Origin of the sequence: Kitasatospora sp. DSM 101779, assembly GCF_025655475.1 — a bacterium.
GTDB lineage: Bacteria > Actinomycetota > Actinomycetes > Streptomycetales > Streptomycetaceae > Kitasatospora.
The window spans coordinates 3,642,831-3,700,501 of record NZ_JAHTIK010000001.1 but is presented as its reverse complement, the minus strand read 5'-3'; the positions used below and the strand labels follow the sequence as shown (position 1 = coordinate 3,700,501).

Annotated in this window: 37 protein-coding genes and 1 tRNA gene (1 of these 38 only partly in view); 21 read left to right on the top strand and 17 right to left on the bottom strand. The window is 70.4% G+C overall.

What is annotated here, in order from left to right; all coding sequences use genetic code 11:
• Positions 1–2,081, top strand: the 3' portion of a protein-coding gene (locus tag KSNIM_RS16700) for a hypothetical protein (RefSeq protein WP_263104009.1). 583 nt of this gene lie to the left of the window's left edge; only the last 2,081 of its 2,664 coding nucleotides appear in the window; its start codon lies beyond the left edge, outside the window; its stop codon occupies positions 2,079–2,081.
• 146 nt (positions 2,082–2,227) lie between these two features.
• Here the strand turns inward: KSNIM_RS16700 and KSNIM_RS16695 are convergent, their stop codons facing one another.
• From KSNIM_RS16695 to KSNIM_RS16665, 7 genes are all read right to left on the bottom strand, one after another.
• Positions 2,228–3,292 (bottom strand): YhjD/YihY/BrkB family envelope integrity protein, encoded by a 1,065-nt coding sequence (locus KSNIM_RS16695; protein ID WP_263104008.1) that lies wholly within the window; start codon positions 3,290–3,292, stop codon positions 2,228–2,230.
• 93 nt (positions 3,293–3,385) lie between these two features.
• Positions 3,386–4,153: a polyprenol monophosphomannose synthase gene (locus tag KSNIM_RS16690; RefSeq protein ID WP_263104007.1), complete on the bottom strand. Its 768-nt coding sequence runs from the start codon at positions 4,151–4,153 to the stop codon at positions 3,386–3,388.
• 27 nt (positions 4,154–4,180) lie between these two features.
• Entirely contained in the window at positions 4,181–5,755 is a 1,575-nt protein-coding gene (locus KSNIM_RS16685) for a glycosyltransferase family 39 protein (RefSeq protein ID WP_263104006.1), read from the bottom strand.
• 1,037 nt (positions 5,756–6,792) lie between these two features.
• Positions 6,793–8,001 carry an ATG16 family protein gene (locus KSNIM_RS16680; RefSeq protein WP_263104005.1) on the bottom strand — a complete coding sequence of 403 codons (1,209 nt, stop codon included), beginning with the start codon at positions 7,999–8,001 and terminating at the stop codon, positions 6,793–6,795.
• 156 nt (positions 8,002–8,157) lie between these two features.
• A complete protein-coding gene (locus tag KSNIM_RS16675) occupies positions 8,158–9,768 on the bottom strand; it encodes a hypothetical protein (RefSeq protein WP_263104004.1) in 1,611 nt (536 codons plus the stop codon).
• A gap of 136 nt (positions 9,769–9,904) precedes the next feature.
• A complete protein-coding gene (locus KSNIM_RS16670; protein WP_263104003.1) occupies positions 9,905–10,273 on the bottom strand; it encodes a hypothetical protein in 369 nt (122 codons plus the stop codon).
• On the bottom strand, positions 10,270–12,699 hold the full coding sequence (locus KSNIM_RS16665) for an AAA family ATPase (protein ID WP_263104002.1): 2,430 nt from the start codon (positions 12,697–12,699) through the stop codon (positions 10,270–10,272). Before KSNIM_RS16665 ends, KSNIM_RS16670 begins: the two co-directional genes overlap by 4 nt.
• A gap of 180 nt (positions 12,700–12,879) precedes the next feature.
• Here KSNIM_RS16665 and KSNIM_RS16660 point away from each other — a divergent pair, with 180 nt between their 5' ends.
• The 7 genes from KSNIM_RS16660 (at position 12,880) to KSNIM_RS16630 (ending at position 29,898) form a co-directional block, all read left to right on the top strand.
• Complete coding sequence (locus tag KSNIM_RS16660) at positions 12,880–15,063, top strand: N-6 DNA methylase (protein ID WP_263104001.1); 2,184 nt, start codon at positions 12,880–12,882, stop codon at positions 15,061–15,063.
• Positions 15,064–15,154: 91 nt separating this feature from the next.
• On the top strand, positions 15,155–17,146 hold the full coding sequence (locus KSNIM_RS16655) for a class I SAM-dependent DNA methyltransferase (RefSeq protein WP_263104000.1): 1,992 nt from the start codon (positions 15,155–15,157) through the stop codon (positions 17,144–17,146).
• Complete coding sequence (locus KSNIM_RS16650; RefSeq protein WP_263103999.1) at positions 17,143–18,378, top strand: restriction endonuclease subunit S; 1,236 nt, start codon at positions 17,143–17,145, stop codon at positions 18,376–18,378. The genes KSNIM_RS16655 and KSNIM_RS16650 overlap by 4 nt, the downstream gene beginning before the upstream one ends.
• A gap of 5 nt (positions 18,379–18,383) precedes the next feature.
• On the top strand, positions 18,384–21,590 hold the full coding sequence (locus KSNIM_RS16645) for a type I restriction endonuclease subunit R (RefSeq protein WP_263103998.1): 3,207 nt from the start codon (positions 18,384–18,386) through the stop codon (positions 21,588–21,590).
• Between the two features lie 216 nt (positions 21,591–21,806).
• Positions 21,807–23,387: a serine/threonine-protein kinase gene (locus KSNIM_RS16640; RefSeq protein WP_263103997.1), complete on the top strand. Its 1,581-nt coding sequence runs from the start codon at positions 21,807–21,809 to the stop codon at positions 23,385–23,387.
• Positions 23,388–23,521: 134 nt separating this feature from the next.
• Positions 23,522–28,405: a DUF3320 domain-containing protein gene (locus KSNIM_RS16635; RefSeq protein ID WP_263103996.1), complete on the top strand. Its 4,884-nt coding sequence runs from the start codon at positions 23,522–23,524 to the stop codon at positions 28,403–28,405.
• Between the two features lie 701 nt (positions 28,406–29,106).
• Positions 29,107–29,898 carry a hypothetical protein gene (locus tag KSNIM_RS16630; RefSeq protein ID WP_263103995.1) on the top strand — a complete coding sequence of 264 codons (792 nt, stop codon included), beginning with the start codon at positions 29,107–29,109 and terminating at the stop codon, positions 29,896–29,898.
• Positions 29,899–30,103: 205 nt separating this feature from the next.
• Here KSNIM_RS16630 and KSNIM_RS16625 read toward each other — a convergent pair whose 3' ends face one another.
• Complete coding sequence (locus KSNIM_RS16625; RefSeq protein ID WP_263103994.1) at positions 30,104–30,445, bottom strand: helix-turn-helix domain-containing protein; 342 nt, start codon at positions 30,443–30,445, stop codon at positions 30,104–30,106.
• A 174-nt stretch (positions 30,446–30,619) separates the two neighbouring features.
• Here KSNIM_RS16625 and KSNIM_RS16620 point away from each other — a divergent pair, with 174 nt between their 5' ends.
• From KSNIM_RS16620 to KSNIM_RS16610, 3 genes are all read left to right on the top strand, one after another.
• A complete protein-coding gene (locus KSNIM_RS16620) occupies positions 30,620–31,510 on the top strand; it encodes a hypothetical protein (protein WP_263103993.1) in 891 nt (296 codons plus the stop codon).
• A gap of 22 nt (positions 31,511–31,532) precedes the next feature.
• Positions 31,533–32,936 carry a hypothetical protein gene (locus KSNIM_RS16615; RefSeq protein ID WP_263103992.1) on the top strand — a complete coding sequence of 468 codons (1,404 nt, stop codon included), beginning with the start codon at positions 31,533–31,535 and terminating at the stop codon, positions 32,934–32,936.
• A gap of 220 nt (positions 32,937–33,156) precedes the next feature.
• Positions 33,157–33,229 (top strand) — tRNA-Arg (locus tag KSNIM_RS16610).
• A 1,188-nt stretch (positions 33,230–34,417) separates the two neighbouring features.
• Here the strand turns inward: KSNIM_RS16610 and KSNIM_RS16605 are convergent.
• The 4 genes from KSNIM_RS16605 to KSNIM_RS16590 all read right to left on the bottom strand — a co-directional run bounded on the left by KSNIM_RS16605 (position 34,418) and on the right by KSNIM_RS16590 (position 41,755).
• Complete coding sequence (locus KSNIM_RS16605; protein WP_263103991.1) at positions 34,418–35,617, bottom strand: serine hydrolase domain-containing protein; 1,200 nt, start codon at positions 35,615–35,617, stop codon at positions 34,418–34,420.
• Positions 35,618–35,835: 218 nt separating this feature from the next.
• Positions 35,836–38,034, bottom strand: a complete 2,199-nt coding sequence (locus KSNIM_RS16600; protein WP_263103990.1) for an N-acetylmuramoyl-L-alanine amidase — start codon at positions 38,032–38,034, stop codon at positions 35,836–35,838.
• A 417-nt stretch (positions 38,035–38,451) separates the two neighbouring features.
• On the bottom strand, positions 38,452–40,434 hold the full coding sequence (gene murJ, locus KSNIM_RS16595) for a murein biosynthesis integral membrane protein MurJ (protein WP_263103989.1): 1,983 nt from the start codon (positions 40,432–40,434) through the stop codon (positions 38,452–38,454).
• A 307-nt stretch (positions 40,435–40,741) separates the two neighbouring features.
• On the bottom strand, positions 40,742–41,755 hold the full coding sequence (locus KSNIM_RS16590) for a phosphatase PAP2 family protein (protein WP_263103988.1): 1,014 nt from the start codon (positions 41,753–41,755) through the stop codon (positions 40,742–40,744).
• Positions 41,756–42,102: 347 nt separating this feature from the next.
• Between KSNIM_RS16590 and KSNIM_RS16585 the strand changes: the two genes are divergently transcribed.
• A complete protein-coding gene (locus KSNIM_RS16585; RefSeq protein WP_411543726.1) occupies positions 42,103–43,074 on the top strand; it encodes an RNA polymerase sigma factor RpoD/SigA in 972 nt (323 codons plus the stop codon).
• Positions 43,075–43,182: 108 nt separating this feature from the next.
• Positions 43,183–43,416 (top strand): hypothetical protein, encoded by a 234-nt coding sequence (locus KSNIM_RS16580; protein ID WP_263103987.1) that lies wholly within the window; start codon positions 43,183–43,185, stop codon positions 43,414–43,416.
• A 41-nt stretch (positions 43,417–43,457) separates the two neighbouring features.
• On the opposite strand, the gene mscL is transcribed toward KSNIM_RS16580, so the two are convergent.
• From mscL to KSNIM_RS16560, 4 genes are all read right to left on the bottom strand, one after another.
• A complete protein-coding gene (gene mscL / locus KSNIM_RS16575; protein ID WP_263103986.1) occupies positions 43,458–43,874 on the bottom strand; it encodes a large conductance mechanosensitive channel protein MscL in 417 nt (138 codons plus the stop codon).
• A gap of 698 nt (positions 43,875–44,572) precedes the next feature.
• Positions 44,573–44,869: an FmdB family zinc ribbon protein gene (locus KSNIM_RS16570; RefSeq protein ID WP_263103985.1), complete on the bottom strand. Its 297-nt coding sequence runs from the start codon at positions 44,867–44,869 to the stop codon at positions 44,573–44,575.
• Positions 44,870–44,988: 119 nt separating this feature from the next.
• A complete protein-coding gene (locus KSNIM_RS16565) occupies positions 44,989–46,383 on the bottom strand; it encodes an MFS transporter (protein WP_263107992.1) in 1,395 nt (464 codons plus the stop codon).
• A 357-nt stretch (positions 46,384–46,740) separates the two neighbouring features.
• Positions 46,741–48,225 carry a potassium/proton antiporter gene (locus KSNIM_RS16560; protein ID WP_263103984.1) on the bottom strand — a complete coding sequence of 495 codons (1,485 nt, stop codon included), beginning with the start codon at positions 48,223–48,225 and terminating at the stop codon, positions 46,741–46,743.
• A 221-nt stretch (positions 48,226–48,446) separates the two neighbouring features.
• On the opposite strand from KSNIM_RS16560, the gene KSNIM_RS16555 reads away from it, so the two are divergent.
• Positions 48,447–51,197, top strand: a complete 2,751-nt coding sequence (locus tag KSNIM_RS16555) for a penicillin acylase family protein (protein WP_263103983.1) — start codon at positions 48,447–48,449, stop codon at positions 51,195–51,197.
• 22 nt (positions 51,198–51,219) lie between these two features.
• Here KSNIM_RS16555 and KSNIM_RS16550 read toward each other — a convergent pair whose 3' ends face one another.
• A complete protein-coding gene (locus KSNIM_RS16550) occupies positions 51,220–51,825 on the bottom strand; it encodes a 5-formyltetrahydrofolate cyclo-ligase (protein WP_263103982.1) in 606 nt (201 codons plus the stop codon).
• A gap of 58 nt (positions 51,826–51,883) precedes the next feature.
• Between KSNIM_RS16550 and KSNIM_RS16545 the strand changes: the two genes are divergently transcribed.
• The 7 genes from KSNIM_RS16545 to glpR all read left to right on the top strand — a co-directional run.
• Complete coding sequence (locus KSNIM_RS16545) at positions 51,884–52,807, top strand: GGDEF domain-containing protein (protein WP_263103981.1); 924 nt, start codon at positions 51,884–51,886, stop codon at positions 52,805–52,807.
• A gap of 55 nt (positions 52,808–52,862) precedes the next feature.
• The gene (gene galU, locus KSNIM_RS16540; protein ID WP_263103980.1) at positions 52,863–53,783 is read left to right on the top strand and encodes a UTP--glucose-1-phosphate uridylyltransferase GalU; all 921 of its coding nucleotides are present in this window, start codon (positions 52,863–52,865) and stop codon (positions 53,781–53,783) included.
• A 24-nt stretch (positions 53,784–53,807) separates the two neighbouring features.
• Entirely contained in the window at positions 53,808–55,142 is a 1,335-nt protein-coding gene (gene glp, locus KSNIM_RS16535) for a gephyrin-like molybdotransferase Glp (protein WP_263103979.1), read from the top strand.
• A gap of 114 nt (positions 55,143–55,256) precedes the next feature.
• Entirely contained in the window at positions 55,257–55,694 is a 438-nt protein-coding gene (moaC, locus tag KSNIM_RS16530; RefSeq protein ID WP_263107991.1) for a cyclic pyranopterin monophosphate synthase MoaC, read from the top strand.
• Entirely contained in the window at positions 55,691–56,206 is a 516-nt protein-coding gene (locus KSNIM_RS16525; RefSeq protein WP_263103978.1) for a molybdenum cofactor biosynthesis protein B, read from the top strand. Before moaC ends, KSNIM_RS16525 begins: the two co-directional genes overlap by 4 nt.
• The gene (locus KSNIM_RS16520; RefSeq protein ID WP_263107990.1) at positions 56,203–56,820 is read left to right on the top strand and encodes a GNAT family N-acetyltransferase; all 618 of its coding nucleotides are present in this window, start codon (positions 56,203–56,205) and stop codon (positions 56,818–56,820) included. Before KSNIM_RS16525 ends, KSNIM_RS16520 begins: the two co-directional genes overlap by 4 nt.
• 160 nt (positions 56,821–56,980) lie before the next feature.
• On the top strand, positions 56,981–57,671 hold a 691-nt coding region (glpR, locus tag KSNIM_RS16515; protein ID WP_411543725.1), incomplete at its 3' end, for a gephyrin-like molybdotransferase receptor GlpR.

Sequence of the window (57,671 nt, the reverse complement as noted above, 5' to 3'; positions counted from 1 at the left end):
CGGGCGACCAGCCGCCGAGCGACGTGACCACCATGCTCCGGCTCCCCGCCGACGTGACCCGCAAGGCCGCCGACAAGAGCGGTGCGGACAAGAGCGGAGCCGAGAAGAGCGGTACCGAGAAGAACGGTGCCGACAAGAGCGGTACCGAGAAGAGCGGTACCGAGAAGAGCGGAGCGGACAAGGGGTTTGCCGGTAAGCCCGTCGCGCCCGCCCCGGACGCCACCACCGCGCTCCGGATCCCCGCCGAGGCCCGCAAGGCCGCCGACGCCCCGGCGACGCCGGCCGCCGCGGACAAGGCCGCGGACGCCGAGCCCGCCACTGCCGACACAGCCGGGGACACCGACGCCGCCGCCTCCACCGAGGCGACGAAGAAGTCGGCGGCTGCCGCCCCCGTCGACAACGCGACTCGTGCGCTGCGTCTCCCCGTGGACAACGCCACCCGCGCGCTGCGCCTGCCGCCCGAGGTCCGCACGCCCGCCGGCGCCTCCCCGGCCAAGGCCCCGGCCGAGGACCCCGACAAGCCCTCCGCGAAGTCCACCGACCCGCGCCTCGCCATGCGGGACAGCCGCGAGGTGGCCGGCGCCGCCCTCAAGGACACCCGGAAGCCGGTCGGCGGCACCGTCCCCGAGCCGCTTCCGGAGCCCACCCCGGCCCCCGAGCCGCACCCCGAGCCGGAGCCCGGTCCCGAGCCGGAGCCGCGCCCCGCCCCGCCGCGTCCCGAGCCCCGGCCGACCCCGCCCCCGCCCCCGGCGCCTCCGCTGCCCGTGCCGGACCCGGCTCCCGTGCCGGCGCCCGCCCCGCTGCCGGAGAACACCATCGAGGCGATGGAGGTGCTCGCCACCCTCAGCGCCCGCCCGGCCAGCCCGCTGCGCCGCGCCGCCAAGCGGACGGCGATCTGGAGCGTGTTCCTCGCCTTCGTGCTCGGCATCCTGGTGGTCGTCCAACTGCTGCGCCCGCTCCCGGACCCGGAGACCAAGCTCGGTCTGCCCACCGGCTACACGTTCCAGGGCGACCAGCTGGCCGTGGACTGGCCGGCCAAGGGGCAGTCCGCCGCCGCGGTGATCGGGGTCGGCACGGTCGGCAGCTCCGGCGAGCAGACCCCGGTGTCCATCGCCAGCGTCACCAAGGTGATGAACGCCTACCTGGTCCTCAAGGCGCACCCGCTCAAGAAGGGCGAGAGCGGCCCGAAGATCGTGGTCGACAAGGCGGCCGCCCAGGAGTCCACCGACAAGGACCAGTCGCGCGCCCAGCTGACCGAGGGCCAGGAACTCAGCCAGTACCAGGCGCTGGAGCTGCTGATGCTGCCCTCGGCCAACAACGTCGCCCGGCTGCTGGCGCGTTGGGACGCCGGCTCGGAGGAGGCCTTCGTCGCCAAGATGAACGCCGAGGCCACCAGGCTCGGCATGACCAACACCACCTACGCCGACCCGGCCGGCTACAACGACGACACCAAGAGCACCGCGACCGACCAGCTCAAGCTGGCCGAGGCGGCCATGCAGGACGAGGTGTTCCGGCAGATCGTCGCCGAGCCGGAGATGCGGTACAACAACGTGCGCATCCCGAACACCAACGACCTCGTCTTCACCGAGCGCGGCAGCGTGATCGGCATGAAGACCGGCTCCTCCACCGCGGCGCAGTCCGCGCTGATGTGGGCCGCGGTCAAGGAGATCGGCGGCACCAAGCGGACCATCGTCGGTGTCACCCTCCGGCAGCCGGCCGTCGCCGGCGTCGACCTGGCCAAGGTCGCCCAGGCGCCCAGCCTGAAGATCATCAAGTCGGTGCAGAACGGTCTCCACGGCCAGACCCTCGCCAAGCAGGGCCAGGTCGTGGGCCAGGTCGAGGACGGGCTCGGCGGCTCGGTGCCGATCGTCGCGGCCAAGGAGCTGACCGTCGCCGGCTGGTCGGGCATCACCGCCAAGCTGACCCTGGACGCCACCAAGCTCGGCCACACCGTCAAGGCCGGCACCCAGGTCGGCACCCTCTCCGCCGGCGAGGGCGAGGGCCGGATCGAGGTGCCCGTCACCCTGCAGGGCGACCTGGCCCCGCCGTCCATCATGTCGCGGCTGACCCGCATCCTCTGACCCCGCGGACGACGCCCGCATCCTCTGACCCCGCGGACGACGCCCGCATCCTCCGACCCTGCGGACGACGCCCACGGAACGGCATGAAGGCCCCGCCGTCCCCGCCCTCGCGGCGGGAGCGGCGGGGCCTCGCCGTGTCCGGTACCTCAGCCGGGTGCCGGGCCCGCCGCTGAGCCCGGCGGAGAACCCGGCGGCGAACCAGGTGGGGAGCCAGGTGGGGAGCCACCGTTCGGCTCCCCGGACGAGCCAGGACCGCCGCCCCCGGCCGCTCCCGCGGTTCCGGGGGGCGCGGGCGCCTCCGGGCCCTCGGGGGCCCCGGTGCTCGCCGGTGCCGCCGTGTCCACCGGCGGCTCGGGCAGCTCGACGCCCAGCAGCGCGGCCACCCCGGGCTCCTGCGTCAGCACCCGGCCCAGCGCGATCGCGAACGTCACCGCGCTGAACATCACGATCAGCCAGGACAGCAGCGTGAACACCACCCCGTACGGGCCGAACCGGCTGACGCTCTGCGTCACCGCGTGCGGCAGGTACACCGCGGCCGCCGCGTTCACGCCCACGACGGCCACCCCGCACAGCAACGCACCCGGCAGCAGCAGGCGCCAGGCGATCCGCCCGGCGAGTAGCAGGTACTGCGTCCACCACCAGAGCGCGGCGTCCATGAGGAAGGTCAGCGGGATGCCCAGCCACAGACCCGCGCCGAAGCCGCTGTGCAGCGAGTGCTGGAAGACCAGGACGACCAGCCACACCAGCAGCCAGGTCAGCCACCGCCAGGCGGTGATCCGGTGCGACGCCTTCGGCAGCTCCCAGCAGCGCTCGCACACCCGCTGCACGGCGCGGCTCAGCGCGGTCGCGGACAGCAGGGTGATGATCACGCCCACCGCGCCGAAGCTCTGCGACACCTCGTCGTCGTGCCCGGTGTTCAGGAACTGCGCCACCTGCTGCTGCGCCGCGCCCTTCAGACCGAGCTGCTCGCGCAGGGAGGAGACCACGCCGTCCTTGATCGAGGCAGGGGCGAACACGGCCAGTGCCATCAGCGCGGGCAGCGCACTGAGGAAGGCCTGTGCGGCCAGACGGGTGGCGCAGTCCAGCAGGTTGACCCGGACGACCTGGCGCAGCGCCCGGCCGACCAGCGGCACCTGGTCCGGCACGGCCTTGAGCGACCTGGCCTTTTCGGCCGCCCTGGCCCGCATCCCCGGCTGCTGCGACCCTGCCACACCGGCTCCCTCCGCGAGCGGGCACCCTGCGTGACCCAGCCCCATGCTCGCCCCGCCGGTGGGACGCCGCACCCGCTCCGTCCGGGCCGACGGTTACTTCTTGTTCTTGCCGGTGATCTTGTCGAGGCGGGAGGTGATGCCCCAGGTGGTGACGCGCCAGAGGGCCTCGACGACGATGTTGCGGCTCATCTTGGAGGCGCCGTGCTCGCGTTCGACGAAGGTGATCGGGACCTCGGCGACCTTGAAGCCGGCCTTGACGGTGCGCCAGGCGAGGTCGACCTGGAAGCAGTAGCCGGCGGAGGCGACCTCGTCCATGCCGAGGCCGAGGAGGGTCTCCTTGCGGAAGGCGCGGTAGCCGCCGGTGACGTCGCGGATCGGGACGTCGAGCATGAGGCGGGAGTAGGTGGAGCCGCCGCGGGAGAGCAGCAGGCGGGACTTGGGCCAGTTGACGACCTTGCCGCCGGGTACCCAGCGGGAGCCGAGGACGAGGTCGGCGCTGCGCAGGGCGGTGAGCAGGCGGGGGAGTTCCTCGGGCTGGTGGGAGCCGTCGGCGTCCATCTCGACGAGGACGGTGTAGCCCTGGTCGATGCCCCAGCGGAAGCCGGCGAGGTAGGCGGCGCCGAGGCCTTCCTTGCCCTTGCGGTGCAGGACGCGGACGTGGTCGTCCTCGGAGGCGAGCTTGTCGGCGAGGTCGCCGGTGCCGTCGGGGCTGTTGTCGTCGGCGACCAGGACGTGGACCTCGGGGACCGCGGTGCGGACGCGGGAGACGATCCGCTCGATGTTCTCGGCCTCGTTGTAGGTCGGGATGATCACCAGCACCCTGCCGAGATCGGCGAAGGTGGTCTCCTCAGGGGCAGTCACGGCACAGCCTTTCGGGTCGGCGGCGGGTCACGCATGGCCCGGCGCGGGCGCCGCACCGACCGCCGGGCGGCGGACCAGCAGCGACACCGTCAGCCCGGGGACGTGCCGGACCTCGGCCGGGACGAACGCCGCCCGCAGGGCCCGGGCCTGTTCGGCCGGGAGCCACTCGTACGGATCGTCGCCCGTGCCGATGGTAACGACCCAGACACGCCTCTCGTCACCGACGCAGGCCGCGGGCACCGGGCACTCGACCGCGAAGAGGTCGTGCGCGGCGGTCGCGCTCTCCCGGACGAAGAACTGCCGGGGGTGGACCCCGGCCGGCAGGTAGTAGGAGACGGCAGGGCCGACCATCATCCAGCTCATGTCGCCGCCGACCGCGACCAGCCCGTCGCCCGGCGCGTACCCGGCGGCCACCAGCCGGGCCGCCCCGCGGTAGTCGGTGTCGGTGTGCGAGGCGGCCGTCCGCAGCGACCGCTGGTGGTCCAGGCCCAGCCAGGCGGGGACGGCCGCCGCCGCGGCCACCAGCAGCACCGCCGCCGCTGCCGACAACGCCGCCGGCGCCCGCCGGGCGTCCCGGTCCGCAGGTGCTCGCAGGGCGGGGACGGCTCTGCGGAGCAGCGCGACCAGGGCACCGACGCCGCCGCCGGCGAGTGCCGCCCAGAGCGGCACCGTGAAGAGCAGGTAGCGAGGCAGGAAGAAGGAGGTGCTGCCGAGCCGCGACACCGCCCACACCGCGCCGACCGGGAGCGCCGCCGCGAGCAGCAGCAGGACGGCCGACCGCCGGGTGGCGCGCAGCAGCAGGGCCGGCAGCGCCAGCACGAGGAAGGCGTACAGCACTTGGTGCGAGCCGAACAGCTCCTGCCAGACGAACCGCAGGTCGCGAACGGTCGGTGCGGCCAGCCAGGACAGCTGGCGGCCGGACTGCATCCGGCCGAGCGCGATCACCGGCAGGGCGGGGGCCACGCCGGCCGCCACCGCGAGCGGCCACTGCCGGAGCACCCGGCGGGCATCCGGCCGCCGGGCCGCGGCGGCCACCATCGGCAGCTGGCCGACCAGGCAGGCCAGCGACACCAGGTGGAACACCCCGGCGACGCCGGTCGCCAGCGCGTACCAGGCCCAGCGGTCGACGGCCGGCCGCTCCAGGGCCCGCAGCAGCAGCCAGGTCGCGGCGGCCACCGCACAGGCCACCACCGCGTAGGCACGAGCCTCCTGGGCGTACCGGGAGATCTGCGGCACGGTCGCCAGCAGCAGGCCGCCGGCAAGCCCCGCGACGGGGGAGGCGAACATCCGCCGGGCGATCAGCGCGGTGAAGGAGGCGGCGCCGGCCACCGCCAGCGCCGACGGCAGCCGCAGGGCGGCGGGCGAGTCGCCGAACAGGCCCGCCCAGGCGTGCAGCAGCACGTACGAGGCGCCGTTGCTGGCGTCGACGTTGGCCAGTATGCCGAACAGCCCGCGCAGCGGCCGTCCGGCGGCGCTCCAGCTCGACACCTCGTCGCGCCACAGCTCGGGCACACCGATCCCGGCGAGCCCCACGGCCAGCGCGACCAGGCCCGGCACCAACCAGACGATCTCTTGTCGGATGATCTGTACGTATCTACTCATCAACTGCCAACCCGGACATAGCGGCCGGACAAGAATAGCCAGTTCCCGCCGGCGGGACCTGCCGCCGCACACGATCGCCGAGCGCTGGATCCGCTAGTCTGTCTGCCGTCGGCCGAACACCGCCCGCCCCACCGCAGGCACTCGGCAGGCCCCGCCTCAGTGGGACGTGTAGAAAACCTCAAAGCCCCAGGTCGGGGCGGGCTGCATCTGATCACCCGAAACGCGCATCGCTGGGTTCGGAAACGCGTCGCCGACCTTCAGGGCCTTCCGCCTGGCCTCACGTTCAGCCGGCCTGACTACTTCCTGCCTCGGATGGCGCGCTTGAGTAGCGCTCCGCAGCGAAGCCGCCATGATCGAGACATGTGCATGTATGCACCACTGGTGCGGCGGCAGGCAGTCCTTGTCGTTCTGGATGAAGTGGGGCGGGTCGCCCTCATTCCCGCGAGCAGATATGAGGGCGGGATGAGGGTGCCGGTGGTCGCTGTCCGCAGGACGGAGAGCTGGGCCGCGGCGGTCGCGCGGGGGATGGCCGCGTTGGGTATGCACTCGTTCAGATGGGGCAGCACCGTCGGACATCGCTGGGCCCATATCCCTCATGGAGCCGGCCAGGTTCGGGTGGCAGAACGGATCTACCTGGCCAGGGCTTCTTCGACCGAGAGTCGGCTCCAGGGCAGATGCCGTCCAACGGCCCGCTGGTCGGATCCAGAGCTGCTTTCCTCCTCGACAGTGATCGCCCCTTCGCCCGACCTGGCGGCCTTCGTCGCGGGCTACATCGAAGGTTGGATCCCGGACGGTCTGGTCGGCCTGGACTGAGCGAATCGCTGGCCGCAGGATGCGGAGGTCGGCTGCCGCCCGAGGCCGGATTCTGGCGACATGAGGCGCGCCATGGCCGGAGGATGGAGCCCGTTGCCTGTGAAGGCGTAGCCGCGGGGCGTGCGGCGATCACCGAGCTGGATCGAGCCCGTCGAGAGGTAACCAGCATGGGAGGCCGGCTCGTCCAGTCCCAAGGGCCCGCACGGCTGACGGTCGGGGTGCGCTTACTCCTCCTCGCCGTCAAGAGCAGTGCGGCCGGCCCAGACCACTACAGCTCCCATGGCCACTGCGGCTGCTGCCATGCCCCCTTTGCGCCCCACCTCTGCGGTCGCGTTCTTCAATTGCGCCGGGTCCCGGGCCGCGTCCCACCATCGTGTCACCTCCAGCGAGCGTCGACCGAACTCGATTCCGAGCGGTCTGTGGAAGCCATCGACGGCGATGCCGGCACGGTTGATCGAGCCCACCACGGTCCGGTGCGCGGGCAAGTGCAGCAGTACATTCGAGTTGGCCGTATCGGCGGCCGCATCCATACGTGCCATCAGGCGCTCAATCTTCCGCGAGATGAGTTCCCGCCGCTTCTGCCGGTCGTCCTTCAGCAAGAGCCGACGCCCGTCCAGCTTGTCCGGATACTCGTTCAGCACCCTCTGCAGTCGCAGCACGTCGAGCGCGTCCTGAAGTTCGAAGCAGCGAGCCACAACGGCGAGCAGCTCCTCAACCTCGGCCCCTGCTTCCTTGACCGTCTTGGCGAGATCGCCGATTTTGGCCGTGCTCTCCAGCCTCTCCGCAAGCGCGTCGAGTCGACCCAGTGTCCAGCCCAGGGCGTCCGTGATCGTATGGGTCCTCGCCTGCACGGTCGACCACGTGTCATCGTCGACCCGGCCCTCCCGTTCCAGAACGCTCATTGCGGACTCTATGTCGAGGCCCGCTCCGAACACCTTCCCCAACTCGGTGTCCTTCTGGGCGCGAATAATATCGTCGACCTTCTTGTCGATCGCCGCGAGATAGCTCTTGATCTCACCCATCTCATGCTGCATCGCTAGCTGCGCCATGATCCCCGCAGCGCCGGAAAGAATCGCCGGATTAGTCAGGAGCGAGCCAGGGCCCTCCGCGACCTGGAGCCATGACTTGATTGAGCCAGGATTCCCCACCATCGCATAACTGATGTCTGGTGTCTTGCTTTCCATCAACCCGAACTTCTTGACCAGATGTGCAGACTCCTTGGTCAACTTCAGCCAGTAAGCTGAGTTGGCGGAAATTTCAGAACCTGCCTGTGCGATTCCAGCTGCGGTGCGGAGGAGAGGTCCGAGTCTCTGAAATCCGAGGTCCTTCGAAAGCGGCAGTAGACCCTCTGAGATGAGGAAGCGCTTGACATCCGTCGGGTTCCCGATGACCGCAAGTCCATCGCCGTCACTGATCAGCCGAATCTTGTCCATCGCCTGCTCCTGTAGTGAATCATCGCAGTTGAGAGTAGTTGAGGTGGGCGTCGCACGAGCCGCTATCGCCGGAAAAGTTGGCCTCTGCCCGGCTGTCGACGCGCGCACTGCACCTCGCGGCGGATCCGGCTGCCCCGAACGTCGAACAGCCGGAAGTTACTGGACTGGCCAGCCCTTCTTCCACTTCTCCAGGACCAGCCAGAACTCGTGAGGCCATGACATCGTCAACGGATCAAACGCATAGTTCTCGGCCGAAGCCGTCTTCCAGAGAGTGAGCGCGTTCTCCGCCTCATCTGCAAGGAGTCTTGCGGTGGCCAAGAGCTCTCGTGCGGTGCCGTAGTCCCTGCGCTCTGCAGCGCCTGCGAGACTGGGCCAGAGTTCCCACACCAGGTGTTGCTGCAGTTCTCGAAGGTGATCGCCGGTCTTGCGCTCCACGCAGTCGCGCACGTTCTGGTCCACCTCCTCATCCTGGCGGTCGAGTTCACCAAGCTGGTTGTCATCCCAGCCATGCTTCTCGACGAGCTCCCTCCAAAACGCCCAGGCGCGCTCAGCCTCGGTCCGTGCGTACTCGTTAAGCCCTTCCTGAGTCAGCCGAGGGAATTGCCGGGCACCCAGCTCATCGGAGCCGGGAGCCCCCATCGGTGAACCCGGCCTGTTGCCGTACCGGATCTGCGTGAGGACCTCCAGCAGGCGGAGCGAGGATGCGACCTCCTCATCACGGATCACATGGCAGATGTCGGCAACATCCTGGATGACCTCTTCCCAGCTTTCCTCCGCGATGTGGTCATCGAGCTGATCGGCGAGTGAGTCCGCCGAGCCTCGCCCGCGCAAGTCGCCCAGAAGCTCCTCGATCTTGGAGTCAAGTCGCTCTACGGCCGCCTCAGGAGTCTCCCGGTCGCGCCTTGCCGCGGCTTCCTTCTCTGCACACTCGACAGCCTCCCGGCGCTGCTTGCGGGCTGTTTGGGAAGAAGGGAGACGGGTCTGCAAGGCTCGCATCTCCTCGGCTTTCGCCGGGTCGGCCTCGTCGAGCAGCCCGATAGCTTGCATGCGGTGTCCGGCCTGGACGATCGGATCCGATGCGAGGCGACAGAGCAGGCCCACGGCATCCTTCGGAGCACGTTTTGCCACGGCCACGGCAAGCGCGAGACGGGCCGCGCTCGGTGCACTCTGGTGTGCGACAAGCTGTTCCACGACCTCAGGCACGTACCCGGCGGGGTGCTTGTGCTCGGCGAGAGCCAGACCTACCTGCATGCGGGTAGTGAGCGGGGCGGTCTCGTCCGCGGCGAAGAGGTGTGCCGTCCACAGCGCCCACCCGTCACGTACGGCATCCGCCAGCCAATCCCAGCTGTTCCTGGGAAGCAGGTAGCGGGCTTCCAAGTAGCCCAGGTCATCACGGCCGTGCGCCAAGGCGTCTGCTGCCCGGTGCCTCAGTCCCGCAGGGAGGCCCTTGGCGCCGGCGACGTAGCAGAGACCGACGGTGTACTCGGAGGCGGAGTAACTGGGCCGGTCAACCTGCACTCTGGACAGATGCAGGATCCGCTGCAAGTCCTCGTGCCAGGGTCCCGGTGTCAGGACAATGAATGAGGCTGCCGCGAGTGCTGGGCCGCCGCGAATGTTGCATGCTTCCAGACTGGAAGTGCGCCAGTGGTCGGCTAGCGACTCATCTGCCAACCTGACGAGGCACTTCAGGGTGGCGTCGTTTGGCTTCCTGGAGTGTGCCGGTACCTCGCAGCCAGGCAGGAATTCAGGCCTTCCGGTGCTTCCCATTCATCCTCCTTGATCGACAGCCATGGGCATACTAGCCACGGCCCATTTGGTGCGGCGGCCATCTCACTTCTCTCGTGGCAGGCGGCTTGGAACAACGCTTCCAGCGCCACAAATGCTGTCCTGAGCCTGCATGCGTTCAGATGTGAAGGGCCCGCAGCACGAACTCGACCTCGTCCCGCCACCCGAGGAGCTCACCGACCGTCGGGGGCAGCGCGAATTGCTGGTAGTGGCAGGCCCCACTGAGGTTGCGCCAGACCGCCGCGAGCCGGCCGGCCAACCGGACGTCGAGGTGGTGGGCGAGCCAGACGACCTTGGTCTCCGTCCGGCAGCGGCCGAGGGCCGGCCGGTGGGTGGAGATGTAGGCGTCGAGTCCTGCTTCCAGGGCGCGGCGGAGCAGGAACACCGCGGCGCGAGGGTGCGGGGCCCCGGAGGCCTCGGTACCGAGAAGCGATGCGGCGGCGGTCATGCGGTCCGCCGAGGTCAGCACATCGGTTGCAGCAGTCACAGGGATCGCAGTCCTTCCGTGGCAGCGGCCACCCGGCTGATGAACGCCATGGCGTCGGCCGTGTCCGGGATGGTGGTGTGGGCACCCCTGTTGCACAGTCCGACGATGTTGCTCGCGTCGGGACCAAGCCGGCGGCCGATCTCCCGGTACACGTCGGCCTTGCCACGGATCTCTCCGAACAGGGCCAGCGCGGCCAGATCGGTCAGCTCGCGAGCCCTGCCGATGCGCTCCTCGATGGCGAGGTGCCCCATGCCGGTGCCGAGGAGGGTGCGGCGGGCCGACTCCTGGAGGGCGGCCTCCAGAGCGAGGCGGCACTGGCCGGGCAGGACTTCGCTGAGGATCGCGGCGGTGACCTTGTTGTCCCGGGCGACCGCGCGAGCGGCGGCCAGCTCACGCTTGACCGGGTCGTCGACGGACCGGACGGTCACCTTCGAACGCCGGAACCGGCCGACTTCGAGGATCGTGGCCTTGATCCGGTGGAAGCGCAGGGCGTCCGGCAGCCGGGTGTCGTGGGAGAAGACGACGACCTGGTGGGTCCGGGCGATCTCCTCCAGCAGCCGGGCGAGGCCTTCGACCTTTCGGGGGTCCATGGACTGCACCGGATCGTCGATGACGATGAAATCGAACGGGCTCTGTGCGGCCATCGCCCGGGGCAGGAACAACGCCAGCGCCAGGGAGAACAGTTCGCCCTGGCTGACGACACCAAGGGCAGAGGCATCGACGTCGTCCACGGTGACGTTGAGCGCCACGCCCCGGCCGGTGTAGGCCTCGGAGCCCTTGAGCGTGACGTCGCCCAGGGCGACGTTGCTCTCCTGGCTGAGGTACTGCCAGATGCTCTGGGCGGTTTCCGCGATGGAGCGCATGCGCGCTTCGCGCAGCTCGGCCTGCACCTCCTTCAGCCACGCCCTCGCCTTCTTGACCCGGGCCAGCAGCGGTTTGGTCTCTGCCACCGCGTCGGCCAGCGCGAGCCACGATGCCAGCTGGGGGACGACGCCGCGCCACTGCTCGTCCTGCTCCGCGAGCCGGCGTTCCGCCTCCTGGCGGACATGACGGCAGGCGTCAGCGAGTGCCGCCGCCTGCTTTTCGACTGCGACCGCGAGTTCGTGCGGGGCGCGGATGCCGCGGCAGGCAACCCACTCGTCCCAGAGGGCGTGCAGGTGGTCGGGCAGGTCAGCGGCGCGGTTACGGATCAGTGCCCGCAGGCCGTCCGCGGAGTCCCGTACGGCCTGCTGCGCGGACCGGGCCTCTGCCGCCTCCTCGCGGAGCAGGTCGGCCTGGGCGGCTGCCGCGGCGACCCATGCGTCGTCGAGGCGGTCCGTGCTCAGGCAGACCGGGCAGGTGTGGTCCGTGGGGTGCTGGGAGCGCAGCTGCAGGGCCCGGTCGAGGAGGTCGGCGCGGGCGAGTGCGTCGCCGGCGTCCCCGTGTCGTACGTCCTCGGCCGTGGCGACGGCTTCCCGCAGCCGGGCGACGGCCTCGGTTACCGCATCGGTGTCCGGGCCGCTGAGCGCGGCCGTCCGGCGCAGGCGGGCCAGCTCCGTCGTGTCGGCCAGCGGTGCCCCAGCGATCAGGGAGCGGATGCGCTCCCGGTCCGGGACGCGCTGCTGGAGCGCTGTCACCGCATCCTGAACGCGTTCGTCTGCTACATCCGTGAGGGCCGATACCAGGGGCGGCAGCGCTGCCTTTGCCTGCTTCTCGCTCAGCGCCAGCTGCTGTTCGCGTGCGGCGAGCCGCTCGCCCGCCTCACTGAGCGCTCCGAGGCCTAGGAGCGTGGCGAGCCGGTCGTACATCCGGCTGGGCTTGGCGGTCATCATCTGACCGAGCTCGCTGTAGGAGAGGATCGGCCGAAACGACCGGAGTTCCTCTGCCCAGCCGAGGGCGGAGAGCGGCAGCGGGGTCGGCCCGAGCCCGAGGACCGCCGGCTCGGACTCGGCGAACGATGCGCCGCCGGCCCAGGTACGGGTGAGCGTGAGAGGCCGCACCCGGCCGGAGGCGAGGAGCTCCAGCTCGAGGCGGTGCCCTCCGGTGTGGTGCAGGTTGCGCCAGCCGTCCTGCTGGGCGGTCTGCACGTTCTTGCCGTCCTCGTCCTCCCAGCGGCGGTTGCGTCCGGTGAGGGCGACCTCGATGCCCTCCGCGAAGCTGGACTTGCCGCTGCCGTTGCGCCCCTGCACCACGGTCAGGCCGGGGCCCGACGGGATGTGGAGCGTGGCGGCCTCTCCGATGCCGCGGAAGCCCTCGACGGTGATCGACTTCAGGTAGACGCCACGGATGACGGCGGCCTCGGAGTCGTCGACGCCTTCCAGGGCTTCGCGGACCAGCGAGGCGACTTCTTCGGAGAGTGCGGAGGACTCCAGCCGCTGGACGACGGCCGCGATCGGCGACGCCTGCGGCGCGGGTGTGGTGGGTGCGGGGCTGGTGCTGGTCGTCATGGTGCGCTCCCGGAGAAGAGGAGGTGGGGACGATGGCTGCTGCCGTCGTGGCGGACGGAGCACAGGCCGTGCAAGCAACTCCAGATAAGCATGCCACTGAAAGCATCGTCAATCGGATGTAGGCGCTGGCGTGATGGTGTAGTGTGTTTACTGTCCACTTCCGAGAGGGGCGGGACTTCCATGCCGCAACAGTCAGCAACGCAGCCGTCCGCGCAGGTGACGGCTGCTGAGATCTCCCGCATCGCCGGGGTCACCCGTGCCACCGTCAGCAACTGGCGGCGGCGCCACGCCGACTTCCCCGCCCCCAGCGGCGGGACCGAGAGCAGCCCGCTCTACGACCTGGGCACCGTCCAGGAGTGGCTCCGCGACCGTGGGCACACCTCTGCCGCATCGCCGGAGGAGGACCTGCGGACGGCGCTGCGGCTCCTCGGGACGGGCACGGATACCACCCGCTTCTTCCCACTGGTGGCAGGCGCGGCGAGGCTCCCGGAGCAGGAGCGGGGCCGCCTCTTGGAGTTGCCCGACGACCGACTTGCCTCAGTTGCGGATGACCTCGTGACCGGCGGGTCGGCACCTGAGGTCCGGGCCGTGCGGTACGAGACCGAGGACGCCGGCGTGATCCGCGCGCTGCTCGCGTGTGTACGCGGCGCAGGTGCGCAGGCCGCGCTGAACGTCCTGGCGGAGCGCGAACTCGACGAGGGTGCGGCCAGCGGTACCTACCGCACCCCCGAGGGCCTTGCCGACCTCATGGCGGGACTGCTGCCCGAGACCGTGGTGCGCGTGCTCGATCCCGCCTGTGGCAGTGGCACGCTCCTGGCCGCTGCCCGTAGGCGCGGCGCACGTGAGCTGTACGGCCAGGACACCCTCGCGGTCCAGGCACAGCGGGCTGCGGTGGCCCTCGAACTCGACGATCCCGCCCCGTCCATGGGGGGCAAGGTCATGATCGCCACCGGCGACAGCCTGCGCGCCGACGCCTTTCCCGGCCTGACGGTCGATGCCGTGCTGTGCAACCCGCCCTTCGGCGACCGAGACTGGGGCCACGACGAACTCGCCTACGACCCCAGGTGGGCCTACGGCATCCCCTCACGCTCCGAGTCTGAGCTGGCCTGGGTTCAGCACGCACTGGCGCATGTTGAGCCCGGCGGATACGTCGTCATGCTGCTGCCGCCGGCCCTCGCCTTCCGGACCTCCGCCCGCCGCATTCGTGCCGAACTCGTCCGCAGCGGGGCCGTGCGCGCAGTCGTCTCCCTGCCGGGCCGCGTCGCCTACCCGCTGCACATTGCCCTGCACATCTGGATACTGCAGCGACCCGAGCCTGGATCTGCCGAGCGCACCTCCGTGCTCTTCGTCGACGGAGACGGTGAGGCTGCAGACGCCAGACGTGCGGGCGCTCCCACGCGGAGCAGCTCGCGGGGGAGCGCCACCTTCGACTGGATCGGTCTTGCGGACCGCGTGCTGACACAGTGGAACGCGTACCGCGAACAGCCGGAAAGCTTTGCCGATGAGACGGGTCTGGCTCGAGCCGTTCCGGTAGTTGACCTCCTCGACGACATCGTCGACCTCACGCCAGGTCGGCAGGTCCGCGCGGCCGCAGCTGATGTCGACCCGGCGGTGCTCGCCCGCAGAATCACCGATCTGCACAACCAACTGAGCTCGCAGCTGGACGAACTGGTCGCGTTCAGTGGCAAGGGGGAGTGGGACACGGCCGGTACGTCGCCGCTTGAATGGCGTACCGCGACCGTTGCCGATCTCACTCGTGGTGCTGCCCTGGCAGTGATCCGGGCGGCGGCGCCGAGCGGCGGACGAGACTCCAAGAGTGGAGGTGGCATCGGGGACGGGAGCACCGAACACCGGCCAGTGCTGACAGCACGTGACGTTCAAGACGGCATCGCGCCCTCAGGGACCATCAGGGACGCCCATCCGGACACCACTCAGACGATCATCGAAGGAGACGTGCTGATGCGCGCGGTCGCCGGCGGGAGTGGCGTGGGGTCGATGACTCGGGTTGCAGACGAAAAGGACGCCGGTGCACTTCTGGGTGCCGCCCTGCACCTGCTCCGCCCGGACTCGTCACGCGTCGACCCTTGGTTCCTCGCTGGATTCCTCGGTGCAGCCGCCAACATCACTGCCGCGTCGACCGGTACCACCACGGTCCAGGTCAATCCCTTGCGGCTGCGCGTTCCCCTCATGCCATTGGCGGAGCAACGTCGCTACGGCGACGCCTTCCGCAGCGCCTACCAGCTGCGCGCCACCGCCCATCAAGCGGCTGCCCTGGCTGCGGAGGCCGCAGACGCGGTGACCGCAGGCCTCACCGCAGGTGCGCTCCTACCACCGGCATCCGGCGACCAGCGCCAATCCGGCTGAACCGCCTCAACTGGCACGCCACATCGACCAGACTGCATACGCTCCGCCCGTTCAGTGGGTGGACGGCCCGAGAGGAAACCGGGGAAACCCTTTGAACAGCAGCAAGCACACGGAGCTGGCGAACCACGCATGGTCCGTCGCTGACCTTCTGCGTGGTGACTACAAGCAGGCCGACTACGGCAAGGTGATCCTGCCCTTCACCGTCCTGCGACGGCTGGAGTGCGTGCTGGAGCCGACCCGCGAGAAGGTTGCCGAGAAGGTGGCCCAGCTCGCCGGCCAGGAGCTGGACGAGGACCGCTTCCTGCGCAAGGCCTCCGGTCACTCCTTTTACAACAGGACCTCCCTCACCCTGCGGAAGATCGCGGGTGACCCGCAGAACGCCGCCAAGAACCTGCAGCTCTACGTGGCTGGGTTCTCGGACAACGCCCGCGAGGTCCTGGAGAAGTACGAGTTCAACCAGCAGATCCGCAAGCTGGATGCTGCCAAGCTGCTCTACCAGGTCATCGGCCGGTTCACCGACCTCGACCTGCGTCCCGAGATCGTGTCCAACCACAACATGGGCTACATCTTCGAGGAGCTCATCCGGCGCTTCGCCGAGCAGTCGAACGAGACCGCGGGTGAGCACTTCACCCCGCGCGAGGTCATCAACCTGATGGTCAACCTGCTGGTGGGGCCCGACGCGGACGCCCTGAGTCTGCCCGGCGTGGTGCGTACGGTACTCGACCCGGCCTGCGGTACCGGTGGCATGCTCAGCGCTGCGGAGGACCACATCGCCGCGCTCAACCCGGGCGCCAAGGTGGAGGTCTACGGGCAGGAGCTCAACCCCGAGTCCTGGGCAATCTGTCGGTCCGACCTGATGATCAAGGGCCAAGACCCGGACAACATCGCCTTCGGCAACTCCTTCAGCGACGACGGCCACAAGCGCGAGAAGTTCGATTACTTGCTCGCCAACCCGCCGTTCGGCGTGGAGTGGAAGAAGGTCAAGGACGAGGTTGAGCACGAGTACGAGACTCTCGGCCACTCCGGCCGGTTCGGCGCCGGCCTGCCGCGGATCAACGACGGCTCGCTGCTCTTCCTGCAGCACATGCTCTCGAAGATGAAGCCGGTCGACGTCAACGGGGGCGGCGGCTCCCGGGTTGCCATCGTCTTCAACGGCTCCCCGCTCTTCACGGGCGCGGCCGAGTCGGGTGAGTCGAACATCCGTCGGTGGATCCTGGAGAATGACTGGCTGGAGGCGATCGTCGCCCTGCCTGACCAGCTCTTCTACAACACTGGCATCTCCACGTACTTCTGGATCCTGACCAACCGCAAGACGGCTGATCACAAGGGCAAGGTTGTTCTCCTGGACGCCCGGGACTACTGGGTGAAGATGCGGAAGTCGCTGGGCGACAAGCGCAAGGAGCTGAGCGAGCAGCAGATCCGCGAGATCACCCGGCTGTACGGGGAGGCCCTGCAGGTCGCTGGCGACCCGGAGCACCTGCTGCACGGCAAGGTCAAGGTCTTCAAGAACGAGGACTTCGGCTACCAGCGCATCACCGTCGAGCGGCCGTTGAAGCTCCGGTTCGAGGTGACGGAGGAGACGCTGGCGGCGCTGGCCGAGGCCAGGGCCGTCCTGAAGCTGGACCATGCGGGGGAGTTCGTCGCGGCAGTGCGGGCGTTGGTCGGCCAAAGCTGGCCGACCAAGTCCGAGGCGTTCGTCGCACTCAAGGATGCGGTCGTGGCAGCGGGTCTGCTCTGGCCGACGGGGGCGCCGTTTGTGAAGTCCGTGCGAGACGCGATCGGTGTCCGGGACGCGGACGGCGAGGTGCAGACGGTGAAGGGAACGCCGGAGCCGGACTCGGACCTGCGGGACTACGAGAACGTGCCTCTTGGGGAGGACGTTGACAAGTACCTCAAGCGTGAGGTGCTGCCCTACGTGCCGGACGCGTGGATCGACCACAGCAAGACCAAGATCGGGTACGAGATCCCGTTGACTAGGTACTTCTACGTCTACCAGCCTCCCAGGCCGCTCGCGGAGATCGACGCAGAACTGAAGTCCTTGGAAGCCGAGATCCAGATGCTGCTGGGGGAGGTCGCTGAATGACTTCGGTATGGACAACGCTTCCGCTCTGGCACCTCGTGACAGAAAGCCGTGAAGTTGTAGAGCCGTCTGACCTTGGCGAAGAAGTTATGCATTACAGCATCCCTTCTGTAGACGCAACAGGAACTGGCCAAGTCGAAAAGGCTGAATCAATCAAGTCGGCCAAGCTTAAACTGCGTGGCGGCGAGGTGCTAATCAGCAAGCTTAACCCGCGCAAGAGTCGTGCGCTCATCGTTGAGAGCTCAACCGTGCCGATGGTTTCATCGACTGAATTCGTTGGCTTGCGTGTTCGTGATGGCGTTGAGTCGCGGTATTTGCTCTACCTGCTCCAATCGGAGTTTGTGCGACAGGAATTGGATTCACGGGTCCAGTCGGTCACGCGCAGTCATCAGCGTGTTGCGCCGGAGGAGATTACGCACCTACAGGTAGCTGTCCCGGCGCTGGAAGAGCAACGTCGCATTGTCGAATTCCTTGACGCCGAGACGATGCGCATCGGTCAACTTCTGGCGGCGCGACAGGACGTCATGGAGAAGTTGGAGGAGCGTGAATCGGCACTTCTCGATCTGGAGATCGATGGCCTCCTGGCTACTAGCGCGGTAGCGCCCTTGCGTCGTTTCGTCTGGTCCGTTGATCAGGGCGCAAGCCCACAGTGTGAGGCCGTCCCTGCAGGAGAAGATGAGTGGGGGGTACTCAAGGTCAGTTGCCTTCGGCCGGGCTCCTTCTTCCCTGGCGAAAATAAGCGGCTGCCTTCCGGGGTTGACCCGATGGTCAGAAGTGAGGTGCGAGAAGGTGATTTGCTAATCACGCGAGCCAACACGCCGCAACTCGTTGGATCTACCGCAGTGGTCCCTGCTGTGCGATCAAAGTTGCTTCTTTCGGACAAAATCTTCCGTGTGCGCCTTACCAGAGGTGTGCTGCCTGGGTTTGTGGCGGAACTTGCTCGTGGAAGCCGTATCAGGGCTCTATGCGCAGCAAGCTCAAACGGTGCATCGCAGTCGATGGCAAATATCCGCTTCGAAGAGGTAAAGGCGTGGCCGGTTCCCGTCGTAAGCATTGCCGAGCAGCGTCTCGTTGTTGAGCGGATCGCCAGCAAGCGCAAGGTAATTGAAGTTCTGCGGCGCGCCATTGACTCTCAGCGCGCCCTCCTGGCCGAGCGCCGTCAGGCACTCATCACCGCCGCCGTCACCGGCCAGTTCGACGTGTCCACCGCATCCGGTCGAGGAGTTACGGAGTAACCGCCATGCCCCCGATCCACACCGAGGCCGCCTTCGGCGCGGCCATCGTCGCCGCGATGACCGAGCGCGGGTGGCGTGAGGCCCGGCCGGAGGACTACCGGGCCGAGCTCGGGCTGGACACCAACGAGTTGTTCGGCTTCATCGGCAAGACCCAGGGCGACGAGTGGGAGGAGCTGGTCACCACTCAGTACGCCGGCGACCAAGCCGAGGCGCAGCGCGGGTTCGCGAAGCGCCTCGGGCAGGCGATCGCCTCCGACGGGCTGCTTAAGGTGCTGCGCGAGGGTGTGAAGGACCGCAGCGTCCTCCTGCGGGTCGCGTACTTCCGCCCCAACCTGGTTGAGGACGACTCTGTCCTTGACGGTTACCGGGCCAACCGTCTCACCGTCGTCCGTGAGCTGGAGTACGCGACCAAGCAGGCCGATCGGGGCAACCGGCTTGACCTGGCGCTCTTCCTCAACGGCATCCCGGTCGCCACCGCCGAGTTGAAGAATCCGCTGACCGGCCAGGGTGTAGAGAAGGCGAAGGACCAGTACCGGACCAAGCGCGACCCCAGCGAGCTGATCTTCACCAGCCGTGTCGTCGCGAACTTCGCCGTCGACCCCGACCTGGTGTTCGTCGCGACCAGCCTGCGCGGGCTGAAGACGCACTTCCTCCCGTTCAACGCCGGCTCCGAGGGCCCGGGCGAGCCCGGTGGCAAGGGCAACCCCGTCCCCACCATCCCCGGCACCTATGCCACCTCCTACCTGTGGGAGCAGGTCTGGCAGCGGGACAACTGGCTCGATCTCCTGGAGCGGTTCGTCCATCTGCACAAGGAGAAGACGCCGGGCGGTGGCAGCACCCAGAAGCTGATCTTCCCACGCTTCCATCAGTGGGACGTGGTCCGGAAGCTCACCGCCCACGCGGCCGTCCACGGCGCGGGCCACAACTACCTGGTCATGGCCTCTGCCGGGTCGGGCAAGTCGAACACCATCGGCTGGCTCGCCCACCGGCTGAGCGACCTGCACACGCCCACTGATCCGGCGGATCTTGATCCGGACGCCCTCGCGGCCGGCCTCAAGCCGGGCGTGCCAGTGTTCGACAAGGTCATCGTCATCACCGACCGCCGCAACCTGGACGCCCAGCTTCGGGAGACCGTCGGCAGCTTCGAGCAGACCGCCGGCCTGGTGGTGAAGATCGACGAGAACCAGGGCGCGAAGGGGGCGCAGCTGGCGCGGGCGCTCTCCCGCGAGACCGGGAAGATCGTCACCGTCACGCTCCACTCGTTCCCGGCCCTGCTCAACTACGTCCAGCAGAACCCGACCGAGATCCAGGGCCACAACTTCGCGATCGTCGTGGACGAGGCCCACTCCTCCCAGTCGGGCGACGCTGCCACCGCCGTCAGGGCCGCCCTCCGGGACCTCGGTCTCGACTCGGACTCCGACGACGTGGGTGCCACCGAGGCCGCCACCGACGACACCCCCGCCACCCTGCAGGAGCGCCTCAAGCACAAGGCCTCGCAGCGCTCCCGCGCCGCGAACCTCTCCTACTTCGCGTTCACGGCCACGCCCAAGGCGAAGACCCTGGAGCTGTTCGGCACGCTCCAGGACGTCGACGGCGAGGCCAAGTACCGGCCCTTCCACACCTACTCGATGCGGCAGGCGATCGAGGAGGGCTTCATCCTCGACCCGCTGCGCAACTACGTCACGTACGACACCTACTGGAAGCTGGTCAACAAGAACCCCGACGAGCGCGAGGTCGACCCGAAGAAGGCCAACCCGCTGCTCGCCCGGTACGCACTCACCCACGACTACACCGTGGCGCAGCACGCGCAGGTGATCGTGGAGCACTTCCTCACGCACACCCGGGGCCGGCTCGGGGGCCGGGCGAAGGCGATGGTGGTGACGGCGTCCCGCCAGTCCGCCGTGCAGACGGCCCGTGCGATCAAGAGTTACATCAAGGACCGCGGCTACGACGCCAAGTACCCGGACGTCGGTGTGCTGGTGGCGTTCTCCGGTTCGCTCACCTTCGAGGGCGAGGAGACGACCGAGCCCAAGGAGAACGACGGGCTGTCCGAGGGTGCGCTGCCGAAGGCGTTCGCCTACACCCGTGCCGACGACAAGGCCGTCCGCGCCGGCGGTCCGGGCAAGCAGGAGTACCGGATCCTGGTCGTGGCGGAGAAGTACCAGACGGGCTTCGACCAGCCGCTGCTGACGACCATGTACGTCAACAAGACGCTGACCGGCATCTCCGCCGTGCAGACGCTGTCGCGGCTGAACCGTACCGCCGAGCGCAAGGCGCAGGGGGACCTCGCCGTCATCGACTTCGTCAACGAGGCCGAGGACATCCAGGCCGCCTTCCGTCCGTACTTCCTGGAGGCGCGGACGTTCCCGTCCGACCCGAACCTGCTCTACGAGGCGCAGAGCCGGGTCATGGCCGCGCCGATCCTCACGGCGAAGGAGATGGACGAGTTCGCCGAGGCCTACTTCGCGGCGCAGGAGAAGGCCGGCGGGTCGGTGGCGAAGTGGGAGAAGCTGCACGCGGAGCTGTACCGGCTGCTCGCCCCGGCGGTGGTCCGCTTCGAGGCGCTGCTGAACAGCGAGGACGAGGACGACCAGAAGACCGCCGAGGACTTCCGCGCGAACCTGCACGACTACGTGCGCAAGTACGGCTTCCTGGCGCAGATCGTCCCGTACACCGACCCCGACCTTGAGCGGCTCCACCTGTACGGGCGGTACCTGCTCAACCGGCTGCCGCGCCGGGCCGACGGCGGTGTCGACATCGGGGAGGTCGACCTCAGCCACCTGCGGGTGGAGAAGACCGGCGAGTACGACGTGGGCCTGACCACCGAGGAGCCGGCCCTGATCCGGAACGTCGGGGAGGGCGTGGGCGGCACGAAGGAGCAGGAGAAGTCCCTGCTGTCCGAGCTCATCGCGAAGTTCAACGACAAGTTTGGGACGGACTTCACCGAGCAGGACCTGCTGCCCGCCTTCAACGCGACCCTCGCGGAGACCGAGGTCCGCCAGGCCGCCGTCGTCAACGACGAGGACAACTTCGGCAAGGTCTTCGACCGGGTCTTCGCCGACAAGGTCGAGGACTACGTTGGCATCGTCACCGACCTCGGCAAGCGGTACTTCGCCCCGGACAAGGGCTTCCAGTCCAGTCTCAACCGCAGCGCCCGCCGCGCCGCCTGGCGCATGATCAGGCGCGAGGAGGGCGTGGACGACGCGGCCTGACAGCGGCGGCGCCACGGTCCGGCATGGTAGGCGGCCCATAACGATCTGCTTACCGTGCCGGGCGTGCACTCAAGAGCCTGGACCGGTGATCGCTACACCCGTCACACTGGGTGCGCGTCCCGGCACACCCGCGCACCCGGGTCCGCAGCCGGTCCGACCGCACATCCCGCACAACCCCGCAGCCATCGACCACGCACGCAGAAACGGGGGAGCCGCGTGCCGGCGACCGTGATCTCTGATCGCTACGAACTCCTGGACGAGCTCAACCACGGCGGCATGGGCGACGTCTGGCGCGGCTACGACGTCGTGCTCGACCGACCCGTCGCCGTGAAGCTGATCCGGCAGGCGGCGGTCACCTCGCCGCAGCTGGCTGAGGAACTGGCCAAGCGGTTCCAGCGGGAGGCGCGCATCACCGCACGCATCCAGCACCCCGGCGTGCCCCAGGTCTACGACGCGGTGCTGGACCATAGCTACGAGCGGCTGTTCCTGGTGATGGAACTTGTCGACGGCGTACCGCTCTCCGCCTACCTCCAGCCCGACCGCCCGCTGCCCGTCAGCTGGGCCGCAGCCGTCGCCGCCCAGGTCGCCACCGTGCTGTCCCACGCCCACGACCTGCCGGTGATCCATCGCGACCTTAAGCCGAGCAACATCCTCGTCGCCCGCGACGGCACGGTGAAGGTCCTCGACTTCGGCATTGCGGCGATCCTGCGGACCGACGTCACCAAGCTCACCGCAACGGGGAGCCCCATCGGCACCCACCAGTACATGTCGCCGGAGCAGGTCCGCGGCGGGCGGATCACCCCGCAGACGGACCTGTACGCCCTCGGCTGCGTGCTGCACGAACTCCTCGCCGGCCGACCGGTCTTCGATGGCAACGAGTACGCGCTGATGCACCAGCACCTCACCGCCGCACCGGTCCCACTGCGGCAGCTTCGCGGCGATGTGCCCGAGCCGGTGGAGAAGCTCGTCCTCCACCTCCTGCGCAAGGCGTCTGAGAGCCGCCCGGCCGACACCCAGGAGGTCTACGATCGCCTCCTGCCCTTCCTGCCGGAGGCCGGCTCCGTCCCCACACAGGCCGAGGCCGGCCCCCCCGGAGCTCCGGACCCGACTCGTCTCTTCCGCCACCCCTACGCGCCCCGCTCCCGGGCGCAGAAACCTCCTGCGGCCGTCCGCACCCCCACCACTCTCGAGCTCCAGCCGCTGCCCGTCCCGGACGAGTTGCGTGCTGCGATCAAGGAGGCGTACGCGCACTCCGACGCCCTCCTGGACGACGGGCGCTTCGCCCAGGCCGTCGAGATGCTCGGCGCCGTCATCGAACCGGCCGCCCGCGCACTAGGCAGCGACAGCAGGGACGTCCTCGGCCTGCGCAGGCGGCGCGCGGCGGTCCGCTTCCTCGGCGGCGACTACCGGGCCGCCCTGCCCGAGTTCGAGGCCCTCGTCGTCGCCTACGCTCGCACCGCCGGTCCCACCGGCACGTCCGCGCGCGAATGCCGCGCCCAGGCGGCCCGCTGCCGCGCCGAACTCGGCCAGGTCACCGAGGCCCTCCACGAACTCCAGGGTGTCCTCGACGTCGTCAGCAGGCTCGACGGCGACGTCAGCGAGGAGGCCATCGAGCTCCGCCACGGCATCGCCGTCCTCCTCCTCGCCCAGGGCCGGGTCATCGAAGCCCTGCGACTCCTGGAGCCCCTCCACGAGGACCTGGTCATGGTCTACGGCCCCGACGATGAGCTGGCCCTGGAGGTCGCGGAAATGCTCGCCCGCATCCGCCTGGACCTGAACGGCCGAGCCTCGGACTGACTGCAGCACCCCTGGTGGTGGATGGCACCTTCAAACCGCCCTCCACCACTCGTATCATCATCGAACTTCGTGCACGGTGACTGCTCAGGCCCGCGCACCTGTGCGACCGAATTCCTGGATGGATGAACATGCCGATGACCAGCACCCCCGCCGCGGCCGGTTCAGGGGATCCGGGGCGGGACAGGCTGCTGCGAGTGCTGGGCGACTGGCGCGAGTCCCTGCTGGACCTGAGCGGCCGGAACAAGCTGCTCAACTTCCGGCACACCCGCACCGCCACTCTCGAAATACAGTCCCCGGACGCCTCCACGCTGCTGGCCGGGCTGGCACGCGGCTGGGACTTCGTGTCTCCTGCGGAGAGCTCCGACGGAGACCGTGTGGTGCTGTCCAAGGACTTGGGACGGCCCGCCGGTCTGGTGACGCAGAAGACCACCGAAGCCAGCCTGGTCAGTGCAGTCAACCGGCTGCGCAACCAGTCCGGGCAGATGTACAACGACTTCGGCCTGTGGGTGCTCTGGCTCGGCGTGGGCATCCTCGACTGGCGCGAATCGGATGACCAGGAGAAGCCGTCCTCGGCGCCACTCCTACTGGTACCCGTCGAGCTTCGCCGAGACCAGAGCGGTCGCTCACGTCTTCATGCGGCCGAGGACCAGGACGCCGTCCACAACCCCGCACTCGCCGTCAAGCTCGCCCGTATGGGAGTGGATTGGACTGCCGTCGGAAAGGCCGACGTCTCCGATCTCAGCGCGGTGCTCGCGGCGGCTCGGCGTATCGCTATCGGCCGACAGGGCTGGACGGTGAACGAGCGGGTCGTCCTCAGCCTGTTCGCCTCCCACAAGGAGGCGATGTACCACGACCTGCAGCAGAACGAGGAGCGGATCCTCGCCCACCCGCTGGTCCGGGCGGTCGCCCTGGGACCGGACGCCGGGCTTCCCGGTGATCTTGTCGGCTTCGACCCGCCCAGTCTGGACCGGATCGACGATGTTCAGCCGCCCGAGCGCACTCCCCTCGTGCTGGACGCGGACGCCTCCCAGCGGCAGTGCATCGCGGCTGCCCTCGACGGCCGCTCCTTCGTCGTCAGTGGACCTCCGGGAACGGGTAAGAGCCAGACGATCACCAACCTGATCGCCGCCCTGATCCACGCCGGTCGTACCGTGCTGTTCGTCAGCGAGAAGGCAGCCGCCCTCGACGTGGTGCGCAACCGTCTGCGGGACGTCGGCCTCGCAGACTTCGTCCTCGCCCTGCACAGCGGCGACACGTCCAAGAAGGCCGTGGCGACCGAGCTGGGCCGGGTGCTGAGGACCGAGGTACGCGCCAACGGCGCCGCCGCACACGAACTCGACAAGGCCCGCGAACTCCGTGAGGCCCTGTCCGCCTACGCGGCCGCGATGAACGAACGCCGCGAACCCCTGGGACGCACGTTGCACGACGTCCTCGGCCGCCTGGTCATGCTCGAGCGGGGGGACGCCGGGCAGCCGGGAATGCGTCTCGACGGAGCTCGGATCAGCCGGGAGCTCTCCGCCTCCATGCTGCAGCAGATGCTTGGCGCGGCAGAGTCGATCAGCCGCGCCTGGCGCCCGGCCGTCGAGGGCGAGGACTTCCTGTGGCGGCACTTGATCGGAGCGTCGCCGCTTGACGTGCTGGCACAGGCGGACGACGCGCTGGAACAGGTCGAGGCGGCATGCCGACGGCGTCCCCTCGCCGAGTCCGCGAGCGAACCGAGCACCGCCCGGGAGCTCACGGCACTGATCCAGACGCTTCGCGTAGGGCTGCCCACAGCTGCCGCCCCGGCCCATACCTCGCTGCCGGACGATCCGTCGACCATGCTCGCCGAACTGGCCGATGCCTTCGGTATGCCCAAGCCCACGACCGCAGCAGCGGCCTTCAGCATGCTGGAACTCGCCGACCTGGCCGGGGCCGATCACCGGCCACTCGCCGCCTGGCTGGATGCGGGGACGTTGGCGCGTGCGGAGGCGGCGACGGCCGAACTGGCCGAAGCCGTCACCACGGAGCGGCTGGCGGCGGAGCGGGCAGCCGACGTATTCGGTGACCAGGTGCTCAAGGCCGACGACCTGGATGCTCTGGTACAGCGGTTCGCCGAGCAGCACCACGGTCTGCTGGTCCGCTTCTCCGGCCAGTACAAGGCCGACCGGGCTGCTGTGGCCGCCCTGACCAAGACCGGTGCCTGGCACAAGGACCTGCCCCGCCGACTCGGTGACGCGCTTGCCTGGCAGCAGGCCACAGCCAAGGCCGCCGCACTGCTCAGCGACCACGGCTCCCTGCTCGGCCGCTACACCCCACGCGACGCACTCGGCTTCGACCGGCTTCAGCAGGCCCTGGCAACCACCCGGCGCGTCGTTGCTCTCTCCGCAGCGGCCGAACGACCGGATCAAGTGGTGGCCCGGGTCGCTGACGGCGCTGACGCCGATCCCCAGATCCCACTGCTGGCTCGTGCGGTGCGTGGCGCTCTCGCGGGCTGGTGCGACATCGCAGACCGGCGACTCCGCCGATGGACCGAACAGGTCGGCGCGCTGATCGGGCTCTTCGCCGACTCCCGTGCCGTCCAGTTGTCACTCCAGCTGTCGGGCACCTTCGGGCAGGCGCGTGCTTTGGTCGACCGGCTGCTCCAGGACCCGCAGGGCGCGGAGGAATGGCGCGCCTTCAGTGCCGGCTTGGAGCAGCTGCGCCCGCTGCGCATCGATGAGCTGGTGCCGCGCAGCGTGGAGCGGGGTGTTGCGGCGGCGGACTTCCCCGCGGTCGTCGAAAGCGCGCTGCTGCGAGCTTGGGCTAACGCTGTCCTCGATGCGGATCCCCGGCTGCGGGTCAGCCGCTCGACCGACCTGGACGCGAGGACCGAGGACTTCCGGGAGGCGGACCGCCGGCTGGTAGCTGCAGCCAGAGGTGCGGTCATCGGGGCGGTCAACAGCCGCCGGCCTCGGAACTTCGCCGGTGGTGCTGCAGCAGTAATTGCCAAACAGGCTGAGCTGAAGAGCCGCCACATGCCGGTCCGAGACCTGCTGTCCCGGACCGGTGAGGTGGTGCGACTGGTCAAACCCTGCTTCATGATGAGCCCGCTAACTGTCAGCCAGTTCGTACCAGCGGACTATCAGTTCGACGTCGTCATCTTCGACGAGGCATCACAGGTCCGGCCAAGTGATGCGGCGAACTGCATCTACAGGGGTGCGGCCCTGATCGTCGCGGGAGACGAGAAGCAGCTCCCGCCTACATCGTTCTTCGACTCCGCGGTCGGAGACGACTCCGACGAGTGGGACGAGGACCTCCCCGACAGCTTCGAGTCGCTGCTCCACGCCTGCCGTGCCGGAGCAATGCGCACGCTGGACCTTCGCTGGCACTACCGCAGCCGTCACGAGGACCTGATCACCTTCAGCAACCGGTCGTTCTACGGCAACTCGATGGTCACCTTCCCCGGAGCCCATGAGTCCGGCAATCACGTCGGCGTCGAGTTCTTCCGGGCCAATGGCGTCTATGACCGCGGCGGGCGCGCAGACAACGTGGTCGAGGCAGAACTGGTCGCACAACGCGTCCTGCACCACTTCGACACCCGCCCCGGCCAGAGCCTGGGCGTCGTCGCTCTCTCGCAGGCGCAGGCGTCCGCCATCGAGCTCACGGTCGAGCAGGCCCGCCAGGCACGCCCAGACCTGGACCGCTACTTCACCGAGGACCGACTCGACGGATTCTTCGTCAAGAACCTGGAGTCGGTCCAGGGCGACGAGCGCGACGTCATGATCATGTCGGTCGGCTATGGGCCGGACCAGTACGGCAGGAGGTCACTGAACTTCGGTCCCATCAACCGGCCGGGCGGTTGGCGTCGCCTCAACGTTGCCGTCACTCGCGCCCGCTACCGCATGGAACTCGTTGCTTCCTTCACCGGGGACGAGCTCGGCGACAGCGACAACGAGAGCGTCCAGCATCTCAAACGCTACCTCCAGTACGCGCAGCACGGCCCAGCCGTCCTCACCCAACAGGTCGTTCAGGACCAGGCAGAGCCGGAAAGCCCGTTCGAGGAGTCGGTGCTGGAAGTACTTGAGGATTGGGGATACCAGGTCCAGCCGCAGGTGGGCGTGGCCGGATACCGCATCGACCTCGGTCTGAGACACCCGGACGCACTCGGCTCCTACGCTCTCGGCATCGAGTGCGACGGGGCCATGTACCACTCCTCGAAGGTCGCGCGCGATCGTGACCGGCTCCGTGAAGAGGTTCTTGCGGGCCTCGGATGGAAGCTGTACCGGATCTGGGGGACGGACTGGTACCGCGACCGCGTCGGAGCGCAGAGTCGCCTGCGGGCCGCCGTTGAGGCAGCTGTTGCCAAGTCACCCGGTGCGATGACACCCACCCCAGCGCCCGCTCCGGCAGCGGCACCCGGCGTGGGGCGTCAGCCGGACCAGAACGTAGACGGCCCGCACGGTGAGCCGGAGCGGGTAGCCGTCGACGCCGACCACGCACGAACGTGGGCGGTGCCGTACCGTACGGCGCAGGTCCAGGCCTTCCCCAGGTACGACATGCACACCGTGGAAGCGCGGCCCGAACTGCGTCGACTCCTGTCCGCCGTCCTGAAGACCGAGGGCCCCATCCACGAGGACCTCCTGATTCTCCGCGCACGTGAAGCCTGGGGTGTGGCCCGCTCCGGCAGTCGGATCCGCGACAACATCCAGGCCGTGCTGGCCGGCCTGGTGCGTGCCGGTAGCGCCAGGAAGATCGAGTCGGGGGTCTACGGCCCTGCGGGAGACGCCCCTCTGCTGGCCCGCACGCCTGACGCGTACGGGCCCCGCAAGGTGCTGCACGTGCCGTCGGCCGAGCGCAGGCTTGCTCTCTACGAGCTCGCTTCGGAGTGCCCGGGCATGAGCCGGGAGGAGCTTGTCCGGGCAACTTGCGACTTCTTCGGCTGGGGGCGCCTGGGAGCCGACATCCGTTCCGCGCTGGAGGCGGACATTGCTCAGATGTTCAAGGACGCGCGGCTGACCAGTACAGGCGACCGCATTACGGCTGTGCCGCTGACCTGACGAAGTCGGACCGCAGAGGCCCGTGGCTTTCTGCTCACGCGGCTCTTCGGAGTATCGGGCAGGCTCGATGAGGACAAGCGCGTCGCCCCGATTCCTGCGAGCGTCATGGGACCGACGTGCGGGTGCCATCTGCCGTTGCTCGCAGGACGCAGTTGTGGTCGGCGGGGCTGCAGCAAGCGCGGCCGATCTGCCGCGTGTCCCTTCGTAGATGCGGCAAGGCCATCGGGCCTCGCGGCCTGATCGCCCTTGATGTACTTGCCCCTGTACTCCAGATAGAGGCGTTCGGTGCCCCCACGTCGCCTGGGCGTGTGGGCCAGGCTCCTGCTTCTGCGGTACTGGACTGGATGACCTGATGCTCGATCGGCAAAGTTCGAACCTGATCGAGATGTCGGAATCACCCTTGAGAGGGAACTTTCAGCACCGTTTTTCGCGAGACAGGATGGCGTCCATCATTGCCTCCGAGGTGCCGCGAGCCGCCGCCCGGTTGCTGACTGTGCGCTGATTTCCCGCATGCTTCCTTGTGTCGCATGGGGTCATCCCGCCCGATATGCGACACAAGGATGCATGCGGCCACGTGCTACGTGAGCGCGCGAGCGGATGCCCGGTGCTTGGGGGCGGCCTTGGCGAGGCTTGCGACCGCGACTTTGCTGCCTCTAGCGTGATCGCTGCGACGCCCGCTCAGACCTTTTGGGGAGATTCGTATGGCCGGCGCATCTGAAGGTATGCGTGCGACGAAGCAGGTGCTTCCAACCGCACGTGTGCACCCGCCGAACGCGATCAAGCTGGCGAACGCCGTTGTGGACCTCAGTGGCGAGAATATCGAGCCCGTCAAGATCGAGAATGCCGCCGACCGGGTCGGTATGAGCCGGCAGCATGCAGCCATGGTGCCTCGTTTCATGATCTCTTGCGATCTGATGATGGCCGCAGACGGCGGAAAGTATGCCCCGACCACTGGACTGCTTCGGTTCTGTCGCCTGTGGAGGCAGGGTGGAGACCGCCAGCCAGCCCGCGAAGCGCTCGGCGAGATCCTCGGGCGTATGTGGTTCGCCACGGAGGCGCGATCGCTCCTCACGTCGGGGCCGCGACCCGTCGAGGACCTCACCGAACGGCTCCGCCTGGCGGCCGGTGTGGACACGAACAAGAACAGTGCGGTGGCCCTGGCCTACCTGGTCGAATGGATGATTATCGCGAACCTCGTGCAACGAGACGAGAAGGGTCGGATCGTCCTGCCGTTGCCGGCTCGAGAATCCCCGAACGAGGAGCCGATGAACACCGCCGGAACTGAAGGAAAGGTGCCTCCGCAGGCGAAGTCCGAGGATCGGCAGCAGCGCCGTGCCTCAGCATCGACTGCTGACGAAGTCTCGTACGCCGTCAGTGTGGATATTCGGTTGACGCCTGCAGATATCGCACTGTTCGACCCGAAGGAGTTCTCCGACATCATGATTGCGATGTGCAAGGTCATGCGAGTGCAGGCGGCCGAAGCTGTGGCCTAAAGCTGGAGCGCCCGAAGGGGTCGAATCTTCGAGGATTTCGTAACTCTTCGGGCGCTCCAATGGGTGGCGGCTGGTCCCGAGCAGGCCTCTGGAAACCTTTGCATCGGAGGGTTCAAGTCCCTCGCCATCCACGTGACGAACATGATGCCAGTTCTCTAGCGGACGCCTCACCGCCTCGGTGGCGGTTTCCTGCTGTTTTCCATGGCTAGCCGATAGCGGATTCACTCGATTGGGTGGTTCGTTGTGGCAGGCTGGCCAGTCCGGGCCACAGCTCGATGTCGAAGACGACCTCGAGTCGGGCGAGCGTCCCCAGGTCAGGAAGCACCTCGCCGCGCAGTACGCGTCCGATCGTGGTGTGCGTGAGGCCTGCCTCGTCGGCCAGAGTTCGCAGGCTGTGCCCGGAGGCGTGGAGTGCCGCCTCAAGGTTCCGAGCAAGAGCCTGCGAGTAATGGGCGCTGGCCGGCGCGTCTTCCCGAAGCTCCGCGCGTGGCCATGTCCCGGAGCTGACGTACTCCTTCGGGACTTGGTCGTTGCTGCTTCGGGGCATGCCGAGATCATCCCATGTACCCACGGCTCCAATCCCTTCCGGTTGCCGAGTCGCGTTACGACTTCCACGATGGTGCAAGTATGCACCGCACTCTATGTGGAAGAGCAGCCATGTCCCTCGCTTTCGGGCAGATGTCGCCGCGTGTCATCGCCGCCACGTCGGTGGGTAGTTGGCATGGCTGAGAGCGTGGCCCTGTCGGACGCTGTGGGTGACGTCCTCGCCGCATGGCATCTCGACATGGAGCGCGGTGCGCTGTCCGTTCAGTCCCTGGACAAGTTCGGGTTGCTGATCGGCCGGTTCAGCCGCTATGCAGCAGCGAACGGTGTAGAGCTCGTCGGGCAGGTTTCCGAAGGCCTCGCAGGCGACTTCATCCATGCTCGGGGCAGGACTCGCCATGGACGGATCGATGACGTTTCCCTGTCCACCAGGCACCTTCGCCGTTCCGTCCTTCGGATGTTCTTCCGAGGCGCCCGTCAGCTCGGGCTGGTCGACAACGATCCGACCTGGAGTATCGAGCTGCCTCCCCGCACCGGGCAATCAGCGAGACCGCTCACCGCAGAGGAGGCCGCCTGCTGCCGCCTCTTCGCAGAGTCGACAGCTGACCGCACCAGGCATGCCGCCGTGGCTGCACTGGCGTTGGCGGGAGCCAACACCGGTGAGATCGGCCATATCTGCGGAACAGACCTTGATCTGGCGGCCAATCGAGTACGGGTTCACGGGTCCAGCAAGACCGACGAACGTTGGTGCGCCCTCGATGCCTGGAGCAAGAGCATCCTCGTTCTGCGCATTCACCAACTGGCTGAACGGCACCCGGCGTCCTGGGGCGCGCAGCCGCTCGCCACCAGCCGTCACGGCAGTGACGCTCAACGCCAAGCGCGGGCCTGTGTGGCCCTGCGGGATGTCCTTGTGCGGGCAGGATTGGGGCGCGAGAGCGACCTCAAGCCCGCATCCGTCACGGCGTATGCCGGCCTGACTGCATTCACGGCCAGCGGCCGCATCGAGGACGCGACCCGCCTGCTGGTCCCTCGACCGTACTGCAGCGGTCATCGGCCACCGCTGGCGTGACGGGGGTGGCTGAGGCGTGCCCATGGACATCTTCGGAGAGGCCATTCCCAAGGGGGAGCGCTCGCCGCGCAAGAGCTCAAGGGACAAGGACGCGGTCACTCGCGATGACTGGATCGAAGCCGTCGCCGCTCACCCCACCGTTTACGAACTTGCCCGCCTCATCCCCCCGCACGCCACTGGAAGTGTTGGACGCCCCGGCCACTACCCGCCCTATGTCTACGTGATCTTCAACGCCCTGACCATGGTGTTCGGCTCGGCGCGGAGCACCGCGGCACACCTGCAATGCGGCGAGACCTGGGGTCGCGTCCGTGAGGGTGTCGCCGCCAACCTCGGAAGACAGGAGGCCGATGCGTTGCCGGCTTGCGGCCCCACCAGGCATCACTGGCTCTACAACCGTACGCGGCTGCTGTTGCCCCGCCTGGCCGACCTCCTGGAGGCACATCGGGCCTTGGCCGTGCGGCAGGCAGAGGCCCAAGGCCTCCTTGACCCTGGTGGCCCCAAGAATTGGTCCAATCCGATGAGACAGCAGCTCATCATCGGTGACGGCACGGTGGTCAAGGCACCCACGGCGGCCACTGCCGCCGAGACGGTCGACACCACCACCGGCGAAATCAAACGCCACCGCTTCGATCCTGGCTCCGGCCTGCACGCGGAGAGCGGGGACAAGACGATGGTGTGGGGTCCCAAGTTCGTCCTGTTCTCTGCGCGCGGCGACGACTACCGCGACCGCGTCATCCTCGAAGCGCGCCATCAGCCGGCCGGCCAAGAGGGTGGAGAGGCCCGGCTGGCCCTTGACGGTCTCAAGGAGTTGTTCCGGGAAGCCCGTGGCGCGCTCGGTACGGTCTGGGACGGCGCTTTCCGTGGGATCCATCGTGACGAGATCGCCCGCCAGGGCAGGCTGGTGGTCAACAAACAGCACGGCACGTGCGGCCCAAGGCGCCTCACGCCCTATCTCGGCTCCAAGTGCCGTCACGACCTGTGGGCCGTCGACGGGCGGGTGGCCGAGCGTCGCATCACCGAGGACGGCACAGGCGAGAACATTCCGTTGCCGGTCGTCAAGCTCGAGCAGCGCTCCTCCGCCAATGAGTGCAGGTGGTACCACGTGCTGCGGATCCCGTGCCGACATGGTGGGCACAAGGCACGCATCCGGGTGGCCACCAATGCGAGCGACGAGGACCTGGGGCAGATCAACCGCCCCGAGTGGCTCCGCCAGATCCCACCGGGCACCAGAGCCTTCCAGAAGCTCGCCGGCTACCGGGCAGACGCGGAGTCCACGAACGCTTCTCTGGACCGGCGGCTCTGGAACGGTCGCATGATCGCCTACGGCGCTCCCCGGCAGACCCTCGTCATGCTTGGATTCGTGATGGCGGAGAACGCTGCCAGCCGTGCCCTCCACCGTCGACGAAGTGGATCATCCGCCGGGTAGGTGCCCACCGTCAGGCGGCTCGTAGCTCGACTCCGCAAACCCGCACCAACATCACGGCGCTGGTCCGCTAGGCTGTCCCCAGGTCCACCACGGGACTCCGCCGGCTGCGCTACCTGCATGGGTTTCGCTAGCCCCGGAGCCTGCGAGGGGCCGATCGACTTGTTGGGGCCTTGACTGAAGACTTCGGTAGGAGTTTTCTACAAGGATTTCGACACGTCCCGCCTCAGTAGCTCAGGGGATAGAGCACGGCTCTCCTAAAGCCGGTGTCGCAGGTTCGAATCCTGCCTGGGGCACGCTGCCCGATCGGGGCACAGAACGCCAGAAGGGCCAGCTCACGAGGGTGAACCTCGGAAGCTGGCCCTTCGTGCTGTCGGGGGCAGCCGGGGCGGGGATACTGGCCGCGGTGCGCCAGGTCACGGTGGACCAGACGGCGTCGCTCGGGTTGGAGCCGTCGTGCCGGTAGATGACGAAGTTGCCGTCGTCCTGGAGCGTCGCGTGGGCGCCCCGGTTGTTGTAGGTGCCCGAACTCCAGACTGGCATCGTCCAGCCACTGCGGAGGACCAGGTTGCCGTCGTCCTGCATCATGGCGACCACCTCGGGCTTGCGCTCCGTGTGGCTGTTCCGCAGCACGGCGCCGTCCCGCTTGCGGAAGAGGACCATGTTGCCGTCGAGCTGCATGACCAGCCAGGCCTTGGCCGGCTGCAGCCACTCGCCGGGTGCCATGACGCTCGCCGGGCAGAGCTTGGGAACCATGCCGGGGTGGCCCCAGGTGCGGGTGGACCAGAGGGCGTCGCTCGGGCGGGTGCTGCCCTGGCGGTAGATGACGAAGTTGCCGTCGGACTGCATGACCGCGTGAGCACCGCGGTTCCCCAGGTGCCGGAGTTCCAGAGCGCCGGGCCCTGGCGCCCGTCGGGTGTCATCAGGTAGGTGACCAGGTTGCCGTCCCACTGCATCACCGTGCTGACGCCGGGAACGCTCAGGCGCTGGCCGGGAGCGAGCTCCTGACCTGGATTCACTCCGACGGTGGTGTCCCAGGCGACACCCGAGGTGATGTAGGTGGGCGTGTTGTTCGGCGCGAGCGCCGTGGCGGCGCCGGCCGACGGTACGCCGGCGGCGAGCGCTGCCACGGCGAGCAGCGCGACCGTCGAGCGTTTCACGAACTGGCTTGGCATATACGGAAGCTCCCCCCCTTTTCGGTCCGCTGGGCGGACATGTTCGGGCCCGTTCCACACGTCGGCGTGGCGGTCGCCGACGGCGGGTCCGGCTGCGGCCGTCGGTAGTGTCCGTCGACACCGCGTCACCTCTATCGTCTTCACCCCACGCCGAGGGGCCCCGAGTACCACCCGCACCCGCACCCGACGAAGGCACGCCGGCACTGACGGCCCGCACCGCCGCGGCCCCGATACGGAAAGCCGGAAGGGCTGGCTCCGAGGATCATCCACTGAGCCGGCCCTTCCGGCTGCCGGGAGCGGACGGAAGGCTCAGCGGGGCTGGACGGAGCCGTCGTAGACGTTGTCCGGGGTGGCGACCGCGGTGATCGCCCGGGCGAGGAGGGTCGAGGGCTCCTGGCCCTGACTGCCGACATCGGTGTTGATCATGATGACCAGTGTGGCCCGCTGCGAGGGCAGGTAGACGGTCACCGTCTCGTAGCCGGGGATCGAGCCGTTGTGGCCGATCCAGCCGTTGGTCTCGAAGATGCCGAGGCCGTAGCCGGTGCCGGGGAAGCCGGTCGGCAGGGTCTTGAGCCGCTCGGCCTGGGTCTGCGGGGTGAGCAGCCTTCCGGTGGCGACGACCTCGGCCCAGCGGCGCAGGTCCTGCAGGTCGGAGATCATCGCCCCGGCCGCCCAGGCCCAGCTGGGATTCCAGTCCGTGACGTCCTCGACCGCGCCGCTCAGCGTCTGGTCGGTGTAGCCGCGCGGGTGCGGCTCGGGGAACTCGGCGCCCCGCGGGAGCAGCGTGTGGCGCAGGTGCGCCGGGCGGAGCACCCGCCGCTGGACGAAGTCGGCGAGCCGCTGCCCGCTGACCTTCTCGACCACCAGACCGAGCAGGACGAGGTTGGTGTTGGAGTACTCGAACTCCTCGCCCGGATCGAAGGTGTTGTCGTGCTTGAACCCGTACGCGAGCACCTCCTGCGGGCTGAAGTTTCGGTACGGGTCGGTCTGCAGGGCGTGGACGAAGTCCGGGTCGGCGGTGTACGGGAACAACCCGCTGCGCATGTCGGCGAGCTGACGCAGCGTGATCCGATCGCCGTCCGGCACGCCGCCGACGTACGCGGAGATCGGGTCGTCCAGCCCGACGCGGTGCTGGTCGACCAGTTCGAGCAGTGCCGTGACCGTGAAGGTCTTGGTCTCGCTGCCGATCCGGACGTACGAGTCGGCGGACATCGGCCGGCCGGTGGCGGTGTCGGCGACGCCGGTCGCACGGACGTAGCTCCCGCGGCCCGGCATCCACAGTCCGACGACGACACCCGGGATGCCCGCCTGCCGGCGGACGTCCTCGACGGTGCTGTCCAGACGGGCGGTCAGCTCCGGTCCGAGACCGCCCGGCGGGCAGTCGTCCCGGTCGTACCCGACGACGTTCGCGGCGTGGACGGTCGTGGCGGGCACAGCTGTCATGGAGGCCAGTACGGACGCCGCGACCAGCGTTGCGGCGAACAGCCGGCGGTAGGGGGTGCGTCGCACGGCGCCTCTTCCGTCACGGGTTAGGACGGCAACATCACCACCGAAGTCCGTCGGGACGAGCGCTCCGCCGGTGCGCCCGCGGCGAGTCCACTCGTTCGGAGCCGGAGCCGGAGCCGGAGCCGGAGCCGGAGCCGGAGCCGGAGCCGGAGCCGGAGCCGGAGCACGGCCGCGGGGCCGGTGGCGTATTCACACAGGGCGCGGCCGGGTCTCTCTGAGTGTCACCGGCGCCGCGGCTTGCGGGCCTCCCGGCGATCGGTGGCACGTGCCGGGACATCGGTGACCCCCGCACGGGCACCGGCGTCGCCGCCGGTGCCCCCGAGCGGCCCCGTGCCGCCGGCCCCGGCCTTCGGTGCGGTGACGCCGGTACGGGTGTCCGGGAGGCGCTCGGCTGCCAACGCGGTGCGGCCGCCCGCGGATGCGGGCGCGGTGACCACGTCGACGTCGGTCGACCTGAGGAAGGCCAGCCGGTGGTCGTACCGGATCGGGTAGTAGGTGTCGCTGCCGACCACCAAGGTGCGGTCGTCCGGCGCGTCACCGCCGATGTTCTGCGCGTAGTAGTAGGCGCCGTGCACCGGCCGGTCCGCCGCCGCGAGGTAGCCCTGCCCGGCCGGGATCGTCGCGGTGTAGGGCGTCGGCGCGAGACCGGCCCGGTCGAAGACCGCGGCGACGGCCGGGTACGGCCGGTAGGCGTCGCGCTCGGGGTACGCCCGGCCGTACACCGGGATCGAGGCCCGGCCGGCCCTGGGCACGAGCACCGTCCGGCCGGCCCGGTTGTCCGCGGTGGCGCTCCGCCCGTGCGGATTGAGGAACCAGCCCTTCACACCGCCGTACCAGATCGCCGTCCAGTCGCCCTGCCGGTCCGCGACGACGTAGCCGGTACCGGAGACCGCCTTGGCCCTCCAGTCGGCGGCCCGGGTGGTGCCGCCGCCGATCAGCGGCGCGCCGGGGCTCGGCGAGGTGCGCAGGTAGACGAAGTTCTCGGGGCGGGCCGGGGTGCCGTCCACCGGGGGCGTGTTGCCGGAGTCGAAGGGTGGGGCGACCGTCACCGTGCCGCCGACCAGGATCGGACCGCCGGTGCCGGCCCGCACGGGTGCGCCGACCAGGTCCATGTAGTGGTTCCAGTCCCAGAACGTGCCCGGGTCCCAGTGCATGCCGGCGATGTCCTGCTGGCGCGGGCCGGGGACGTCGTCGTGCCCGACGATGTGCTGCCGGTCCAGCGGCACGCCGAACCGGTCCGCCAGGTAGCGGGTCAGCGCGGCCGAGGACCGGTACAGCTGCTCCGAGTACCAGGTCGCGTTGTTCGCCGGGAACGCGTAGCCCTCGTGCTCGATGCCGATGCTGTGCATGTTGACGGTCTTGTTGCCGGAGTGCCACGCGACGTTCCGGGTGTTCACCAACTGCGTGACGTGGCCGTCCGAGGACCGCACGATGTAGTGCGCGCTGGCCTGGGTGGACGGCTGCTGGAAGGCCGCGATCGAGCCGGCGAAGCCGCCCTCGGTGTCGTGGACGACGATGCGGTCGATCCGCTGGCCGTCGGCGGGGCGGTCGGCGATCGAGTAGTTGCCGAAGGAGCTCGGGTCGGAGGGATCGGTCAGTGCGTACGCGGCGGGCCGGAAGTCGCATCCGAGGCCGACCGGGCACTCGACCGGGCCGATCGCGTTCGCGTCGGACGCCCCGGGGACGCCGGAGGCGGGCACGCCGCCGGCCGGGCCCCTGTCGGTGGACCTGCCTCGGGTGACGGCCCCGGTTTCCACGGCGGGGTCCGTGGCCAGGGTGACCAGCTGGCCGTCCGTGGTGATCCGCGAGGCGCCGACCCTGACGGTGCCGAGCACGCGGCCGGCGAAGTCGTCCCCGCCCTGCGCGGCGGGGGAACCGCTGAACCGGGAGACCGCCGCGAACCAGGCCGTCGGGTCGCCCGACAGCGGCTTCCCGGCCTCCTGCTGGTACGCCACCAGCAGCGCGGCCGCGCCCCGGATGCTCTGCGCCGGGTCGTTCCTCAGCCGGTCCGCGGGGACGCCGACGAGCTTCGCGGCGCGGTCCAGGGTGTGCAGGGCCGGGCCGTCCTCGACCCGGACTGGAGGGGTGCTCCCGCGTGCGGGGGCGCCGTCGCCGCGGCCGTTCGCCTCGGGGACCGGACCGGCTCCGACGGCCCTGGCCACTGCGGCGGGGTCGACCTCGGTCAGACCCATCACGTTGTAGTTGCCGGTGGTGCTCGGATCGCCGTGGTGCGACTCCCAGCGGGTCTGCTGGTACGACAGCGCCAGCAGGATGCTCTGCGGCACCGCGAACTCGGCCGCCGCGTCGGCGAACCGCCGTTGCAGGACGCCGGCCTCCCGCGCCGCGGCCGGTGCGGTGACCGCGGCCGGTGCGGTGACCGCGCCGGCCGGCAGGACGAGGCCGGTGGTGGACGCGGCCACCGCGGCGGTGATCGCCAGTGGTGCCCGCAGCCGGTGCCACCGGCGGTGTGCGGCCCCTCCGGGCCCTCGGCCGGTGCTGTGCGCGGCAGTCAACGGAGTCTGTGGACCTTCCCGTGCCCGATACCGGCCGTGGGGGCCGGACCCGTCCGGAACTCCCGTGGGGCACTCGGCGGGAGGCCGCCGGCGTGCCGACGCACGGAGAGCGCGCGAAGCCGGTCCTCGGTGGGACCGTCCACCGCAGACCGGGTCCGCACCGGTCTAACGGGTCGGCAAGGGGCTCCGCAACGGGCAGCCACCCGGTGGGGCGAACCGTTCTGCTCCGAACGGGAGGCGGGCGGGTGTCAGCGGCCCGGGGCGGTGCTGCGCCCGGCGGCGGGGCGGGCCCGGAGGCCGGGCCCCGCCATCACGGACGGCGGCTCAGCGGCGGTGCTTGCCGTTGCCCGTGGCCACGGCCGGCTCCGGATAAGGGATGCGGAGCTTGCGGGCGAACGGGGCCACCGCCGCACCTGCGCCGAGCGGCCGAGCCAGGGCGAACAGCGAGACCAGGACGGCCAGCGAACCGGCGGCCAGGCCCACGACGCTGCTCAGCAGACCGCCGCCGGTGGCGTCGCCGATCCGGCCGGTCAGCCACACCGCGGCCGCGGCGCCCGGCAGGCAGGCCGCCGTGATGGCCAGGTGCAGGGCGATGACCGAACCGCCGTCGAGACCGCTGCGCGGCTTGCCGTTGCGGCGCAGGCCCAGCACCATCGTCGCGTCCGGGCTGGTCGGGGCCGCGGCCGCCGGAACGGGTGTGCGCAGCCGGCGGCCGAGCGCCCAACCGGTCAGGCCGACACCGACCAGGCAGGCGATGCTCTGCGCACCGGCCATGCCGATGATGATCCAGCGCGGGCTGAGCAGCCAGTACGCGAGCGCCGACAGACCCGAGTTGACCGTGGTCGACACCACCGTCAGCCAGAACGGGGTCCTGGCATCGCCCATCGCGTAGAAGCCGCGGGACAGCGCGTACTGGGCGCAGAACGCCGGGAGACCGATCGCGAAGGCGATCAGGGTCTGGGCGATCACCCACGAGTCGGCCGCGGTGACCTTGCCGTGCCCGTAGGCGATGTCGGCGATCTGCGGGGCGAGCGCGATGAACAGCACGGTGGCCGTGATGATCATCGCGGCCGAGGAGCGCAGCATGCCGGCCAGGTCCGAGCCGATCTTCGTCAGCTCGCCCCGGGTCGCGGCCCGGGACATGCCGGGCAGCAGTGCCGTCACCAGGGAGATGGTGATGACGCCCTGCGGGACGACGAACAGCTGGTACGCGTTGGTGTAGGCGAAGTTGCCGAGGCCCATCTTCAGGCCCTCCTTCGCGGCGCGGACGCCGGCGCCCGTGCTCAGCCGGCTGATCACGGCGAAGGAGAGCTGGGTGACCACGACCAGCAGCAGTGCCCAGCTCGCGGCGCGGATCGGCTTGGTCAGACCGGCACCGCGCCAGTCGAAGCGAGGCCGGAAGCGGAACCCGGAGGAGCGCAGCGAGGGCAGCAGACCGACCGCCTGGATGACGATGCCCAGGGTGCTGCCGAGGCCCAGCAGCATGGTCTGGCCGGTCGTCATCTGCTCGGCCCTGTCGGCGTCGTTGCCGACCAGGATGTAGAGGCCGAAGACGGCGATCGCGACCACGTTGTTCAGCACCGGCGTCCACATCATCGCGCCGAAGCGGTCGCGCGAGTTGAGCACCTGGCCGAGCAGGGTGAAGACGCCGTAGAAGAAGATCTGCGGCAGGCAGTACCGGGCGAAGGCGATCGTCAGGTCGCGCTGCGCGCCGTCGAAGTTCGAGTAGAGGTCGACGATCGTCGGGGCCAGCAGCCAGGCGCCCACCGTCAGCACGACCAGGATGACGCCGCAGAGGGTGAGCAACCGGTCGGTGTAGGCGACGCCGCCGTCCTTGTGGGTCTGCGCGGCGTGCACCAGCTCGGGGACGAAGACGGAGGCCAGGACGCCGCCCATGAGCATCATGTAGACGACGTTCGGCAGCGAGTTGGCGACGTTGAAGGAGTCGCCGAGCCCCGCCGCGCCGAGCGCGGCGATGATCATCGCGCTGCGGACGAAGCCGAGGGCGCGGGAGGAGAGCGTGCCGAGGGCCATGATCAGCCCGCTGCGGCCGACCGACGCGGCGGGTGCCGGGGCCTCGCCCTCGCCCTGGCGCTGCGCGGGGACGGTGGCGGGGGCCTGCGGCGGAACGCCCGGCTGCTGGAGTGCGCCCGGCTGGGCGGGGACGCCCGGGTACCCGGGACCGGCACCCTGCGACGGGGCGTCGAAGCGCCCGGCCTCCGGGGGCTGCGGCGGGATCTTGCGCAGGGCCATGGTGGGCGGGTCCGGGTGCGCATACGAGTCGGGGGACTCACCCGTGGTGTTCATGGTCATCGGATCCCCGTCACTCGGTGCCTGGGCGGTGGGGCTGTGGGGCCTCCGCACAGGTGCACCCAACCGGAGCAGTCTGCCAAACCGCGGCACTCCCTGGGGAGGCCGGTGTCGCGGGCGGCAGGCCTGCGTCCACGGAGGATATCGGGGGCCGGGAGGGCCCGGCCGCGCGAAGGGTGATGGATTGGGCGCCTATGTCCGGTTATGTCGGCGGGGGTTGCAATCCGTTCGGAGTGATCGGTCGTCATCGTCGTCCCTTCACCGTGGGGGCGGCGCCCGATCGTGTGAGCTTTATCACTGCATGTCAGCTGTGTCGGCGATGGACAGGGGCCTCGTCCGCGGCGTCGTAGCCACAGGGGTCGTCCAGGTCGTCCGCGTCCTCCAGCTCGTTCGGGTCGTCGGCGTCGTCCGGGACGGGCCGGTCGTCCCCGTCGTCGTCGGAGTCCTCGCCGTCGCCGCCGTCCCCGTCGTCGGGGCCGTTGCCGGTGCGACCTGCCGATCGCCCTGGTCGGCCGCGCCGTCCGCGGGGGGCCGGCCCTTCGACACCTCCGTCCGCGTCCCCCTCCTCGTCCTCGTCCCCCGGGGGCGTGCCGCGGGCGAGGACGCGCTGCACGCGGGGCCTGGTCCGCCGGTCGACGCGACGGAAGTCCCGGGCCAGGGCGCCGGGGCGCCACAGCTCCACGGCGACCGTCGCCCAGCCCAGCAGGGCCGCTGCGGCGAGCCACCCGGCGAGGACGTCGCTAGGCCAGTGGACGCCCAGCGCGATCCGGCTCCAGCCGACCGCCAGCACCGCCACGGCGGCCGCACCGGCGGCCCAGATCCGGCCCGCCCGTCCGGCCAGCGGCCAGGCCAGGGCCACCAGCACGGCGCAGGTGATCCCGGAGGCCATCGCGTGCCCGGAAGGGAAGGCCGCGCCGTCGGCGTGCGAGACCGGGTCGGCGAAGTGCGGCCGCTCGCGGCCGACGGCGTCCGCGAGGGCGATCGCCAGCACCCAGCCGAGGGCGCCCTGGACGGCGGCCCAGGAGGCGAGCGTCCGTGCCCTGATGGCCCACAGCCACGCGGCGGCGCCGAACAGCAGCACCCGCATGGTGACCGGCCCGTCGATGTCGCCCAGGGTCTGCATCGACGCCGTCCACGCGGTGTGGCGGCGGGCGTAGCCGTGCAGTGCACCGGCCCAGTTCTGGTCGAGTCGGGCCAGCGGGCCCCAGCCGCCCGCCACCAGCCCGAGCAGCGCACCGAACAGCAGAGTGCCACCGAGCGCCCACAGGGCGTGTCGGGCGACGGGCCGACGGGCGGCGGGAGCGGCGGACGGGTGCATGGCAGACACCTTCCCAGTGGCGGTGCGCGGAGCGGACCCGGCGCGATCGCGATTCGGCATCTTTTGTGCGGAGAAGGTGCGATCGGGAGGTGTTGTTCGTTGGAAGAGGCGGTGCTGCCCGAGGATGTCGCGCACGGTGGGCGTGAGGTGACGGAGCGCCGACCGTCGCGATGAAATTCGGCAGGATACTGCATGAGGCGCGAAAATCTGAGTGAGTTGGGAATGTTGTCCCATTTCTGCGCGTTGGATCGTTACGTGTGAGCCTCCAGGAGGCCCGCACTTGTATGAGCAGCGCAGCCCCGCGCGAGCCGCGCCGCCTGACCCGGCAATCCAGCAAGGGAGCAAGCATGGCCACTCGTGCCGTCGTTCGCGACAGGGCCGACCGGACTCGCTCGGCCCGGCCGACCAACCTTGAGGCCGACCGCGACCTCGTCGGCATGTACCTCGACGAGATCGCCAGGACGCCGCTGCTCGACGCCGCCGAGGAGGTCCAACTCTCGCTGCGCATCGAGGCCGGCGTGTACGCCCAGCACCTGCTGGACGAGGGCGTTCTGCCCGAGGGTGTGACGCGCGAGGAGCTGGAGGCGATAGCCGAGGACGCGGAGCGCGCCAAGGACGTCTTCATCAGGTCCAACCTCCGGTTGGTCGTCGCGGTGGCCCGTCGGTACCCGCGCAGCGGCCTGCCCCTGCTGGACCTCATCCAGGAGGGCAACGCGGGCCTCGTCAGGGCGGTCGAGAAGTTCGACTACGCCAAGGGCTTCAAGTTCTCCACCTACGCGACGTGGTGGATCCGGCAGGCGATCACCCGGTCGATCGCCGACCAGTCGCGCACCATCAGGCTGCCCGTGCACCTGGTGGAGGAGCTCGGCCGGATCCGGCGGGTGCAGCGCGAGAAGTCCAAGGAGCTGGGCCGTGAGGCCGATCCCGCGGAGATCGCGGCCGAGCTGGACACCACCGAGGAGCGGATCAAGGACGTGCTCGACTGGGCGCGGGACCCGGTCAGCCTGAACATGTCGGTCGACGACGAGGGCGAGACCCAGTTCGGCGACCTGGTCGAGGACACCGGCGCCGTCTCGCCGGAGGACGCCGTCATGGTGATGCTCCGCCGCGAGGAGCTGGACGACCTGATCGGGCGCCTGGACGACCGGACGGCCTCGATCATCCGGTCCCGGTACGGCATGGAGGACGGCCGGGAGCGGACGCTGACCGAGGTGGGCAAGCAGCACGGGCTCACCCGTGAGCGGATCCGCCAGATCGAGAAGCACGCACTGGCCGAGCTGAAGAAGATCGCCGACCACGCGGGCTTCGAGGCGGCCTGACCGCAGGTGTGGCGTTCGCGGGCCCCGTTCCGGGCAGTGTCCCGGGCCGGGGCCCGCGGCCGTCCGGCAGCACCTAGGCTGGTCGAGAAGAGAGCTGGAGGCAGGACGATGGGCGAGCAGACCGACGGACCGGACGGCCGGCCGGGCGTGGAGCCGGACGAGAAGCCGGGCCGGGAACCGGGGCGGTGGGGGGCCTCCACGGGGCGGCTGGTGTTCGGCGACCCGCTGGACCGGCAGACCGCCGACGACACCGACGCCGGCTGGGGCGAGCGCCCCGGCGGCGGTGGGGGTCGCGGGCTCGACTGGTACCTGAGCCAGCGACCGCCGCACCACGGCGACTAGGCCCCGCCCCTTCGGGTGCCGTCCGGCGGCCACGCTGCCGGTCAGCCCCGACGCACGAGGGCATCGCGGATCTCGGTGAGCAGGAGGACCTCCTTCTCCTCCGCCTCCAGGACCTCCTCCTCCGCGGTCTTCCGCTTCGCCATGAAGTGCAGCATCGGCAGGATGAAGACGAAGTAGACCACCGCGGCCGTGATCAGGAACTGCACCACGGCACTGAGCACCTCGCCCCACAGGATGAGGATGCCGGAGGAGACCGACCCGTCCGGGGCGAGCGTGCACGGGCCCTTCAAGCAGGACCGGTAGGACGCCAGGTCCTTGGTGCCGAAAAGGCCGATGATCGGATTGATGACGCCTTTCGCGAACGCATTGATGATGTTCGTGAAGGCTGCGCCGATCACCACGGCAACCGCGAGATCGACCACGTTTCCGCGGAGCAGGAATTCCTTGAAACCCTTCATCCCGCAACGACACCACAGGGGGTCGGCGTCGCAGGAATTCGGCACGCCGTTTTCGGTTCGCCATCGGGGGCCGCCGATCAGTGCGCCGGCGGGGCGGTGCCCGTGCAGCGGGGTGCGGCCCCCGGCTCGGGGGACGTCGCAGACGCGGCCGCCACCGGTGGCGGGCCGGGACGGAAGGGCCCGGCCGCGAGGGCGGTCGCGGCGGCGAGGAGCCCGGCGGCCAACACACCCGGACGGTGGCGCACCGCCTGCTGCAGTCGGTGGCGTCCGCCGGAGCCTCGGCGGATGGGCGGGAAGTCGGGCACACTCCGGCGGGGCGGTACGGAGCACGGCGGCGGCGGAGCGAGGTGGGAGGTCACGGTGTCGGCGGCCTTCGGTCGGCGGTCCGCGGACCCGGCCGGGCCCGCGGACAGCAGAATGCGCCGGCCCCGGCACACCGGGAATCGACTACCGATTTCCTGTGGACAACTCCGGGCTGTGGAAAATCCGTGTCACCCGAACGGCGGAATCAGCGGTCCGCGCCGCGCAGATCCGCCGCACGATGACCCGATCCCGGGACGGACCGGGTCGGCCGGAAAGCCCCGAACGGGCGGGCACGCCCGGACGCGCACCCGGACGTGGACGAGCGCCGAAGAATGCGAACAGGCGCCGGCGGGCGCACGCACAGGAGCCCGGTGCGAAGACTCAGCTCGCGGGACTCAGCTCGCGGCTGACGCCGAGGCCGTCGAGCCGGAGGACGCGGCAGCCGGCGCGGAGGCCGTCGAGCCGGTGGACGACGAGGCCGCGGACGACCCCGAGCTCACCGAGCTGCTGGAGGAGGAGCGGCTGTCGGTGCGGTAGAAGCCCGAGCCCTTGAACACGACACCCACGGCCGAGAAGACCTTGCGGAGCTTCCCCTGGCAGTCGGGGCACGTGGTCAGCGCCTCGTCGGTGAACTTCTGCACCGCCTCCAGGCCGTTGCCGCACTCGGTGCACTGGTACTGGTACGTGGGCACTTGCTTCCTCCTGGCACTCTCGCCTGATGAGTGCTAACGATCGTCAATGATGCGGTATTCCGCTGGAACAGTCCAGCGATGCCGGGTGTGAGATGGGTCCGGGCCGCCGGACCCGGGCCTCAGCGCCCCGTCCCCGCACCCACGAGCTGCCGCGGACCGGTGCCGTCGGAGGCCCGGGGCTCCGTGCCGGCGGGGGCCGGCGCGCCCGCCCGGACAGCCTCGTCCGCGGCCCGCGAGCCGGCGGGGGAGAGGACCGCGCCGGCTACGGCGGCGTCCCGCGGAGCGACCAGCAGCCCCCGCAGGGCGACCAGGGCGACCAGGCCGAGGCCCGCGCCGATCACCGGCACCAGGAAGCCCGTGGACGGCCCGCCCGCGTCGATGAGCTGGCCCGCGACGGTGGAGCCGGCCGCGAGGCCGAGACCGATGGCGCCGGTCAGCCAGGTGAAGGCCTCGGTCTTGGCACCGTCCGCGACGAGCGTCTCGACCAGGGTGTAGCCGGTGATCAGGGTCGGCGCGATGGCCAGACCGCAGAAGAGGCCGGCGACGGAGAGCGCGGTGAGGTTCGGCATCGCCCAGAGGGTCGAGCAGCCGAGCAGCAGCAGGGCGTAGCAGCCGAGCATCCGGCTCCGTGCCGAGCGGCGCCAGGCGACCAGTCCGTAGAGCACACCGGCGAGCATCGAGCCGCCGGCGAAGATGCCGTACACGGTGCCGCTGGCGCCGCCGCTGCCGACCGACTCGGCGAAGGCGGTCACCGAGACCTGCATGGCGCCGAAGACGGTGCCGACCCCGAGGAAGGCACCGGCCAGCAGCCGGACGCCGGGCGAGGACAGCGCGGACGGCCCGCGGCCGTCGACGGTCCGCGGGTGGCGGGCCGGGGCGGTGCGGCGCTGGGCGGCGAAGGCGAGGCCGCCGGCGACCGTCAGCGCGGCCTCGGCGATCAGCGCGGCGGAGGGGGTGACGGTGGTGGCGATGGCGGTTGCCAGCACCGGGCCGACCACGAAGGTGAACTCGTCGGTGACCGACTCGAAGGCGAACGCGGTGTTCAGGGTGGCCGGGGAGTCCGACAGCCGGGCGACCCAGCGGGCCCGGACCATGGCGCCGATCTGCGGTACCGAGGCGCCCGCGGGGGCGGCGGCGGCGAACAGCGCCCAGACCGGGGCGTGGCCCAGCGCCAGGCCGATCAGCGCGGCCACCGACACGGCGTGCACGGCGACGCTGGGCAGCAGCACGGCCGCCTGGCCGTAGCGGTCGGCCAGCCGGCCGGTCTGCGGGCCGATGACGGCCTGGGCGACGGCGGAGACGGCCGCGACCGCACCGGCGGTGCCGTACGAGCCGTGGGTGTCCAGGACGAGCAGCACGATGCCCAGGCTCAGCATGGCGTAGGGCAGCCGGGCGGCGAAGGCGGGGACCAGGAACGTCCAGGCGCCGGGGGTCCGCAGCAGTGCCGCGTATCCGACCCGGGCGGGTGCGGCGTCGGCACGGGCGTCGGCAGACGCGGGCGTGCCGGGGGACAGGGTGTCGTCGACCGTTCGGCGGGCCGTCACGGTCGGTCCTTCCTGCTGCCTGGTAGCGCGCCGGGGAACGGGTGGGCCCCGACGGCGCCGAGAGTCGTCCTCTCGCGCGTCGACCGGGGTAGATACCGGGTCCTGCCGGCTGTGGGGTGGTGCGGGTGCCGGCGTCAGGCAGGGTGCTGCGGACCGCGGCCGCCGAGCGGTCGCGCCAACTCTGCATCAGGCAGATGTTGCGGGTTTTCTAGGTGTAGCTCTTCCGTATCTATCGATTATATGGCAGCCGGGCGGCGTCGGGCTGTCGATGCAAGGCAGGTCACATTCGCGGCCCGGGCGGCCGTGCCGTTTCTCGGCAGCCGGGCCTCAGCGGTCGCGCAGCCAGCCCGCCAGCTTGCCGCCCCGGTCGACGGCGCGCAACCGGCGCTCGGCCGCCTCGCCGACCTCCTCGGTGGTGACGACCAGCAGTTCGTCGCCTGCCCGCAGGATCGTGGTGCGTTCCGGCACGAAGCTGCTGCCCTCCCGGACGACCAGCGTGACCGCGGCGCCCTTGGGCAGCCGCAGCTCGCCCACCTCGACGCCGGACATCCTCGAATCCGGGGCGAGCGAGACGGAGAGCAGGTGGCCGTGCAGCTTCTCCAGCGGCGCGGACTCGATGCCGAGGTCCTGCCCGAGGTCGCCCTCGCCGATCCGCAGCGCGCGGGCGACCGGCGGCAGGGTCGGGCCCTGCAGCAGGGTGAAGACCACGACCAGCACGAAGACGATGTTGAAGACCTCCTGGGCCCGGGGTGCCGCCGCCACCATCGGGATGGTGGCGAGCACGATGGGCACCGCCCCGCGCAGCCCGGCCCAGCTGAGCAGGGCCTGCTCCCGCCAGGGCAGCCGGAAGGGCGTGAGCGAGAGCAGCACCGAGGAGGGCCGGGCCAGGAAGACCAGCACGGCGCCGCAGACCAGGGCCGGGGCGATCGCCGAACCCATCTCGCTGGGCGTGACCAGCAGGCCGAGCACGACGAACATGCCGATCTGGCCGATCCAGGCGAGTCCGTCGGCGAAGCCGCGGACGGCCGGGCCGTGCGGCAGCTTGGAGTTCCCCAGGACCACCGCGGCGATGTAGACGGCGAGGAAGCCCGAGCCGTGCAGCAGCGCGCCGCCCGCGTAGGCCAGCACCGTCAGGGCCATCACCGCGATCGGGTAGAGGCCGGAGGAGGGCAGGGCGACGTGCTTGACCGCCCAGGCGCCGATCCGGCCGACCGCGAAGCCGACCGCTGCGCCCACGGCGAGCTCGCCGAGGATGGTGCCGACCATCACGTACCAGGGGTCGAGCGGTCCGGTGGCGGCGAACGCGACGACCAGGATGACCACCGGGGCGTCGTTGCAGCCGGACTCGGCCTCCAGCAGGCCGGTCAGCCGGCGCGGCAGCGGCACGGTGCGCAGGACGGAGAAGACCGCGGCGGCGTCGGTGGAGGAGACGATCGCGCCGAGCAGCAGCGCGGTGCGCCAGTCCAGGCCGACCAGCCAGTGCGCGCCGGCGGCGGTGACGAAGACGCTGACCGCGACGCCCACCGTGGCGAGGACGGCGGCGGCCGGCACGACCGGCCGGATCGCCCGCCAGCTGGTCTTCAGCCCGCCCTCGGCGAGGATCACCACCAGGGCCGCGTAGCCGAGGACCTGCGCGAGCGCGACGTTGTCGAAGGCGAGGCCGAGGCCGTTGTGCCCGAGGGCGATGCCGATGCCGAGGTAGACGAGGAGGCTGGGCAGCCCGGAGCGGGTGGAGATGCGCACGGCGACCACCGCGACCAGGAGGATCACGGAGAACTCGAGCAGGAACGCGTTCAGGTGGTCGACGGTCACGCAGGGGCACCTCTGCGGCAGGAGGGGCTGATGAGTCGTTACTCAGTCTAACATTTTACTTGATCTTTGATCGAGGCCCCTCGGCCTTCCCTTCCGGTCATCCCTCCGGGGTATCGTCCCCTCTGATCCAACCGTGGGCGTCCCCGGTGCACGTCCGCCACCTGAGCCGACCTAATGTGGTGAGCTGTCACCGCCGCCACGTCCCCCAGTCAAGGACCCAGATGCCCCGCTCGAAGAAGTTCCGGCGCGCCCGTCTGATCGTGATCGTGCTGGTCGTGCTGCTGATCGTCGGGCTGGGCGGGAGCGGTTACTGGGCGGTCCACACCGTGCGCGCCTCCTTCCCCGAGCTGACCGGTACCGTCCGGGTGTCCGGCCTGAGCGCCCCGGTCGACGTGAAACGCGACGACAAGGGCGTGCCGCAGCTCTACGCCGACACCTCCGAGGACCTCTTCCGCGCCCAGGGCTACGTCCAGGCGCAGGACCGCTTCTGGGAGATGGACGTCCGACGGCACATCACCGCCGGGCGGCTGTCCGAGATGTTCGGGTCCGGCCAGGTGGAGACCGACGCCTTCCTGCGGACCATGGGCTGGCGCCGGGTCGCGCAGCAGGAGTACGACACCGTCCTGTCCGCCGAGACCAAGAAGTACCTGCAGGCCTACGCGGACGGCGTGAACGCCTGGCTCGCCGAGCACCCCGGCGGGGCCGGCGCCTCCCTCGAGTACGCCCTGCTCGGCGCCGTGAACGGCAACTACAAGCCCGAGGAGTGGACCCCGGTCGACTCGGTCGCCTGGCTCAAGGCGATGGCCTGGAACCTCTCCGGCAACCGGCAGGAGGAGATCGACCGCGCGCTGCTGGGGCAGAACTTCCAGCAGGACGAGATCGACCAGCTGTACCCGGCCTACCCGTACGACCGGAACGGCACCATCGTCAAGACCGGCAAGGTCGCCCCCGACGGCAGCTACAAGCCCGCCGACGGCAGCACCGCCACCGCCACCGGCGCCACCGCCACCGGGGCGGCGGGCACCGGCACCACGCAGGGCCGGGCCGCAACCCAGGCCGTGCTCAAGGGCCTCTCCGACACGATGGCCGCCGTACCGCAGTTGCTCGGCCCGCAGGGCCAGGGCATCGGGTCCAACTCCTGGGTCGTCTCCGGCAGCCACACCACCACCGGCAAGCCGCTGCTCGCCAACGACCCGCACCTCGGCCCCGGCATGCCGTCCGTCTGGTACCAGATGGGCCTGCACTGCCGCACCGTCGGCCCCAAGTGCGGCTTCGACGTCGCCGGCTTCACCTTCGCCGGCACCCCCGGCGTGGTCATCGGCCACAACAAGAAGATCTCCTGGGGCTTCACCAACCTCGGCGCCGACGTGACCGACCTCTACCTGGAGAAGGTCACCGGCCCCGACACCTACCTCCGCGACGGCAAGGAGGTGAAGTTCCAGACCCGCAAGGAGACGATCAAGGTTGCCGGCGGCGAGGACCGCACCATCACCGTCCGCACCACCGTCAACGGTCCGCTGATCTCCGACCAGTCCTCCGAGCAGCAGAACGTCGGCACCTACGCCCCGGCCGGCAACGCCGCCCCGGACCGCGCCAGCGGCTACGGCGTCGCCCTGCAGTGGACGGCCCTGACGCCGGGCAGGACGATGGACGCCGTCTTCGAGCTCGACACCGCCGCCGACTGGAAGGGCTTCCAGAAGGCCGCCGCCGACTTCGCCGTCCCCGCTCAGAACCTGATCTACGCCGACACCGAGAACAACATCGGCTACCAGACGCCGGGCACCATCCCCGTCCGCGGCAAGGGCGACGGCCGCTACCCCGCCCCGGGCTGGGACTCGGCCTACGACTGGAAGAAGGACCCGGTCCCCTTCAAGTCGCTGCCCTACAGCTACAACCCGGCCTCCGGCTACATCGTCACCGCCAACCAGGCCGTGGTCGACAGCGCCTACCCCTACTCGATCACCACCGACTGGGAGTACGGCACCCGCGCCAAGGAGATCACCGACCAGATCGAGGGCCGGCTGAAGAACGGCGGGAAGATCTCGCCCGACGACATGCAGGCCATGCAGCTCGACAACACCAGTGTGATGGCCAGGACCCTCGTCCCGCTGCTGCTCAAGGTGAAGATCACCGACCCGTACGTCCGCGAGGCCCAGGACCTGCTCAAGGACTGGAACTACCACCAGGACGCCGACTCCGCAGCCGCCGCCTACTACAACGGCGTCTGGCGGGCGCTGCTCACCCTCGCCTTCGGGCAGAAGCTGCCGGCCTCGCTGCGCGCCGAGGGCGACTGCCTGCTCGTCCGTCAGAAGTCCAACTCGACGCTGCCCGACGACGCGGTCAACGGCGAGGTGAAGCCCGTCACCGAGTGCGGCACCCGCAAGCCCGACCAGGCCCAGCCGGACGGCGGCGACCGCTGGACGGAGGTCGTCCGCACCCAGCTGACGAAGCCGGACAGCACCTGGTGGAACTACATCGACTCCAACCACCTGCCGCAGCACGGCCTGAACAACCTGCTCGCCCAGGCGATGAAGAACGCCCGCCAGGACCTCACCGCCTACCTGGGCAAGTCCATCTCCACCTGGAGCTGGGGCCGCCTGCACACCCTGACGCTCAAGGAGACGACGCTCGGCAGCGACGACTCCTCGATCGGCTCCGGCTTCGTCCACCGACTGCTCAACCGCGGCCCCTACCGCCTCTCCGGCGGCAGCGCCGCGGTGAACGCCGCGGGCTGGAACGCCGCCGCCGGCTACCAGGTGGACTGGATCCCCTCCATGCGGATGGTCGTCGACCTCTCCGACTTCGACGCCTCGCGCTGGATCAACGTCGGCGGCGCCTCCGGCCACGCCTTCCACAGCAACTACAACGACCAGACCGAGCTGTGGGCCAAGGGCGAACTGCTGCCCTGGGCGTACTCGCCGGACGCCGTCACCAAGGCGACCGCGCACACCATGACGCTCACCAACGGCTGACCCGCCGCGGGGGCGCCGCCGCTCAGCCGGCGGCGCCCCCGCGGAAGCGGTGCACCCCCGACGGTGTCACCACCGCGTCCACCGGCAGGTCGTGGGGCTCGCCCGGCACCTCGGGCAGCAGTTCCTCCTCGTACAGCAGAGTCGCCAGCAGCGGCTCCGCGCCCGCCGCGGCCAGCCGGGCCAGCACCCGGTCGTAGCTGCCGCCGCCGCGGCCCAGCCGCACCCCCCGGCGGTCCACCGCCAGCCCCGGCAACAGCACCAGCCGGGCCCCGCACACCGCCTCCGGCCCCAGCCGCGGCCCGGTCGGCTCCAGCAGGCCCCGGGACGCCGGGGCGAGCGCCTCCCGCCCCGCGTACGGGGCCCAGTCCAGGTCGTTGTCGGCCAGCAGCACCGGCAGCAGCACCCGCACCCCGCGGGCCGCCAGCGCGTCCAGCAGCGGGCCGGTGCCCGGCTCGCCGCCGACCGACACGTACGCCGCCACCGTCCAGCCCGGTTCGGCCAGCGCAGAGGCGTGCGCGGCCAGCTCCTCGGCCGCCGCTGCCCGCCGAGCGGGTGACAGCGCGCGGCGTCCTGCGAGCAGGCGTGACCTCAGCGCGGCCTTGTCGTTGTGCAATGGATTGGCAGTCATGGGTCCCCACAGCTCGGCACCGATCGGTGCCCCGAGCCTGACATGCGGAAGGCGCCACATGTCCACCCCGCTCCTGGTCCAGGCACTCGCCGCGCTGAGCGCCCCCGCCCTGGCCGGCGCCGGGCTGCTCGGTGCACGGCTGCGCCGGTCCGCGGCCACGGCGGCCGAGCGGGAGGCGGCCCTGCAGGGCACCGTCGCCGAGCTCCGCCGGGAGCGCGACGAACTGCAGCGCACCGCCTCCTGCGACCCGCTCACCGGGGTGTGGAACTACCGCCACCTGCAGATCACCCTGGACAAGGAGATCGAGCGCGCCCGCCGCGCCGCGGCCGCCGACGAGAAGCGCCCGCTCGCCCTGCTGATGCTGGAGATCGCCGGCTTCGACGCGGTCGTCGCCGAGCACGGCCGCAGCCGGGCCGGCGCCGTGCTGCGCGACCTCGCCCAGCGCCTCGCCGTCGAGATCCGCCGCTCGGACACCCTCGGCCGCTACGGCGGCGAGGAGTTCCTCGTCCTGCTGCCCGACACCGGCGCCGAGGGCGCGGCCCAGGTCGCCGAACGGCTCGTCTGGACCGTCCGCCGGCACCGGCTGCTGGACTGGTCCGCCAGCGGCGCCGAGCCCCGCCCGGCCGGCCCCGCCGAGGCCCCCGCCGCCCGCGGCAACGGCCTCACCGCCGCGGTCGGCATCGCCGTCCTGCCACGCGACGGATCCCACGCCGCCCTGCTGCTGAGGGCCGCCGACCGGGCCCTCGCCGAGGCCCGCCAGGCGGGCGGCGACTGCTGGCGCGGCGCCCCGGTGGAGACCGTCCCCGCGGCGGGCCCCGCGCCCGTACCTGCGGTGCAGCCCGGCCGGAGGTCCGACGGGCCGACGGGGGCCGTGGGAAAGGCGGGTAGTCTGTCCGCCTGTACCGGCACCGAGGCCACCCTCACCTCCGTCGGCCACGCCCGCACCGCTGCCGCCACGGCCGCTGCTCGGGACGGGGTTTAACACCCGACTCACCTCGCTCTCACAGGGCGCTGAAACGCCTCAGTAAGGTCGACGCATGACGAAGACGCACGCCCGCACCCCCGTCACCAAGGCCGTGGTGCCCGCCGCCGGTCTGGGGACCCGCTTCCTCCCGGCGACCAAGGCGACGCCCAAGGAGATGCTGCCGGTGGTCGACAAGCCGGCCATCCAGTACGTCGTCGAGGAGGCCGCCGCCGCCGGCCTGTCCGACATACTGATGGTGACCGGCCGCAACAAGCGCGCGCTCGAGGACCACTTCGACCGGGCCTACGAGCTGGAGGAGCTGCTCACCCGCAAGGGCGACCACGACCGGCTGCGCCGCGTCCAGGAGTCCGTGCAGCTCGCCAACATGCACTACGTCCGGCAGGGCGACCCCAAGGGTCTCGGCCACGCCGTCCTCGTCGCGGAGCAGCACGTCGCCGGCCAGCCCTTCGCCGTCCTCCTCGGCGACGACCTGATCGACCCGCGCGACCCGCTGCTCTCCCGCATGATCGAGGTCCAGCAGGAGCTCGGCGGCTCGGTCGTCGCCCTCATGGAGGTCGACCCCTCGCAGATCCACCTCTACGGCTGTGCCGCCGTCAAGCCGAACGGCTTCGGCGACGACGTCTTCCGGATCACCGACCTGGTCGAGAAGCCCGACACCGAGGACGCCCCGTCCAACTACGCGGTGATCGGCCGCTACATCCTCGACCCCGCCGTCTTCGAGGTGCTCAGCAAGACCCCGCCCGGCCGCGGCGGCGAGATCCAGCTGACCGACGCGCTGCGCGAGCTCGCCGGCCGCGACGAGACCGGCGGCGGCCCCGTCCACGGCGTGCTGTTCAAGGGCCGCCGCTACGACACCGGCGACCGCGCCGACTACCTTCGCGCTATCGTCCGACTGGCGTGCGAGCGCGAGGACCTCGGCCCTGAGTTCCGGGACTGGCTCCGGCAGTTCGTCGCCACCGAGATGCACAGCTGACCCATCACGAAGGCGAGTGAGGCGATGACCGCGGGCCCCGCGCACGGCAGCAACGACCCCTGCTGCGAGGACGCCGGGGCCCCGGCCGCCCCCCGGACGTGGACCGTCGACGAGCACCTCGCCGACGTCCTGACCGCCGCCGCCCCGCTGCCCGCGGTCGAGGTCGACCTGCTGGACGCCCTGGGCCGCCCGCTCGCCGCCGACGTCACCGCCGCCGTCGACCTGCCGCCCTTCGACAACAGCTCGATGGACGGCTACGCACTGCGGTCGGCGGACGCCGCGCCGGTCGCCCTCGCCGTGGTCGGCGACATCGCGGCCGGCGCCGCCGAACTCCCCGAGGTCGGGCCCGGGCAGGCCGCCCGGATCATGACCGGCGCACCGGTGCCGCCCGGCGCCGACGCCGTCGCCCCGGTCGAGTGGACCGACGGCGGCAGCGGCACCGGCGAACCCGCCGACGCGATGACCGCGGCCGCCGCCGACGAGACCGTCCACGAGACCGTCCAGGTGCTCCGCCCGGTCGCCGCCGGCGCCCACATCCGGCGCCGCGGCAGCGACGTCACCGCCGGCAGCACCGTTCTCACCGCCGGCACCGTGCTCGGCCCCGCCCAGCTCGGCCTGCTCGCCGCGATCGGCCGCGCCACCGTCACCGTCCGCCGCCGCCCGCGGGTCGCGGTGCTCTCCACCGGCAGCGAGCTCGTCCAGCCCGGCGAGCCGATCGGTCCGGGCCGGATCAGCGACTCCAACAGCTTCACCCTCGCCGCCGCAGCCCGCGCCGCCGGCGCCGAGGCCGTCCGGATCGGCGGCGTGCCCGACGACCCGGCCGTGCTCCGCCGGGTGCTGCAGGAGCAGCTCGCCGACGCCGACCTGATCGTCACCAGCGGCGGCGTCAGCGTCGGCGCCTACGACGTGGTCAAGGAGGCCCTCCAGCCGCTGCACGGCGGCGAGGACCTCGGCGGGGTCGACTTCCGCCGGCTGCGGATGCAGCCCGGCAAGCCGCAGGGGTTCGGCCGGCTCGGCGCGGACGGTGTCCCGCTGCTCGCCCTGCCCGGCAACCCGGTCAGCTCGTACATCTCCTTCGAGCTGTTCGTCCGGCCGCTGATCCGCACCATGCTCGGCGCCCCCGACGTGCACCGGCCGGTCGTCCCCGCGGTCTGCACCGCGGACCTCACCTCGCCCGCCGGGCGCCGGCAGTTCCTGCGCGGCCGGTACGGCGGCGACGGCACCGTCACCCCGGTCGGCGGCGCCTCGTCGCACCTGGTCGGCGCCCTCGCGCACGCCGACTGCCTGATCGCCGTGCCGGAGGAGACCACCGTGCTGCCGGCCGGCAGCCGCGTCGACGTGGTCCTTCTCACGGACTGACCGCACGGGGGTTGTACGGTAGCGCGGTATTCGACCCGCGCCACTGGAGCCCCCGTGACCGAGACACCCCCCGGCGACCGCCTCACGCACGTCGACGACACCGGCGCCGCCCGCATGGTGGACGTCTCCGAGAAGGCCACCACCGTCCGCACCGCGGTCGCCGCCGGGCGGGTCGTCGTCGCCCCGCGGGTGGTCGAACTGCTCCGCGGCGAGGGTGTCCCCAAGGGAGACGCCCTCGCGGTCGCCCGGATCGCCGGGATCATGGGCGCCAAGAGGACCCCGGACCTGATCCCGCTCTGCCACCCGATCGCCATCTCCGGCGTCACCGTCGACCTGGCCGTCACCGACGACGCCGTCGAGATCACCGCCACCGTGCGGACGGCCGACCGCACCGGCGTCGAGATGGAGGCGCTCACCGCCGTCGCCGTCGCCGGACTGACCGTGGTCGACATGGTGAAGGCGGTCGACAAGGCCGCCGCGATCACCGACGTCCGGGTGCTCACCAAGACCGGCGGCAAGAGCGGCGACTGGGCCCGCGGGGGCGCCCGGTGACCGCCCCCGCCGGGCGCGCGCTCGCCGTCACCGTCTCCAACCGCGCCTCCGCCGGCGTGTACGAGGACAAGGGCGGTCCGCTGCTCGTCGAGGGCCTCGGCCGGATGGGCTTCGCCGTGGACGGCCCGCGGGTGGTGCCGGACGGCGACCCCGTCGAGGCGGTGCTCCGGGAGGCCGTCGAGGCTGGCTACGACGTCGTCCTCACCACCGGCGGCACCGGCATCTCGCCCATGGACCTCACCCCCGAGGCGACCGCCCGGGTGATCGACCGGCAGATTCCCGGCATCGCCGAGGCGATCCGCGCGCACGGCCGCGACAAGGTGCCCACCGCGGCGCTCTCCCGCGGCCTCGCCGGCCTCGCCGGTCGCACCCTGATCGTCAACCTGCCCGGCTCCACCGGCGGCGTGAAGGACGGCCTGGCCGTCCTCGAACCGCTGCTCGCCCACGCGGTCGACCAGCTCCGCGGCGGCGACCACCCGCGGCCGGACAGCACCGCCCGGAGCACGAGCTGAGCGCCGGCTGGCCGGTCGAGCTGACCGAGGGCGACGTGACGCTCCGCCCGATCCGGGTCCGCGACCAGCGCGCCTGGCAGGAGGTCAGCCGCCGCAACCGGGACTGGCTGCGGCGCTGGGAGGCGACCGTGCCCCCGCCGCCGGCGGGTCGCGGCGGCGTGGCCCGGCCGAGCTACCGGCAGATGGTCCGCTATCTGCGCGGGGAGGCGGCGGCCGGGCGGATGCTGCCCTTCGTGGTGCTGCACCGGGGCCGGCTGGTCGGCCAGCTCACCGTCGGCGGCATCACCTGGGGATCGATGTGCTCCGCCAACGTCGGCTACTGGATCGACGAGGACGTGGCGGGCCTCGGCATCATGCCGACGGCCGTCGCGCTCTCGGTCGACCACTGTTTCCGCACGCTCGGACTGCACCGGATCGAGGTGTGCATTCGGCCGGAGAACCGGCCGAGCCGCCGGGTGGTCGAGAAACTCGGCTTCCGCGAGGAGGGAATGCGCCCGCGGTATCTGCACATCGACGGCGACTGGCGCGACCACCTGGTCTACGCGCTGACCGTCGAGGAGGTGCCGGAGGGCATGCTGGCGCGCTGGCGTGCCGTCAGGAGCGGGCGCTCCTGAATGAATTGAATATTTGTTCGAAATAGATATCGATCCGGCATCGGACCCCGGGTCGAGTGGTGGCAAACACCGGCAAAATAGTCGGAGAATCAGCTTGATCACACGACACGCCGCGCCAAATTGCTGCCAGGCCTCACCGCGCCCCCGTACCGTGTGAATCGTGAGCAGTAGCGGCCTTATCTACGCGGTCATCGTGGGAGCCTGGGCCGCCTATCTGGTGCCGATGTGGCTCCGCAGGCAGGACGAGCTCAACGAGTCGCGTCCGACGGAACGCTTCAGTACCGCGATCCGCCTGCTGGCCGGCCGGTCGGCGCTGGAGCGGCGCGCATCGAGGTCCCTCACCGACGAGTCCGACGGCGACCGACCCGCCCCGGCCGAGGACGGCGCCCCCGGCGACGCCTCAGCCTCCGGCGTGCCCGCGGCCGCCGACGGCACCCCGGACGAACCGGAGCCGCCGGCCGCCGAGCCCGAGGACACCCCGGACGTCCCCGAGATCCAGGTCTCCGGCGCCGAGCTGCCCGCGGACCGGCCGGTGCACCGCCCGACCGCGCAGCGCCGAGCCCGGCTGCTCGCCCGCCGGCGACGCATGGTCACCCTGCTCTTCGTCGCCTTCGCCCTCGGCGCGGTGGTCGCGGCCGTCGCGGGCATCGCCTTCATCTGGGTGCCCGCCGTGCCCGCCGCCCTTCTGACCTTCTACATCGGCCACCTGCGCCGACTGGAGCGCCAGCGGTACGAGGTCAAGCTCGACCGGGTGCGGGCCGCCCAGGCCGCCGAGCGGCTGCGGGCCCGCGAGCGGGAGCGCGAGCAGGTGCGGGCCGATGCGCCCGCGCCGGCCGCCGCGCCGGAGGCCG

Excerpts from the sequence above, each read along its gene's own strand:
- KSNIM_RS16635 (WP_263103996.1), top strand. The coding sequence starts at position 23,522 with ATGACCAGCACCCCCGCCGCGGCCGGTTCAGGGGATCCGGGGCGGGAC.
- KSNIM_RS16665 (WP_263104002.1), bottom strand. The coding sequence starts at position 12,699 with ATGACGACCAGCACCAGCCCCGCACCCACCACACCCGCGCCGCAGGCG.
- KSNIM_RS16660 (WP_263104001.1), top strand. The coding sequence starts at position 12,880 with ATGCCGCAACAGTCAGCAACGCAGCCGTCCGCGCAGGTGACGGCTGCT.
- KSNIM_RS16555 (WP_263103983.1), top strand. The coding sequence starts at position 48,447 with ATGCCCCGCTCGAAGAAGTTCCGGCGCGCCCGTCTGATCGTGATCGTG.
- KSNIM_RS16680 (WP_263104005.1), bottom strand. The coding sequence starts at position 8,001 with ATGGACAAGATTCGGCTGATCAGTGACGGCGATGGACTTGCGGTCATC.
- KSNIM_RS16590 (WP_263103988.1), bottom strand. The coding sequence starts at position 41,755 with ATGCACCCGTCCGCCGCTCCCGCCGCCCGTCGGCCCGTCGCCCGACAC.
- mscL (WP_263103986.1), bottom strand. The coding sequence starts at position 43,874 with ATGAAGGGTTTCAAGGAATTCCTGCTCCGCGGAAACGTGGTCGATCTC.
- KSNIM_RS16630 (WP_263103995.1), top strand. The coding sequence starts at position 29,107 with ATGGCCGGCGCATCTGAAGGTATGCGTGCGACGAAGCAGGTGCTTCCA.
- KSNIM_RS16580 (WP_263103987.1), top strand. The coding sequence starts at position 43,183 with ATGGGCGAGCAGACCGACGGACCGGACGGCCGGCCGGGCGTGGAGCCG.
- KSNIM_RS16685 (WP_263104006.1), bottom strand. The coding sequence starts at position 5,755 with ATGAGTAGATACGTACAGATCATCCGACAAGAGATCGTCTGGTTGGTG.
- KSNIM_RS16675 (WP_263104004.1), bottom strand. The coding sequence starts at position 9,768 with ATGGGAAGCACCGGAAGGCCTGAATTCCTGCCTGGCTGCGAGGTACCG.
- KSNIM_RS16550 (WP_263103982.1), bottom strand. The coding sequence starts at position 51,825 with ATGACTGCCAATCCATTGCACAACGACAAGGCCGCGCTGAGGTCACGC.
- moaC (WP_263107991.1), top strand. The coding sequence starts at position 55,257 with ATGGTGGACGTCTCCGAGAAGGCCACCACCGTCCGCACCGCGGTCGCC.
- murJ (WP_263103989.1), bottom strand. The coding sequence starts at position 40,434 with ATGAACACCACGGGTGAGTCCCCCGACTCGTATGCGCACCCGGACCCG.
- galU (WP_263103980.1), top strand. The coding sequence starts at position 52,863 with ATGACGAAGACGCACGCCCGCACCCCCGTCACCAAGGCCGTGGTGCCC.
- KSNIM_RS16620 (WP_263103993.1), top strand. The coding sequence starts at position 30,620 with ATGGCTGAGAGCGTGGCCCTGTCGGACGCTGTGGGTGACGTCCTCGCC.
- KSNIM_RS16625 (WP_263103994.1), bottom strand. The coding sequence starts at position 30,445 with ATGCCCCGAAGCAGCAACGACCAAGTCCCGAAGGAGTACGTCAGCTCC.
- KSNIM_RS16650 (WP_263103999.1), top strand. The coding sequence starts at position 17,143 with ATGACTTCGGTATGGACAACGCTTCCGCTCTGGCACCTCGTGACAGAA.
- glp (WP_263103979.1), top strand. The coding sequence starts at position 53,808 with ATGACCGCGGGCCCCGCGCACGGCAGCAACGACCCCTGCTGCGAGGAC.
- KSNIM_RS16645 (WP_263103998.1), top strand. The coding sequence starts at position 18,384 with ATGCCCCCGATCCACACCGAGGCCGCCTTCGGCGCGGCCATCGTCGCC.
- KSNIM_RS16545 (WP_263103981.1), top strand. The coding sequence starts at position 51,884 with ATGTCCACCCCGCTCCTGGTCCAGGCACTCGCCGCGCTGAGCGCCCCC.
- KSNIM_RS16615 (WP_263103992.1), top strand. The coding sequence starts at position 31,533 with ATGGACATCTTCGGAGAGGCCATTCCCAAGGGGGAGCGCTCGCCGCGC.
- KSNIM_RS16585 (WP_411543726.1), top strand. The coding sequence starts at position 42,103 with ATGGCCACTCGTGCCGTCGTTCGCGACAGGGCCGACCGGACTCGCTCG.